The organism is Chryseobacterium turcicum (assembly GCF_021010565.1).
In the GTDB taxonomy this organism is placed as follows: Bacteria; Bacteroidota; Bacteroidia; order Flavobacteriales; family Weeksellaceae; genus Chryseobacterium; species Chryseobacterium turcicum.
In genome coordinates, this window is record NZ_JAJNAY010000001.1 from 710,344 (window position 1) to 768,014 (window position 57,671).

At 33.5% G+C, this 57,671-nt stretch carries 51 protein-coding genes and 1 tRNA gene (2 of these 52 only partly in view); 29 read left to right on the forward strand and 23 right to left on the reverse strand.

Going from position 1 to position 57,671, the window contains the following annotated elements:
- The 5 genes from LO744_RS03370 to LO744_RS03390 form a co-directional block, all read left to right on the forward strand.
- Positions 1 to 26: the end of a DUF308 domain-containing protein gene (locus tag LO744_RS03370; protein ID WP_230667179.1), read on the forward strand. It extends 163 nt beyond the left edge of the window; 26 of the gene's 189 nt are visible here — the last part of the coding sequence; its start codon lies beyond the left edge, outside the window; it ends in the stop codon at positions 24 to 26.
- A gap of 88 nt (positions 27 to 114) precedes the next feature.
- On the forward strand, positions 115 to 888 hold the full coding sequence (locus LO744_RS03375) for a PstS family phosphate ABC transporter substrate-binding protein (protein WP_394799504.1): 774 nt from the start codon (positions 115 to 117) through the stop codon (positions 886 to 888).
- Positions 889 to 990: 102 nt separating this feature from the next.
- Positions 991 to 2,640 (forward strand): tetratricopeptide repeat protein, encoded by a 1,650-nt coding sequence (locus LO744_RS03380; protein ID WP_230667181.1) that lies wholly within the window; start codon positions 991 to 993, stop codon positions 2,638 to 2,640.
- A gap of 150 nt (positions 2,641 to 2,790) precedes the next feature.
- The gene (gene bshB1, locus LO744_RS03385; RefSeq protein ID WP_230667182.1) at positions 2,791 to 3,510 is read left to right on the forward strand and encodes a bacillithiol biosynthesis deacetylase BshB1; all 720 of its coding nucleotides are present in this window, start codon (positions 2,791 to 2,793) and stop codon (positions 3,508 to 3,510) included.
- Positions 3,511 to 3,547: 37 nt separating this feature from the next.
- Positions 3,548 to 3,624 (forward strand) — tRNA-His (locus LO744_RS03390).
- Between the two features lie 142 nt (positions 3,625 to 3,766).
- Here the strand turns inward: LO744_RS03390 and LO744_RS03395 are convergent.
- Both LO744_RS03395 and LO744_RS03400 read right to left on the reverse strand, forming a co-directional pair.
- Entirely contained in the window at positions 3,767 to 4,102 is a 336-nt protein-coding gene (locus LO744_RS03395; protein WP_230667183.1) for a DUF3276 family protein, read from the reverse strand.
- A gap of 102 nt (positions 4,103 to 4,204) precedes the next feature.
- Positions 4,205 to 5,866, reverse strand: coding sequence for an ABC transporter ATP-binding protein (locus LO744_RS03400; protein WP_230667184.1), 1,662 nt, complete (start codon positions 5,864 to 5,866; stop codon positions 4,205 to 4,207).
- A gap of 90 nt (positions 5,867 to 5,956) precedes the next feature.
- Here LO744_RS03400 and LO744_RS03405 point away from each other — a divergent pair, with 90 nt between their 5' ends.
- The 6 genes from LO744_RS03405 to LO744_RS03430 all read left to right on the forward strand — a co-directional run bounded on the left by LO744_RS03405 (position 5,957) and on the right by LO744_RS03430 (position 11,658).
- The gene (locus tag LO744_RS03405) at positions 5,957 to 6,862 is read left to right on the forward strand and encodes a transcription antitermination protein NusB (protein ID WP_230667185.1); all 906 of its coding nucleotides are present in this window, start codon (positions 5,957 to 5,959) and stop codon (positions 6,860 to 6,862) included.
- Between the two features lie 17 nt (positions 6,863 to 6,879).
- Entirely contained in the window at positions 6,880 to 7,407 is a 528-nt protein-coding gene (locus LO744_RS03410; RefSeq protein WP_230667186.1) for a DUF1573 domain-containing protein, read from the forward strand.
- A gap of 10 nt (positions 7,408 to 7,417) precedes the next feature.
- The gene (gene yajC, locus LO744_RS03415; RefSeq protein WP_230667187.1) at positions 7,418 to 7,774 is read left to right on the forward strand and encodes a preprotein translocase subunit YajC; all 357 of its coding nucleotides are present in this window, start codon (positions 7,418 to 7,420) and stop codon (positions 7,772 to 7,774) included.
- A gap of 226 nt (positions 7,775 to 8,000) precedes the next feature.
- Positions 8,001 to 9,551 carry a hypothetical protein gene (locus LO744_RS03420; protein ID WP_230667188.1) on the forward strand — a complete coding sequence of 517 codons (1,551 nt, stop codon included), beginning with the start codon at positions 8,001 to 8,003 and terminating at the stop codon, positions 9,549 to 9,551.
- Positions 9,552 to 9,782: 231 nt separating this feature from the next.
- The gene (locus LO744_RS03425) at positions 9,783 to 10,511 is read left to right on the forward strand and encodes an SDR family NAD(P)-dependent oxidoreductase (protein WP_230667189.1); all 729 of its coding nucleotides are present in this window, start codon (positions 9,783 to 9,785) and stop codon (positions 10,509 to 10,511) included.
- A 181-nt stretch (positions 10,512 to 10,692) separates the two neighbouring features.
- A complete protein-coding gene (locus LO744_RS03430) occupies positions 10,693 to 11,658 on the forward strand; it encodes a hypothetical protein (RefSeq protein WP_230667190.1) in 966 nt (321 codons plus the stop codon).
- Positions 11,659 to 11,801: 143 nt separating this feature from the next.
- Here LO744_RS03430 and recQ read toward each other — a convergent pair whose 3' ends face one another.
- The 12 genes from recQ to LO744_RS03485 all read right to left on the reverse strand — a co-directional run bounded on the left by recQ (position 11,802) and on the right by LO744_RS03485 (position 22,952).
- Positions 11,802 to 13,988, reverse strand: a complete 2,187-nt coding sequence (gene recQ, locus LO744_RS03435) for a DNA helicase RecQ (RefSeq protein WP_230667191.1) — start codon at positions 13,986 to 13,988, stop codon at positions 11,802 to 11,804.
- A gap of 30 nt (positions 13,989 to 14,018) precedes the next feature.
- Positions 14,019 to 14,549, reverse strand: a complete 531-nt coding sequence (locus LO744_RS03440; RefSeq protein WP_230667192.1) for a hypothetical protein — start codon at positions 14,547 to 14,549, stop codon at positions 14,019 to 14,021.
- 147 nt (positions 14,550 to 14,696) lie between these two features.
- Positions 14,697 to 15,299: a hypothetical protein gene (locus LO744_RS03445; RefSeq protein ID WP_230667193.1), complete on the reverse strand. Its 603-nt coding sequence runs from the start codon at positions 15,297 to 15,299 to the stop codon at positions 14,697 to 14,699.
- 63 nt (positions 15,300 to 15,362) lie between these two features.
- The gene (locus tag LO744_RS03450) at positions 15,363 to 16,439 is read right to left on the reverse strand and encodes a hypothetical protein (RefSeq protein WP_230667194.1); all 1,077 of its coding nucleotides are present in this window, start codon (positions 16,437 to 16,439) and stop codon (positions 15,363 to 15,365) included.
- Positions 16,440 to 16,494: 55 nt separating this feature from the next.
- Positions 16,495 to 17,559, reverse strand: a complete 1,065-nt coding sequence (locus LO744_RS03455) for a hypothetical protein (RefSeq protein WP_230667195.1) — start codon at positions 17,557 to 17,559, stop codon at positions 16,495 to 16,497.
- A gap of 10 nt (positions 17,560 to 17,569) precedes the next feature.
- A complete protein-coding gene (locus LO744_RS03460) occupies positions 17,570 to 18,115 on the reverse strand; it encodes a hypothetical protein (protein ID WP_230667196.1) in 546 nt (181 codons plus the stop codon).
- A 47-nt stretch (positions 18,116 to 18,162) separates the two neighbouring features.
- Entirely contained in the window at positions 18,163 to 19,917 is a 1,755-nt protein-coding gene (gene aspS / locus LO744_RS03465) for an aspartate--tRNA ligase (protein WP_230667197.1), read from the reverse strand.
- A gap of 142 nt (positions 19,918 to 20,059) precedes the next feature.
- Positions 20,060 to 20,494: an ankyrin repeat domain-containing protein gene (locus LO744_RS03470; protein WP_230667198.1), complete on the reverse strand. Its 435-nt coding sequence runs from the start codon at positions 20,492 to 20,494 to the stop codon at positions 20,060 to 20,062.
- A gap of 245 nt (positions 20,495 to 20,739) precedes the next feature.
- Complete coding sequence (locus LO744_RS03475; protein WP_219242270.1) at positions 20,740 to 20,952, reverse strand: helix-turn-helix domain-containing protein; 213 nt, start codon at positions 20,950 to 20,952, stop codon at positions 20,740 to 20,742.
- Positions 20,953 to 20,955: 3 nt separating this feature from the next.
- A complete protein-coding gene (locus tag LO744_RS20445; RefSeq protein ID WP_394799505.1) occupies positions 20,956 to 21,525 on the reverse strand; it encodes a DUF2975 domain-containing protein in 570 nt (189 codons plus the stop codon).
- Positions 21,526 to 21,670: 145 nt separating this feature from the next.
- Complete coding sequence (locus LO744_RS03480; protein WP_230667199.1) at positions 21,671 to 22,333, reverse strand: DUF937 domain-containing protein; 663 nt, start codon at positions 22,331 to 22,333, stop codon at positions 21,671 to 21,673.
- Between the two features lie 109 nt (positions 22,334 to 22,442).
- Positions 22,443 to 22,952, reverse strand: coding sequence for a DUF2480 family protein (locus LO744_RS03485; RefSeq protein WP_230667200.1), 510 nt, complete (start codon positions 22,950 to 22,952; stop codon positions 22,443 to 22,445).
- Positions 22,953 to 23,050: 98 nt separating this feature from the next.
- On the opposite strand from LO744_RS03485, the gene lpxB reads away from it, so the two are divergent.
- The 12 genes from lpxB to LO744_RS03545 all read left to right on the forward strand — a co-directional run bounded on the left by lpxB (position 23,051) and on the right by LO744_RS03545 (position 44,342).
- Positions 23,051 to 24,160, forward strand: coding sequence for a lipid-A-disaccharide synthase (gene lpxB / locus LO744_RS03490; protein WP_230667201.1), 1,110 nt, complete (start codon positions 23,051 to 23,053; stop codon positions 24,158 to 24,160).
- A 55-nt stretch (positions 24,161 to 24,215) separates the two neighbouring features.
- Entirely contained in the window at positions 24,216 to 25,991 is a 1,776-nt protein-coding gene (locus LO744_RS03495) for a ComEC/Rec2 family competence protein (RefSeq protein WP_230667202.1), read from the forward strand.
- Between the two features lie 146 nt (positions 25,992 to 26,137).
- Positions 26,138 to 26,800, forward strand: a complete 663-nt coding sequence (locus tag LO744_RS03500; protein ID WP_230667203.1) for a succinate dehydrogenase cytochrome b subunit — start codon at positions 26,138 to 26,140, stop codon at positions 26,798 to 26,800.
- Between the two features lie 15 nt (positions 26,801 to 26,815).
- Positions 26,816 to 28,828: a fumarate reductase/succinate dehydrogenase flavoprotein subunit gene (locus tag LO744_RS03505; RefSeq protein ID WP_230667204.1), complete on the forward strand. Its 2,013-nt coding sequence runs from the start codon at positions 26,816 to 26,818 to the stop codon at positions 28,826 to 28,828.
- Positions 28,829 to 28,852: 24 nt separating this feature from the next.
- Entirely contained in the window at positions 28,853 to 29,620 is a 768-nt protein-coding gene (locus LO744_RS03510) for a succinate dehydrogenase/fumarate reductase iron-sulfur subunit (protein ID WP_230667205.1), read from the forward strand.
- 141 nt (positions 29,621 to 29,761) lie between these two features.
- Entirely contained in the window at positions 29,762 to 31,294 is a 1,533-nt protein-coding gene (locus LO744_RS03515; protein ID WP_230667206.1) for a TlpA family protein disulfide reductase, read from the forward strand.
- Between the two features lie 166 nt (positions 31,295 to 31,460).
- A complete protein-coding gene (gene rlmD, locus LO744_RS03520) occupies positions 31,461 to 32,867 on the forward strand; it encodes a 23S rRNA (uracil(1939)-C(5))-methyltransferase RlmD (protein ID WP_230670468.1) in 1,407 nt (468 codons plus the stop codon).
- Between the two features lie 42 nt (positions 32,868 to 32,909).
- Positions 32,910 to 35,390 carry a zinc-dependent metalloprotease gene (locus LO744_RS03525; protein ID WP_230667207.1) on the forward strand — a complete coding sequence of 827 codons (2,481 nt, stop codon included), beginning with the start codon at positions 32,910 to 32,912 and terminating at the stop codon, positions 35,388 to 35,390.
- A gap of 10 nt (positions 35,391 to 35,400) precedes the next feature.
- Positions 35,401 to 35,871 (forward strand): DUF6452 family protein, encoded by a 471-nt coding sequence (locus tag LO744_RS03530; protein ID WP_230667208.1) that lies wholly within the window; start codon positions 35,401 to 35,403, stop codon positions 35,869 to 35,871.
- Positions 35,837 to 36,499, forward strand: coding sequence for a DUF6048 family protein (locus tag LO744_RS03535; RefSeq protein ID WP_230667209.1), 663 nt, complete (start codon positions 35,837 to 35,839; stop codon positions 36,497 to 36,499). The genes LO744_RS03530 and LO744_RS03535 overlap by 35 nt, the downstream gene beginning before the upstream one ends.
- A gap of 197 nt (positions 36,500 to 36,696) precedes the next feature.
- A complete protein-coding gene (locus LO744_RS03540) occupies positions 36,697 to 39,609 on the forward strand; it encodes a reprolysin-like metallopeptidase (protein ID WP_230667210.1) in 2,913 nt (970 codons plus the stop codon).
- A 302-nt stretch (positions 39,610 to 39,911) separates the two neighbouring features.
- Entirely contained in the window at positions 39,912 to 44,342 is a 4,431-nt protein-coding gene (locus LO744_RS03545) for a GEVED domain-containing protein (RefSeq protein ID WP_230667211.1), read from the forward strand.
- 236 nt (positions 44,343 to 44,578) lie between these two features.
- Here LO744_RS03545 and coaE read toward each other — a convergent pair whose 3' ends face one another.
- Genes coaE through ruvB form a run of 4 tightly spaced genes read right to left on the reverse strand, consistent with a single transcriptional unit; the run spans position 44,579 to position 47,755 of the window.
- Positions 44,579 to 45,214 carry a dephospho-CoA kinase gene (gene coaE, locus LO744_RS03550; RefSeq protein ID WP_230667212.1) on the reverse strand — a complete coding sequence of 212 codons (636 nt, stop codon included), beginning with the start codon at positions 45,212 to 45,214 and terminating at the stop codon, positions 44,579 to 44,581.
- A 6-nt stretch (positions 45,215 to 45,220) separates the two neighbouring features.
- Positions 45,221 to 46,087: an MBL fold metallo-hydrolase gene (locus LO744_RS03555; protein WP_230667213.1), complete on the reverse strand. Its 867-nt coding sequence runs from the start codon at positions 46,085 to 46,087 to the stop codon at positions 45,221 to 45,223.
- Between the two features lie 26 nt (positions 46,088 to 46,113).
- The gene (locus LO744_RS03560) at positions 46,114 to 46,725 is read right to left on the reverse strand and encodes an FMN-binding negative transcriptional regulator (protein ID WP_230667214.1); all 612 of its coding nucleotides are present in this window, start codon (positions 46,723 to 46,725) and stop codon (positions 46,114 to 46,116) included.
- A 7-nt stretch (positions 46,726 to 46,732) separates the two neighbouring features.
- Positions 46,733 to 47,755, reverse strand: a complete 1,023-nt coding sequence (ruvB, locus tag LO744_RS03565) for a Holliday junction branch migration DNA helicase RuvB (RefSeq protein ID WP_230667215.1) — start codon at positions 47,753 to 47,755, stop codon at positions 46,733 to 46,735.
- Between the two features lie 290 nt (positions 47,756 to 48,045).
- Here ruvB and hutI point away from each other — a divergent pair, with 290 nt between their 5' ends.
- The 5 genes from hutI (at position 48,046) to LO744_RS03590 (ending at position 52,958) form a co-directional block, all read left to right on the forward strand.
- Positions 48,046 to 49,269 (forward strand): imidazolonepropionase, encoded by a 1,224-nt coding sequence (gene hutI, locus LO744_RS03570; RefSeq protein WP_230667216.1) that lies wholly within the window; start codon positions 48,046 to 48,048, stop codon positions 49,267 to 49,269.
- On the forward strand, positions 49,269 to 49,487 hold the full coding sequence (locus LO744_RS03575) for a hypothetical protein (RefSeq protein ID WP_230667217.1): 219 nt from the start codon (positions 49,269 to 49,271) through the stop codon (positions 49,485 to 49,487). The genes hutI and LO744_RS03575 overlap by 1 nt, the downstream gene beginning before the upstream one ends.
- 14 nt (positions 49,488 to 49,501) lie before the next feature.
- Positions 49,502 to 50,608, forward strand: a complete 1,107-nt coding sequence (locus LO744_RS03580; RefSeq protein WP_230667218.1) for a DUF695 domain-containing protein — start codon at positions 49,502 to 49,504, stop codon at positions 50,606 to 50,608.
- A gap of 9 nt (positions 50,609 to 50,617) precedes the next feature.
- Positions 50,618 to 51,532: a formimidoylglutamase gene (hutG, locus tag LO744_RS03585; RefSeq protein ID WP_230667219.1), complete on the forward strand. Its 915-nt coding sequence runs from the start codon at positions 50,618 to 50,620 to the stop codon at positions 51,530 to 51,532.
- Between the two features lie 133 nt (positions 51,533 to 51,665).
- Positions 51,666 to 52,958: an aldehyde dehydrogenase family protein gene (locus LO744_RS03590; protein WP_230667220.1), complete on the forward strand. Its 1,293-nt coding sequence runs from the start codon at positions 51,666 to 51,668 to the stop codon at positions 52,956 to 52,958.
- 61 nt (positions 52,959 to 53,019) lie between these two features.
- On the opposite strand, the gene pyk is transcribed toward LO744_RS03590, so the two are convergent.
- The 5 genes from pyk to LO744_RS03615 are packed head-to-tail and all read right to left on the reverse strand — an operon-like array spanning position 53,020 to position 57,201.
- On the reverse strand, positions 53,020 to 54,465 hold the full coding sequence (gene pyk, locus LO744_RS03595) for a pyruvate kinase (protein WP_230667221.1): 1,446 nt from the start codon (positions 54,463 to 54,465) through the stop codon (positions 53,020 to 53,022).
- Positions 54,458 to 54,931 carry an IPExxxVDY family protein gene (locus LO744_RS03600; protein WP_230667222.1) on the reverse strand — a complete coding sequence of 158 codons (474 nt, stop codon included), beginning with the start codon at positions 54,929 to 54,931 and terminating at the stop codon, positions 54,458 to 54,460. The genes pyk and LO744_RS03600 overlap by 8 nt, the downstream gene beginning before the upstream one ends.
- Positions 54,909 to 55,673, reverse strand: a complete 765-nt coding sequence (rnc, locus tag LO744_RS03605) for a ribonuclease III (RefSeq protein ID WP_230667223.1) — start codon at positions 55,671 to 55,673, stop codon at positions 54,909 to 54,911. Before rnc ends, LO744_RS03600 begins: the two co-directional genes overlap by 23 nt.
- Before the next feature lie 10 nt (positions 55,674 to 55,683).
- A complete protein-coding gene (fabF, locus tag LO744_RS03610) occupies positions 55,684 to 56,928 on the reverse strand; it encodes a beta-ketoacyl-ACP synthase II (protein ID WP_230667224.1) in 1,245 nt (414 codons plus the stop codon).
- A 33-nt stretch (positions 56,929 to 56,961) separates the two neighbouring features.
- Positions 56,962 to 57,201, reverse strand: coding sequence for an acyl carrier protein (locus LO744_RS03615; RefSeq protein WP_002976354.1), 240 nt, complete (start codon positions 57,199 to 57,201; stop codon positions 56,962 to 56,964).
- Positions 57,202 to 57,639: 438 nt separating this feature from the next.
- Here LO744_RS03615 and LO744_RS03620 point away from each other — a divergent pair, with 438 nt between their 5' ends.
- Positions 57,640 to 57,671: the beginning of a bacteriocin-like protein gene (locus tag LO744_RS03620; RefSeq protein WP_230667225.1), read on the forward strand. It continues 133 nt past the right edge of the window; only the first 32 of its 165 coding nucleotides appear in the window; its start codon is at positions 57,640 to 57,642; its stop codon lies off the right edge, out of view.

Sequence of the window (57,671 nt, forward strand, 5' to 3'; positions counted from 1 at the left end):
GAAATACTGCCGAAGATGAAGAGTAGTCGCTTTTTTTTATTAGCTTTCTTCTCAGTTTTAATCATAAACTGTTCAAAAAAAGTAGAAAGTAAAGTATCCTATAATAAAGGGGAAATGACAATTTTGACGGATGAGTCTTTTAAAAGTGTTACAGAAGCTTTAGCAGAAGGGTATATGATTAGTTATCCGGACACTAAAATAAAAGTGGTGACCAAAAAGGAAGACTTAGGTTTTCTTGATTTATTGAATAATAAGGCAAGAATTGTAGTGATGTCTAAAGTATTATCTTCCGAAGAGATTAAAGCCTACGAAGATAAAGTAGATATGAAAATGGAGCCTGCAAAATTTGCGGCAGATGCTGTCGTATTTTTTGTGCCTAAAAATTCTGAAAAAGAAAGCATTACCATGGAAGAAATAACTTCCGGTTTACAGTCTGACGATAAGAATTTTGTATTTGATGGAACCAATTCTAGTAACCTTAATTTTGTTGCTCAAAAACTAAATAAACTTCCTAAAGATTTGAAATTTTCAATTATTCCGGGAAGCGTAAATGTTATTGAAGAATTGAGTAAATACCCGAATAAAATTGGGGTGATTGGGCTAAATACAATCAGCAGGCCTTACGATAAAGAAGCAGAGAAATTAAGGGGAATGATAAAAATACTTCCGGTTATCAGTGCTGGAAAAACATATTCTCCAGATTTTGGTGGACTTCGCGAGATGAAGTACCCATTCACCAGAGTTTTATATTTCCTTACCAATGAAGGTAGTTTTAATATTGCTAATGGTTTTATAAGATATTCTTGTACCCATTTGGGGCAGAAAATTGTTCAGAAAGAAGGTTTACAACCTTATAATATTTACCCGAGAGAAGTACAGATTCGTTAAAAAATATTAAATTAATATCAATTCTCAAACCGATTTATTATATTGGTCTGAAAATTGTGTATTTATAATTCGGATTTTTATAATACAGATTTTAAAATAATAATGAAAGATATAATGATTATGAATGTAAAGAAGATTGCTTTAGGAGCATCAGTGGTATTTTTTACCAATTTTGCCTTTGCACAGACGTTGCAGGATGGTATTAACAGTATAGATAGCGATAAATTTGCGGCTGCGAAAACCAATTTCACGTCTATGATTGCAAAAGAACCTACAGCAGAAAATTATTTCTACCTAGGAAATACTTTTTTAAGACAAAGTGAGCCCGATTTTGCAGCAGCTACAGAAAACTTCAATAAAGGTTTGGCTGCAGATAAAAAAAGCTACTTAAATCAAATTGGTTTAGCGGCGGTTAAATTAGGTAAAGGTGATAAATCTGCGATTGCAGAGATCCAGAAAATAGTGACAGATTCTAGGGAAAAAGATGCTGAAGTTTTGTTTAGAGCTGCTGAAGCATTGACTTTATTTGAAAAAAATAACGCTCCAGATTTAGCGATTCAATTTTTGAATAAAGCTATTGAAAGAGCTTCTAGAAAAGAAGTTCCTGCATACTATTACTATACTTTAGGAGATGCATACAGACTAAAAAGAGTTCCTGGAGATGCAATGACGGCATACGACCACGCATTACCATTAGCTAAAAATAAAGCTTCAGTGTATACAAGAATCGGAACTTTGTGGATGGCAGCTCAACAATGGCAACAAGCTAAAACAAGTATTGAGAAAGCAATTTCTACTGATCCAACATATGCACCTGCTTACAAAGCTTTAGCGGCTTATGACATTAAGTATCAAGAGAATGCGAAAGCAACTCAAGATTTGATTAACTATACAAAGTATGCTGATGAAGATCCTTATACTCAATTAGAGATTGCAAAATTGTACTTCACTAATGAAGATTACGCAAACTCTAAAATGATTTTAGATAAAATCTTTGATAAAGTTGAGGACCCTATTAAATTTAAATTGAGAGCATATGTGAATTATGCAGATGGTCAATATGCAGAAGCAAAACAAAACATGGATTCTTTCGTGTCTAAAGCTGAAAAATCAAGAGTTCAGCCTGCTGATCAAGGTTTGATGGGATTAATTGCTGCTGGTTTGGCTAAAACTGAAACTGATGCGGCTAAAAAATCAGCTTTACAGGCAGAAGCACAGCAAAAAATTGGTTTAGCTAAAGCTGCTAAAGATGAAACAATGAAGTGGGATATGGAACTTGCAAAAATCAATGGAGGAGGAGCTTCTCAAGCTTCTGTTGATGCAGGACCTACAAGCCCGGAAATTGAATCTTTCAAAAAATTAGTAGCGGCAAACGCACAAGACTCTGATGCTTTGTACAAATTGGCAAACGCTTACCAAGATGCTAAAAACTGGAACGGAGCTGTTTTAACATGGCAAAAAATGATTGGATTGCTTCCAGATTGGGCACCGGCATATTACAGCCAAGGTTATGCATACCAACAAGCAGGAAATCATGAAGCAGCAAAAATTTCTTACGAGAAATTCATCTCAACAGTTAAACCTGCTGAAGTTGAAACCAACAAGCAAACTCTTGCGTATGCTTATTTTGCTGTAGCATATCTTGAAAAAGACAAAAATTTGGCTAAAGCTAAAGATTATGTTGCAAAATCTTTACAGCTAGATCCTTCTTATCAGGATGCTGTAAAATTAAATGCAGAAATCAATAAATAATTTAAAAATTAAATTATTCATATATAAACTTCCCATTCGTAATGTTTGGGAAGTTTTTGTTTAAATCTTATCTTTGAATTAATAAGTGGTCTGCTTACGTATTAAATAAAATTGAGCAGACAATCGTATTGTTAAAATTACTATTGAATTATGAAAACAGATATACTTGCTTTTGGAGCCCATCCAGATGATGTAGAATTAGGATGTGGCGGAACACTCGCTAAATTAATTTCAGAAGGAAAAACTTGTGTTATCGTTGATTTAACAAAAGGAGAACTCGGAACAAGAGGAACTGATCAAACAAGAAAAGAAGAAGCTACAGAAGCTGCAAAAATTTTGGGTGTTGCCGCAAGAGAGAATTTGGGGTTAAAAGATGGTTTTCTTGTTAATTCTGAAGAATACCAAATGGAGATTGTAAAAATGATTCGCAAATACCAGCCAGAAATCGTCTTAGCTAATGCAATTGATGATAGACATCCAGATCATGCAAAAGCAGCGAAATTAGTGTCTGATGCGTGCTTTTTAGCTGGTCTAAGAAAAGTTGAAACGCTTCTTGATGGAGAAACTCAGGAAGTGTGGAGACCGAAGCAAATATTCCATTATATTCAATGGAAACATATACAGCCAGAATTTGTGATTGATATCTCAGAACATCTTGAGAAAAAGCTTGAAGCTTGTATGGCATTTAAAACTCAGTTTTATGATCCTACTTCTAAAGAACCTGAAACGCCAATTACCTCAAAAGACTTTTATGAGAGTCTAACGTACCGAGCTCAAGATTTAGGGCGATTATCGGGAGTTGCTTATGCTGAGGGGTTTACGTCAGAAAAGTTAATTGCAATGAAAAATTTTGATGGAATTGTTTGGTAATTAAAAATTCTTTCCTATATTTGCACCACCAAAAACGGTGATTGTAGCTCAGTTGGTTAGAGCGCCGGATTGTGGTTCCGGAGGTCGGGGGTTCGAGACCCCTCATTCACCCCACAGTAAACGCATTTTCTTTTGAAAATGCGTTTTTTTATTTTTAGATATAACAAGATAGGTCTGAGAACTTATAATAAATGTAATCGGCATAAAAAAAGCATCTTTTTTCAGATGCTTGTGTTTTTTTTAGATATGTTTAGATTTAAATTTCTTCGTCAGAATCTATAGTATAGGTTTTGCTTTTGAAATCTTTATCATGCTTTTCTGAAATAACATCCTCACCCTTTTCATTAATGATGAAATCTGTGGACTCATTAAACATCTCCTGAAAACTTTTAAAATCTTCTTTGTAAAGATAAATTTTATGTTTCTCGAATGTAGCTTCTCCATTCTCTCCGAAATTCTTTTTGCTTTCGGTAATTGTAAGATAATAATCTCCTGCTTTAGTCTCTCGCACATCAAAGAAATAAGTTCTTCTTCCCGCTTTTAACACCTTAGTGAAAATTTCATTTTCATGGCGTTCCTTGTATTCACTCATTATTAGATATTTTTTTTAAATCTTGTTAAGAACAAATATAAAATATTTCTTTTAATCACAAAGTTTTTTTTATGATTTATTTAACAATTCAAAATGTTTTGGCTATGCGGTTGCAGAATTGCTAATTTCACTAAGATTAAGAATCTTGTCTGCTCTTTGTGCGCTAGACTCTCTATGTGTGATAATTATGGAAGTTGCGTTATTGATTTTTGTATCGATATTTTCAAGAATATTCTGTTCCGTTTCTGTATCTAATGCAGATAGTGAGTCATCAAAAATAATGATAGTTGGGTCTTTTATTAAGGCTCTTGCAATACAAATTCTCTGTTTTTGACCTCCCGAAAGCATCACGCCACGTTCGCCCACCATTGTTTTGTACTGATCTTTAAACTCAACAATGTTTTTATGTACATCTGCAATTTTAGAATATTCAACCACTTTTTCGTGTGTAGGATTATCGATAGAGAAACCGATATTATGCTCAATAGAATCTGAAAAAAGATAACTTTCCTGAGGAATATAGCCAATGAAATTTCTGTAATTTTCAAGATTGTGATCTTTTAAGTTTTTACCGTCAATCAGAATTTCACCTTCTGTAGGATCTATAAGCCTGCAAAGAAGTAGAGCGATGGTCGATTTTCCACTACCAGTTTTTCCCATGATGGCTAAAGATTTTCCGGCTTCTATTGTAAAGCTTAAATTATCTAATGCTTTAATTCCTGTATTTGGGTAAACATAAGATACGTTTTTAAATTCGATATCTCCTTTAATAGGATAGTTTTCAAAGTTTTTATTATAAATCTCAGATTGCTTTTCCAAAAACTCGTTAATCCTCTGCATGGATGCTTCTGCTCTTTGGTTAATTGATGTTACCCAACCTACCATCGAGAATGGCCAGATTAAAATGTTGATGTACATAAAGAAATCTGCAATTTTACCCACGGTAAGCTCGCCTGCAATATATTTTTGTCCACCAATAAGAATGACTGAAACATTTAATAATCCGATGACAAATAAAATGATAGTAAAGAAATAAGCTTCTGTTTTTGCTAAATCTAAAGCCTTATCCTGATAATCGCTTACTTTAATCCCATAATTTTTTTGGATGTATTTTTCTTTTGCGAAGTATTTTACCACTCTGATTCCCGAAAAACTATCCTGTACAAAAGTTGAAATCGCAGACTGGCTTTTCTGCATCACTTTTGATTTTTTATTAATAATTGAGCTTACTTTAAATATAATATACGATAAAATAGGAAGAGGCAGTAAGGTCCAAACCGTCATTGATGCATCAGTTTTAATCATATAAAAACTGGTAATCAATAATAATACAACAAGGTTGACCACGTACATTACCCCAGGTCCCAAATACATTCTTACCGCAACAATATCTTCACTTAATCTGTTCATTAAGTCTCCGATGGTTGTTTGCTTGTAATCGGTAAGCGATAAATCCTGATAATGTCTATAGATTTTATTTTTCAGTTCGTATTCAATTCTTCGTGATGCAACGATGATGGTTTGTCGCATCATAAAAGTGAAAATTCCGGTAAGAAGAGAACAGCCGACAATAATGGCAACGTAGATTAAAACTTGCTTGTTAAAGCCCAGATTTCCATGTTTTGTGAGCTCGTCAACCGATTTTCCAACGAACTGTACCTTATATATATTAAAAAAATTACTGGCGATGATGAATAGTAACCCCCAAAACAATAATATTTTGTGCTTCCAAAAGTAAGGGTTCAGAGTTTTGAGTGCTTTCATAAAGTTTCACAAAATTACAAAAATTGAAGCAGACTGAGAATTTCATAAATTTTAAATTTCGTATCTTTGCACGCATAAAAAGCTCTTTGAATGTTAGGAAGAAGACAAATCCGTGAAAAAGTAGTAGAATCCGTGTATTCGTACTACCAAAACCCAATAAAATTTGACGTGTTAGAAAAAAACATGTTTTCGGGAATAGAGAAAATCTATAATCTCTATATTTTTCAATTGAATTTTTTGGTGGGTCTGAGAGATCTTGCCGAAAATCAAATGGAAATTGGTAAAAACAAATACTTTAAAACTGATTCAGATGTTAATCCCAATCAAAAATTTATTAATAACCAGGTTTTAAAAAAGCTTGATGAAAACCCTGAGAGATTGTATTTCTCTGGTCAGCATAAAGATTTGAAATGGGACTTGCACGATGACATGTTGGTGAAAACTTTCCAACGTATGACTGCAGGAAAGCGTTATCAGGATTTTATGAAGGAAGATGGTTATTCTTTTGAAGATGATCAAAAGTTTATCGGAAAATTATTTTTAAGGTATATTGCCGAAAATGATGATTTTCATGATTATATCAGCGATAGAGAACTTACTTGGTCAGATGATATTCATATTGCCAACTCGATGGTTCAAAAAACAATCGGTTTTATGAAAGAAGATGAAGAAAGCCGCACTTTAATTAAAATGATTAAAGATGAAGAAGACAAAACTTTTGCGAGCAAACTTCTTAGAGATACTTTGAATAACTGGGAAATTAATGAGAAAAAACTTTCTGAGCGTCTAGAAAACTGGGATTTGGAAAGAGTAGGATTGATGGATAAAGTTATTTTAACGACAGCTATTTCAGAGCTAGACAATTTTCCTTTTACCCCTTCAAGAGTTATTATTAATGAATATATTGAGATTGCAAAAGTATATGCAACAGATCGTTCTAATATATTCATCAACGGTATTTTAGATAAATATTGTAAAGATTTAAATAGAATATAAATTAAAATTAATTTAATATGAAAAAGACATTATCAATTATTGCTTTGTCTGTAATCGGATTCGGATTGGTTTCTTGTAAAAAAGAAGAAAATAAAGAAGTACAAAACGCTGAAGCAATCGGTGTAGACTCTACAAATGCGCCTACTGCTGATTCTACAGTAGCATCTGTAACTCCTACTGTTGCAGGAGCTGAAGTTGCCGCAGCAGCACCAGTTGCTAAATCTAACCAACCTACCACTACCATTGCATTATCTGAAAGCAATTTCGATTTTGGTAATATTAAAAAAGGAGCAAAAGTAAACCACGTTTACGAAGTAACCAATACAGGTACAAACCCTTTAATTATCTCTGAAGTAAAGCCTGGATGCGGATGTACTGCTCCTGAATTTACTAAAGACCCGATTATGCCTGGTAAAAAAGGAAAAATTACTTTGAGCTTTGACTCTACAAACTTTGACGGAAGCGTACAAAAATTTGCTGATGTTTTTGCTAACGTAGAAAATGCTCCGATAAAGTTGACGTTTAATGCTAATATTCAACCTTAATATCATGAATATGTTAACCTTATTTTTACAAGCACCTGCACAAGGAAATTCTACCACCATGTTGATGATGATGGGAGTAATGGTTATTGGATTTTATTTTCTAATGATTAGACCTCAGATGAAAAAACAAAAGCAGGAGAAAAAATTTCAAGAAGAGCTGAAGGTGGGAAGCAGAGTAGTACTTACTTCTGGTCTTCACGGAAGAATTGCTCAGATTCAGGAGGATGGAGTGGTTATTGAAACCCTTTCTGGAAAACTTAAATTTGAGAAAGCAGCAATTTCAAGAGAATTTACTGATAATCGTTTTGGTGAAAAAGCAACGAAAGCTGCTGATAAAAAAGAAGTAGTAGAAACTGAAAAGAAATAATTTTTAGTTTTACATAATATTGCGAATCGGCGCGGTGAAAGAAGTTCACCGCGCCGATTTTTTTAAATATTATCATTCTAAACGAAGTGAAAATCTCTTAACTTCTTAACTGAGTCTTAATGGTTTAATTTTTAAGCACAATTCTTCAGTTATTCATAAAAATATTCGTGAAATTCATTTTCTAATAATATCTTTGCCAAAAATTAATAAAAAGACTAACAAAACCATGAAAAAAGCTCTTCTCTGCTTGGCTATTACTTTGCTAAGCGTTATTTCTTTTGCACAGAAAATTCCATTTCAAATTAAAAAAAGTGATGTTTTTAAAGATGAATACAAAAACTCATCAATCGTTCTTGTAGAAGATGACGGAAAAGGCGGAGTGGTTGTCGTTCGTTCTTATTTTGGAGGTGTTTTTTCTTCCGGATCGGGTTATTATTTCGAACATTACGATTCAGACCTTAAGTTGATTAAAGAATTTGAATATGAAATAAAATACTCTAAAGTTGTAAAACAAAGTTCTGTTTTAGGGGTAATTATGGATGGTGACAAAGTGAATATCATAGATTTTATTTATGAAAAAGATGAAAAAGCTTATATCTGCTCTGCAATGTCTGCCAATATTAATGATTTTAATTTCACAAAAAAAGAATTATTCAGAGTAAACAGTGATGAAATAAAGCAGTTCGCCTTTTTTACGACAGCAGGTTTTGATGGTGATTCCGGAGCAAGCATGATTGTTAATGAAAACCGTACTGCATTTGCGGTTACGGTAGATATTAAAGATAGAAATGCAGAAACTCATCGTATGTTTGTTTTTGATAAATCGCTTCAGAAAAATATTGACCATACGTTTAAAAGAGATATAAAAGACCGAAAATTTATCTATGAAAATATAGATGTTTCTAAAGACGGAAAAACGATTTACATTCTTGGAAAAGTATATACTGATGAGCAAAAGAAGAAAAAAGAAGGCGGAAAATACCAGTATGAATTAACCCGTGTAACCGCTGACAGCGAGAAAACGCAAGCTTTTGACTCTGATGAGCATTTTGTAGCTTCATTGCAGCCTATTATTTATGACGACCGTTTAGCATGTATTGGTTTTTATTCTGACAGAAAAGATTACCGATTTAAAGGAATTTCTTATTTTGAACTTGACCCAATTACTTTAGAAATCAAAAAGAAAAAATACAATCCGTTTACAGAACAATTTATGATTGATAAATATGGGAAAGACAAAGATAAAGAGTTGAAAAACCTTTCCTTTAGAAAAATAATTACCAATCAAAACGGAGATATTATTTTTAATGCAGAAGAATTTTATATTACCTCACATTATTATTCAGCACCAAATGGCGGTGGATATTCACGAACTATTTATCATTATGATGATATTGTAAGTGCAAGAATTAACTCGAATGGCGAAATTGTTTGGGCAAGAAATATCAATAAAAGACAGGCAACCGGTGGAGATGAATCTTATATTTCTTACACTTCAACAGCTGTAGGGAATGATGCTTATTTTTTTATCAACACCGGTGAAAAAGTAAAAAAACTGAGCAATGACAGAATTCAGTTTGGGCAAACAAGTACTAAAAAAGCGAATCTTAATATTATCAGAGTGAATCAAAATGGAGATTTCGATTATCAGGAAATATTAGATAATGAAGACAATGAAGTTCCGTTTATGGTTTCAAATGGAGTTCAATCGGGAGATTCTACTTTTTTCATTGGAAGAAAAGGTAAGAAAAAGCAACTTTTGAAAGTTTCTTTATAAATTATAGAAAGAGGTCGAATTTGACTCTTTTTATCATACTCGTTTCGGCGGAGTGAACAAAGTTCATTCCGCCGAAATTTTTTTACTGCATTGTCATTTTAAATAAATTGATGAATCTCTTAATCAACTTAACTTCTTAATTGAGTCTTAATGGTTTAATTTTTAAACATAATTTTTCTGTTATCCACAAAAACATTCGTAAAATTCGTGTTTAAAAAATATCTTTGCGAGATGAATCAAAATAAAACCGTTCTCATTCTCGGTGCCAATTCTGATGTTGCCAAACAATGTATCAAACAATACATTCAGAAAGGGTTTTCTATCATGGCAGCTTCAAGAAATACAGAATCTTTGGAGCTTTTTATTGAGGAAAATCATTTAGAAAAATCAAAAATTACAGTTTTAAACTTTGATGCAGAAGATTTTGATTCACATCATCAATTTTATCATCAACTTCCAATAAAACCTCATGTCGTAGTTTATGCCGCAGGATTTTTAGTGGATAATGAGAAAGCTTTACAAGATTTTAAAGGAACTCAGCAAATGATGTTGGTCAATTATATGGGAGCTGTTTCTATTCTGAATATCATTGCAACAGATGAAAGCAATAAAAACTTAGAAAGAATCATCGGATTATCTTCCCTCTCAGGAGTTCGTGGGCGAAAAAGTAATTTTGTTTATGGAAGTACAAAAGCGGCTTTTACCACTTATTTAGCAGGTTTAAGGCAAGAATTAGCTGAGAGAAATGTAAAAGTCAACGTTTTGGTCAGCGGATATATCAATACGAAAATAAACGCAGGTTTAGAGCTCAATAAAAATCTTCTGATGGAACCGGATTATGTAGCAAAACATATCGTTAATGCCGGAAATTCTTTTACCATCGTTCCCAATTTTAAATGGAAATTGATTTATTTAATCTTGAAAGTATTGCCGGAAAGCTTGGTGGCGAAATTGCCGTAATCAATAGCCAGAAGCTTAGGTAATGGATTTTTAATTATATAAGAACGATGAAATATTTTTGTATCAAGGTAGTTGTTTGTTACTTTTTCAATCTATTGTGAAATTTGTTGATGGAAAATTTGTCTAATTTTGCTTTTGCGTTTATTTTAGCAGCGCTAATGTGCAAAATAAAATTAACGCAATGAAAATAAAATTATGCGCTGCTGTACCTGCTAGTAATGTATTTACAATGAATTCTTGTTCGACGAATTTGGGAAACTTGTGGCTAATTCAAAAGATATCAGCCATGTATTCAGTAGAATGTATAAATAAAATAAGAAGTTTATTAAGTTTTTTCTTATTAGGCTTTTTGTTTTTGCCGAGCCTGTTTTTTTCTCAACAATTTAAACTAAAAAAAGATGCTCAATACATTAACAATTATCAGATAGATGTTACTGCCAATAAGAATTATGTATTTGTTTCAAGTGATGGTTTGGTAGATATTCCATTAGATAGTATTAAGAATATTTCAAAACTTAAAATTGTTGATTTAGACAAGAATTCTACATATGATTTATACAGAGAAGAATTAAAAGTGAGGAATGGAGACTTGTATTTCACCTCAGGAAAGCTGATTGATTCTATTATAATTGGGAATAAAAAAAAGGAAATAATTATAGGGATTGAAGCTAAAGGCTGGATCTCAAATCTTTATACTATTCCTGAGAGAAAAGTTGTTGTTGAAATTCCAATTAAAGGAAAAAATTATGAGGATAAAAAGATTAAAAAAATAAAATTTTATTTTACTGGAGGTTACAATACATTATACAATGTTAAAACAAGTAAAAAAGATATCAAAATTATTCCGATCTTATATACTTGCGAATCTGTTGACTGTAAAGATAAAAATATACTCATTCCAGAGATGGAGGTGAGTTTTACCGAAAAGTCTAAATACCTTGAGGTTGATGTAAGTCATCATGATGTCTTTATTAATAAAGATTTTAAAAATATATATGTAGGGTATATTACGCTCGATTATTTTATTGTTAAACAGAAAAAAGTGGATAAAATAGCAGATAATAAATGTTATAATCTTGATCTTCATTCGGAATGGTTTAGAGAAAGTAAGCATAAATGCCCAGTGGTTTCTATTGTCCTTGAATAATTTTCAGCTTCTTTTTCCTTTATTTGAAAATAAAAAGATCGCTCTATACATATTAAAGAAAGTCTATCCGATTATGATAGACTTTCTTAATTTATGCATTTTAAATACAATTGCAATTTTTTTGTGGAAAGAGTAAAAACAGTTTAATTTTCTTCCTGCGATTTATAATGAGCCACAGCCACATGAATTTCAAAATAAGAAAAGTCATCGCCTAATGCTTCTTTTATGGCTTTCAATGATTGAATTTTTTGCGCTTTTGCAACTTCGATGATACTTTCTATTTTGTTTTTATCGATTAAATCGCCTGCATTTATCGTTCCAGTCGCAACGAAATTCACTAAATGATTCTGAATCGTATTGACGGATAGATTTCTGATTTTTGCAATCTCCTCGATGCTATTATTTTCTTGATATAGCTGAAAAGTAGTGGCAAAAGTTCCAGATGTGCTTTTATTTGCTTTTTTAGGTTTCGGTTCTCGTTGCTTTTTTTGTTTTTTTTCTGAGACTTTACTAGTCAAATTATTGATGTTGCAATAGTCGACAATGGCTTCAAGAAACAATTCACCATATTTTTCTATTTTAAATTCCCCAAAACCACTGATTTGATTCAGTTCTTCTTTGGTGTTGGGAAGATAATTTGCCAATTCCATCAAGGTTGCATCAGAAAAAATAACATAAGGCGGAACGTTTTCTTTTTCGGCTTGTTCGCGTCTGATTTTCTTGAGTTCATCAAATAAATCGAGGTTTTCTGTGAATTCATTTTTGCCATACTCAGCTTCCATTTCGGCTACAGTTACTGCTTTGGCTTGTTCTTTTATTTTTTGTAAACTTACTTTTTTATGTTTAAATAAAACCAGATTACTTTCTTCTGTTAATTTTAAAACAGAAAATTCTTCATTAGATTCTTCTAGAAAACCATTGATGAGTAATTGTTTGATAAGGTTGTGCCAATAGTTTTTATCATTTTTGCTTCCGATGCCATACGTAGGAAGGCTTTGCATATAATCTGTAATTTTTACACTTTTTGAACCTCGAAGAAAATCAATAATCATATTTTTTCCGTACCGTTCTTTCAGTCGGAAAACGGCACTCAATAATTTTTGAGCATCTACGGTAGCGTCCCAAGTTTCAAATTCGCTGAGGCAATAATCGCAATTGTTACAATTTCCAGAATGATTTTCACCAAAATATTCCATCAGATATTGTCTTCTGCATTTTTGCATTTCGGCAAAATCAGCCATTTGTTGCAGCTTTCGCAACATAAGGCCAGATTGCTCTTCATTGCCTTCTATCAAAGCAAATCTTCGCAGTTTTATCACATCAGCACCCGAATAAAACAAAATCGCTTCACTCGGCAAACCATCTCTTCCGGCTCTTCCCGTTTCCTGATAATAGCTTTCTATATTTTTTGGTAAATCGGCGTGCATCACAAAACGGACATTACTTTTGTCGATTCCCATTCCAAAGGCTATCGTAGCCACCATGACCTGAGTTTTGTCTTTGATAAAATCTTCCTGAACCTTTGCCCGTTCTACCGAAGAAATTCCTGCGTGATAAAAAGCAGAATTAATACCATTTTCTTTTAGTTGATTAGACATTTCTTCCGTGCCTTTTCTCGATAAACAGTAGATAATCCCCGAATCGTTCGGGTGCTCATTAAGGTATTGAATAATGTGATGAATAACCGATTGTTTGGGCTGAACAAAATATTTGATATTCGCTCTGTCAAATGATGAAACGAGAACCAAAGGCTCTTGAAGATTTAGTTGTTTAACGATATCCTGCCTTGTAATTTCATCAGCACTTGCCGTTAAAGCGATGATTGGGATTTGTGGAAACTGATTTTTTAAACCATTCAGAAATAAATAATCCGGACGAAAATCATGGCCCCAATGTGAAACACAATGTGCCTCATCAACAGCAAATAAAGAAATTTTAATTTCTTCTAAAAACTTAAGAAATGCACCGTTGTCGGCACTCAGTTTTTCGGGCGCAATATATAAAAGTTTGAGTTCTCCGTTTTTTAATTGATGTAAAGTTTCATTCTGCTCAAAAGAACTCATCGAAGAATTGATATAAGCTGCAGAAATTCCGTTGACGCGCAGTGCATCAACTTGGTCTTTCATCAAAGCTATCAATGGCGAAATAACAATAGCTGTGCCTTCCAAAACCAAAGCCGGAACTTGGTAACAAAGAGATTTTCCGCCGCCAGTCGGCATCAAAACAAAAGTATCTTTCTTGGCAATTACATTTTCAACGGCATTCGCTTGCTCGAGTCTGAAGTTATCATACCCAAAATATTGCTGTAAAACTTCTAAAGGTGATTTCATCATTTTAAAATTGTGTTTTAGTAAAAATAATCATTGAGAATTAACGGTTTTCTCTCCAATGTAATCAAATTTGGAGGTTATAATATCTCCAATATCTGTATCTATATTATATTTTTTAGAAATAATAATATATCTGTTTTTTTCATAACAATGTCTAATTACTTCAATAGGAATAGTCTCATTATTTTCTAAATTAATGAAGCCGAAAAAATGATTGCATCTATATCTTCCTTCCGTAGAATCAAAATTGTTAAAAACATCTTTTATATCATCTTGGCTAAAGAAAATCCCATCTATTTCAACTGAAATAATTTTGTTATGCTGTAAAGTATTATGGAAATCGAATTTAATGATTTTTTTTCCACCTAAGAAACAGAAAATACTTGTAGTAATTAAAATTGCTGAAATGTAAAAATTCTTTGAGATTTTTTCTGAATTTTTTGCTTGTACGTTAGAAGGGGTATAAAGCATTTTATTTGCAACAGCTATCAAAAAAAATATAATTCCGATTACAAAAGAAATAAATCCAAAAGCAATAAGTATGGGGATGAGTGTGTTCATAATTCAAAATTTGTGTGGATGTAAAAATAGTGAATTTTGAGTGATTTTTTATTTTGATGAATTTAAAAACCTTGTAATAGTAAAAACTACTTCATTTCAAAATGACTGAAAAAATGTTACAATCAATTTTTAAAGAATGTTTTGAGATTAAAATTTCTTTAAATTAATTTGATTTTCAGGTTCTTTATTTAAATTTATCTCTTCCAAAAACTCCAGATCAAGGAAATAATGTTTAGGAATATATTTGTCGAAATAAACATGGGTAGAGGTATGTTTTTGAAAAATGTCTTTCAATGTAAATTTATCAATGTTAGTATATGCTGTAATTGTTGGGATTGATTTATCATAATTTTCAATGGTAAGTTTGGTTTTTACAAATTCAATATCACTTTTATTATAGAATATATTGGCGTAATCATTTTGGTCTTTTCCAACACCGAAAACGTAACTTTCAATTATAGCACGGCTCAAATCGATATTTTTACAGATTTTATGACGTTTTATGTCCTGAACAACAATATCTCTATTAAAATTTTCAATGGGAAAACTTTTTTCGCTATCAATAAGCGAACGAATATAAAAATAAACGGGAACAATAATAAGAATTCCGATTACAAAATAGCCCGCTTTAAAATCGAAGTCTCCAGTTCGTTTTGAGTAACCAATTCCGTGAAAGAATGTAAACAAGCCTACAAACCAAAGAATGACAATCGGGATTTCCCAGAGTTTCCATTTATGTTTTTCTTTCATGTTTCAAATAAAAAAAAACGAAGAAAAATCTCCACTTCTAATTTATGCTTATAAATTTTGCGTTTAATAATACAGAATTTTGCGAAGATATTTTTTGGTTTGTAATTCCATTTTTGGTGGGTCGTTATTATATCTTAACGAAATCGTTTGCTCTACATTGATTTCGACCCAGTTTCCGGTTTTATCATATTTAGTATGAGTTTCTCTAATTAGTTCATTTTTTTCATCATAAAATTTTTGACCTATTAATTTTTTATTTTCATCATATTCACTAATGATTCTATTTTGAATTTTACCTTTTACAATACTTTGCTTTTCTTTAATCGTATTTTTTAGTTTCGGATATGTTATTTCAATAGATTTTAATTTCTTTTCTTTGTTGTCATACGCAGAATAAGTTAGAGTTTTTGCAGTATCTTTCACTTTGGAATATTCATAAGTTTCTGTATAGATTCTATTAGCATAATTGTCTTTATAAAATGTTTTTCTTCCCAGATTATCATAAGAATAGTTTGATTTGGATTCGGGTTGCGTTTCATTTTTGTTGATGTCTTCCAAAATTAACCCATTTTTGTTATAGACATATTTTCTATAAGAAGTCAGTTTGTTTTCATCATCCAAAGTTTCTCTTAAAGTAATCTTTGAAGTTGTATTATAAACATATGTTGTGATAAATAAGAGATATCCTTCAGTGTTGTACGATTTTTCAGAAACCACATTTCCTTTACTATCAATTGTCTTATAGACTTTTCTTCCTCCACTTTGACTATTCGTTACATAACCAGAGTATGGATATTTTTGATTTTCTTTTATAGAAAATCTTGAAAACGTTTTGTCAAAATCATTACAATAATGACAGTTGGTTGTGATAATTTGATTGGGTTGATATTCGTTTCTCTCTTCATTTATTAATCGTCCATCACTATATTTTTTTTCTACAAGAATTCTTCCTTTTATATCAAAAGATTGATGTTCACTCGGTTTTTCATGTTGACGATATTCGGTAACAGATAAATCTACGGATTTTATTTTACCTTTTAATTTTGGGTTTTCGTCATTGTAAATCTGGGCAATGCTGAAAAATCCAACCAAATAAAAAAAAAAGCAAACTGTTCTAATTAACATATTTATATTTTTCATTGTAAAATTTTAGTTTATAAAAAAAGCGAAGAAAATTTTCCTCACTTATAAGTATTTAGTAATACTCAATTGAAAATTCATAAACATTTTTAATATTCCCATTTTCACTTATTGTTAGTTTTTCCAAACTTCCATTATTGTCATATTGATAATCAAAAATATGATTCCCAGTATTACTCATTGTATTTATAAAACGAAATGAACGAGAATTAGAATAGTTACTAACGATTTTTAATAATTTATCATTTTTTATATAAAATATTTCTGATTCAATTTTCCCATTTTTATCATTTTTCTCTGTAATTTTAGATAGTTTATCATCTTTATAAATGTAATCTATTTGTCCTTTTTCGGTAGTTCCATAGTTTGAATAGTTATAAATTTCTTGAATTAATTTCTTGTCGGTATTATATTTAAAATCTTTTGTTTCAATGGTTTCATTGTTTAATTTTACTATAATCTTGATACAATTATTGTGAATGTCATAAAAATACAAAGTCTGGTCTATTGGTTTTTTCTCTGCTTTCTCATTTTCAAAAGAAAAATAAGTGTATTCTGTTAATAGATTTTTGTCGTTATAAATGTATTCGAAAGAGACATTAATTTTATCTAGATATAGATGTTCTCTACTGATTAATTTTGAATTTTTATAAAGATATTTGAACTCACGTGGCTTTTCTTTTTTATAGGAAGTTCTAAGGTAAATAACATTTTTATTTTCGTCAAATTGATAGTATTCGTCTCCATAATCATCATCATAAATTTTCCCAGACATAAATAATTTTTTTGTGTGAGATTTTTTTTCATTTTTTTGATATAAATAATCTATTTCTTTAGATTTTTTTCCATCACTATAATGCAAAGTCCTTATTTCTCTTCCTTCTCTATCAAAGCTGCTTACTTTAATTGTGTCAATTCTATAATTATTAATATCAAGTTTTTTGATATATGTTATTTTTTTAATTTTCTTTTCATTTATAAAACTTTCTTTCTCCATATTTTCCATTGGAAGATAGGGATTGAAATATTTTGCAGGTGTATTTTCAAGATTTTGTTGTGCATGTGCATAACTAAAGATGTTAAAACTGGCTAGTAGTATATATAATAACTTATTTTTCATATTTAAGTTTTTAAATTTCTTCAAAACGAGAATGTTTTTCAAGATAAAGAATTGTTTTATTAAGATTCTCTTCATTTATATTTGCTTTATCAAGAATAAAACTCACTTGAGAAGATGCTGTAATGTAAAGGTATTTATCATCTAAAATACAATAAGTGACTTCAGACCAGATAAATTTATATTCAGCTTTGTAGTTTTTAAATGAGAAATGAGTAGAAGTAAATTCCCAAATCACATCTTTTGAATTTAATTTTTGATTTGAAATTTCTTTTTCAAGTATCTCGAGATATTTTTTTCTGAATTTTCTATAAGAAAAATAATAAGTGAAATACGACGAAAGTGTGGCTATCCCAAATCCTGTAAAAAAACTTGTAAAAGTATAATCGCTTGATATAAAAGTAACTGTTGCGAAAATTACACAAAAGATAATCCAGATTAAATTTCTATTGTTTTTAGCAAGGTTGTCTTTCCAAAGTCTTTTTAATTCATGTTGATGAATTTTTCTTAGAATTTCTTCGGAAGTAGGTGTATTGTATATCAAGATTTCTTCGTTCATGGTTTAGTTTTAAAATAAAAAAGCGGAGAAAAATCTCCGCTTCAAATTTATGCTTTTAAATTCAATTGTAATTCCAGTTCATCGAGCTGTTCATCGGCGATTGAAGAAGGTGCATCAATCATGACATCTCGTCCTGAATTATTTTTAGGGAATGCGATGTAATCTCTGATGACTTCGTTTCCATCCAAAATAGCTACCAAACGGTCAAACCCGAAAGCTAAACCTCCGTGTGGTGGTGCTCCGTATTTGAAGGCATTCATCAAGAATCCGAACTGTGCTTCTGCTTCTTCTTTTGAGAATCCTAGCAAATCAAACATTCTTGATTGTAAATCTTTATCGAAAATTCTGATAGAACCGCCACCGATTTCGTTTCCATTCAACACCATATCGTAAGCGTTGGCTCTTGCTTTTCCTGGGTCAGTTTCCAATAAATGTAAATCTTCAGGTTTTGGAGAAGTAAAAGGGTGGTGCATTGCGTGGTAACGTCCGCTTTCTTCATCAAATTCCAATAATGGGAAGTCAACTACCCAAAGTGGTGCGAATACGTTTCCTTTTCTTAGTCCTAAACGGTTTCCAAGCTCCATTCTCAAAGCAGAAAGCTGAGTTCTTACTTTGTGCTCGTTTCCTGAAAGAATCAACATTAAATCTCCTTCTTTTGCTCCGAATTTCTCGATGATTTTTGCTAAATCTTCCTCGTTGTAGAATTTGTTTACAGAAGAAGTTTTTACGCCATCATTCTGGAATTTAGCCCAAACCATTCCTGAAGCTCCAACCTGTGGTCTTTTTACCCAGTCAACCAACTCATCGATTTGCTTTCTTGTATACTCTGCGCATCCTTCAACATTGATTCCGACAACCAATTCTGCGTCATCAAATATTTTGAAATCTTTTCCTTTTACTAATTCATTCAATTCTACGAATTCCATTCCGAAACGGATATCCGGTTTATCGTTTCCGTATTTCTGCATCGCATCGGCGAATGTCATTCTTGGGAAAGTTCCAAATTCCTGACCGGTAATATCTTTAATTAAAGTCTTGGTCATTCCTTCAAACACATTCATCACGTCTTCCTGCTCAACGAAAGCCATTTCGCAATCGATTTGTGTAAATTCTGGCTGTCTGTCGGCTCTTAAATCTTCATCACGGAAACATTTCACGATTTGGAAATATTTATCCATTCCACCAACCATCAACAATTGTTTGAAAGTTTGTGGAGACTGTGGCAATGCATAAAATTGTCCCGGATTCATTCTGCTTGGTACAACGAAGTCTCTTGCTCCTTCCGGAGTAGATTTAATTAAAACCGGAGTTTCAACCTCAATAAATCCTTCGTCTGAAAGATAATTTCTTACCTTCTGTGCCATTTTGTGACGGAAAATCAATTTATCTCTTACCGGAGCTCTTCTGATATCCAGATAACGGTATTTCATTCTCAATTCTTCACCACCATCCGTTTCATCTTCAATCGTGAAAGGCGGAAGCTGAGATTCGTTAAGAACCGTTAGTTTTTCAACTAAAATTTCAATTTCTCCTGTTGGAATATTGGGGTTTTTGCTTACTCTTTCAATAACTTTTCCGGTAACCTGAACTACAAATTCACGTCCCAGTTTTTTTGCATTTTCCATTAATTCCGCTGTAGAACGGTCTTGGTCGAAAACCAACTGTGTAATTCCGTAACGATCTCGAAGATCTATCCAAATCATAAATCCTTTATCACGAATGGTTTGTACCCATCCTGAAAGTGTAACTTCTTCATTAAGATTCTTAAGAGATAATTCTCCGTTGGTGTGCGATCGAAACATTTGTTTTAGCTGTTAGATATTAGACTTTAGATATTAGACTTTTATGTGTCTAATTTTTCGTTGGCAAAGATAGGGTTTTTGAAAGTTTTTAAAATAAAAAAACTCCCCGAAGGAAGTTTAAAGTATAATATTGTAAAATTTTCTAAAGAATTGCAGCCGTATCAGGATGGTTGTTTTCTAACGCATAATCTTTTGCGGTCTTACCTTGACGGTCTTTAATGTCTTTTTTAGCCCCTTTTTTTAAAAATAACTTTACGGTATCTGTGTAGCCATATCTTGCGGCGTACATAAGAGGAGTTGTATCGCTACAAGATTTATTAACGTCTACATTGTTCTCAAGTAAATAGTTGATTAGATTTACTCTTTCATATCTTGCACTTAAAGACAACAGATTGTAGGGAACCTGTTTGATATCAAAACACTTAGTCAATTCGTCTTTCTTAAAAACCTTTTTTATATCTTCTACGTTATCCTTCTGGAAAATTCCAGTCTTTTCACTAGAAAGTTCTTGTGCAAACAATCCATTACTAAAAATAGCAATTCCAAATAGTAAAGAAGTAGTAATTATTTTTTTCATAAATCTTAATTTTATCTAAACAATATACAAAGCTAAATATTTTTTTTGATACATGTTGCTAATTATTAATCGATTTCATTGTTTTTTTTGAAATTTAGTAAATAATGTTTCATAAAATTGATAATCAAGAATTTCAAAAAAGAACAATGTAAAGTGTTATCGGCTGTATATAATGCTTCGGAATAAAAGATTGTCTTTAAAACTTAAACAGTCTCTTAGGTTATTTTCATAAAGTAAAAGACTGATTAATTATTTTCTGGTAGATATTCTATTAAATCTCCTGGCTGACAATCTAGGGCTTTGCAAATGGCTTCCAATGTAGAAAGCTTCAATGCTTTTGCTTTTCCGGTTTTTAAAATGGAAAGATTTGCCTGCGTAATACCTATTTTTTCTGCAAGTTCCTGAGATTGCATTTTTCTTTTCGCCAACATGACGTCTACGTTGATGATGATTGGCATAATCTATATGGTTAATTCGTTTTCGGTTTGTAGATCTAATCCCTTTTTTAAAAATACAATAACAAAGTATACAAATACTATCTGTAAAATACTTTTTAAATAAATTGGAATGAGTTGGTATGGAAATGTATCAAAAAGAATTAAAAAAAACAAAGGTGAAATTAATAAAATGACAAGATTTAGTATTGCAAAACGATTTAGCCATTTGACGGTTTTATTATTAAATATCTTTTCGTTACTAATACTTTGAAAGGCTTTGAAACAATAATAATAGAATAATACATTGAATATAAGACCTAATAAAATAAGAAAGATACTCTGAAATTTAATTGAGTTAGAGGCTAGTTCAAAATTTGTGAAAGGATAATAGAATCTAAAATAATATCTAGGGCTGGTATAATCTTTCCAAATTTCATAAAAAGAATATAAGAATGTATTTGCTGTTTTAATTTTACAAATGCCTAGTGTAAAGCCAATGATTACATAAATGAGTAAGAGAATACTGTAAACAAAAACTATATACAGTAGCCAACTGATGTATTGAGAAAGAGAATTTTTACCGATGATTTTCATAATTATATATTTTATTATTGCAAATATATAATTAATTATTGTTTTACGATAATTAATTATTGAATTTTTAAAATGTTTTTAAATCTAGAAATAAAAAATACCGAAGAAAAAATCTCCGGTACTTGTAAATTTTATGTTTGAAAAATTATTTTCCTCCAAAAAGGCCGCCTAAAATATCACCTAAACCACCATTTTGTTGTTGCTTTTGTTGTCCGCCGCCGCCAAGAACGCTTCCTAAAATATCATTCAAAGGATTTCCTGATGATTGCGATTGTCCACCGCCGCCTAAAACACTTCCAAGAATGTCATTTAATGGATTTGACTGCTGTTGCTGAGCCTGAGTTTGAGCACCACCCAAAATTCCGCCTAAAAGATCACCAAGGCCTCCTGCTCCCACATTGTTTTGTTGTTTTTCTTTACCGATATACCCCATGATTACCGGAGCAAGCATGGCTAAAATAGGCCCGATTTTATCAATAGAAATACCTGTGTTTTGTGACAATTGATTTTCAACATTCCCTTTTTCGCTTCCGAAAACATGAGAAAGGATTGATCCGCCTTCGTTTTGTCTTGCTTCCAGTTGTGAGGTGTCGTTTAAGATACTTCCATCATGGTCTTTATCTAATGCATTATTTAAAGCTTCAGCTTCTTTATTGTCTTGAGATTTGTTTCTCAGATAAGAAATTACAAGAGGGGTAGCTACCGCCAAAAGCGCAATGATTTGGTTTTTACTAATTCCAAATTTATTTTCAGCCTGCTCGGCAACCTGATTTCCTGTGTTTCCTGTAAGTAAATCGATTAAACTCATTTTTGTGCTTATTTTTAATGTTAATAAACTCAAAGTTATCAAAAATATTGACAATCTATGATTTAATTTTAAAACAAAAATTTAAAGCTAATATCTTGAATGATAAGGTTTAATTTTTATGAATTGGAACATTTGAGCATGCTTCACCAAACATCAAAGATTTTACAATAGGCTTGAGGTTTTCTACCAATTCTACGTATGCATTCTCGGGAATAGCTTTGTCTGAACATCCTTTCACCAAAACTCTTTTCCCGTTCATTTCAGAAAAATCATAATTTTTGATGGCGTCGTGCATTAAAACAATTTCTAAATTTTCAGGACTTCCAAAGACGATTTTCTTTGTAGCGTCGGTCAATTTAGCCGTGATTAAAAAGTAAGCCCAAAGCGGAACTATTGCATCTGCTGAGTTGTAGATGTAAACATAAGCATCTTGATATTCTTCAGTATTGATAGCGGCTACTTTTTCGCGGAAATCTTTTTCTTTTAGAATCATTTCCATGAATAGAAAATCTTTCAAATCAATCCCTTTTCTTGCGCCTTTGGGAACCAAATCGGTAAGGTCAAAATTAATCAATCCGCTTGCTGCTACTTTATTTTTTATTTCAAATTCTTCTGACATTTTTTTATCATTATCTTTGAAGCAAATTTACTCATTTCTAATTTGAAATTTTAAGTTTGATATTTGAGATTCAGAAAATCAATCATCACTCATCGTTTATGAAATACTATATCATCGCAGGTGAAGCATCCGGAGATTTGCACGGAAGCAATTTAATGAAAGCTTTAAAAGCAAAAGATGCCAACGCAGAATTTAGATTTTGGGGTGGAGATTTAATGCAAAAACAAGGAGGAACTTTGGTAAAGCATTACCGGGACTTAGCTTTCATGGGCTTTTTGGAAGTTGCCATGAATCTGAGAACGATTCTGAATAATATAAAAATCTGCAAAGAAGATATTAGAAATAATCAACCTGATGTTTTGATTTTGGTTGATTATCCTGGTTTTAATTTGCGAATTGCAAAATTTGCCAAAGAATTGGGGATTAAAGTTGTGTATTATATTTCTCCTCAACTGTGGGCATGGAAAGAAGGTCGCGTTGAAATCATCAAAAAATATGTTAATGAAATGATGGTTATTTTGCCTTTCGAAGAAGATTTTTATACCAAGCATGGTGTAAAATCTCACTTTGTAGGTCATCCTTTACTAGATGCCATTTCTACACTTCAACCTATTTCTGCTGATGATTTTAAAGCTGAAAATGGTTTAAACGAAAAAGAAATTATTGCCCTTTTACCGGGTTCCAGAAAACAGGAAGTAGAAAAGATGCTTGAAATCATGCTTTCTGTTCGTCAGCATTTTGAGAATTATCAATTTGTAATTGCGGGTGCACCAAGTCTTGAAAAGGAATTTTATCAAAAATATGTTGATGAAAATGTACATTTCGTATCCAATAAAACCTATGATTTGTTGAGGTGCTCAAAAGCAGCTTTGGTTACTTCAGGAACGGCAACATTAGAAACCGCTTTGTTGAATATTCCGGAAGTGGTTTGCTATCGTGGAAGCAAGATTTCTTATGCCATTGCCAAAAGATTGGTGAAGAATATCAAATATATTTCTTTGGTGAATTTGATTATGGATAGGGAAGTGGTGAAAGAATTAATTCAAAACGAACTGAATACCAAAAATCTTGTCAAAGAGCTGAATTTCATTATGGAAGGTGAAAAAAGAAATTCGATGCTTGATGATTTTAAATTACTCAGAGAAAAATTAGGTGGAAAAGGAGCGAGTGATAATGCCGCTGAGATTATTTTAAATTTAAAAAAATAGAAATAAATCTATTTCTGTATTTTAAAATTCTCTAACTTAGTTTGTTCAAACACAAGTGATTTTGAACAAGCAACCTCTTTTGATTGTTGTACTCTGTTTTATTCTTGGAATTTTCTTTCAGGATGAATTCTTTTTTGAGCAAAATTTAATCACTTTAATTCTACTTCTTTCGTTCATCGTTTTTGGTTTATTTTTTATAAAAAGTCAGATTTTATTTAAAATCAAGAACTTCCTCCTAATAACTTTCTTTTTCGGATTGGGAATTTCTTTTCACTTTTATAATCATTCTAAAACTCAAGAACTTAATTTTAAAACCAATGAAACCATTGTTTTTAAAGTTTCCAAAAAATTAAATTCAAACGAAAAGTATAAGAAGTATGAAGTTTTAGCGGTTGTTGACAATCACTCTTTTAACGTAATCGTCAATGTTGAAAAACCTCAGAAAGAATTAGATTTTAAACATTATTACAAAGCGAAAGCATATTTGCTGCATCCCAAATCTCCGGAACATGATTTTCAGTTTGATTATTCAAAATATTTAAAACGAAAAAACATTTCTTATCAATGTTATATTAACGGAGAGATTTCTTCTGCAGCGAGAAATGATTTAAGTTTTACTGAAAAGATTAAACAAAAACGTCTCGAAACACTCCAAAAGATTAATAATTCTGAAATGTCTTTTCGGAGTCGTGAATTTTTAAAAGGGATTATTTTGGCAGAACGCACAGGAATTGATGCTGAAACCGTGCGGGATTTTAATCGTTCTGGTTTGGTACATTTTCTAGCGATTTCGGGAACTCATATTGTTGTTATTTTCGGAATGTTTTATTTTCTGATGATGAGGTTTTCGCCTGTCAGACTGAAAAAATATGCCATCGTTATCAGTTTACTATTTATTTGGATTTTTGCCATTTTCATCGGATTTGGAAATTCTGTGGTGCGGTCTTGTATCATGATTTCTGTGTATTTTATTTATGTTTTACTTCAGCGGAAACCAGATTTGCTTCATTCAATGGCACTTTCGGCGTTTATCATTTTAATGATTGATACGCAACAGATTTTTGATGTGGGTTTTCAGTTGAGTTTTGTCGCGGTTTTGGGGATTTATTGGCTAAATCAGCCGATTTTAAAATATCTTCCAAGACAAGATAATTTTTTCAAAAAACTGATGTACAATACAATTTCTATTTCTGTTGCTGCACAACTGGCGACATTGCCTTTGGTTTTATATTATTTTCATCAGTTTTCGTTGATTTCAATTGTCGCAAATTTTATCATCGTTCCGTTTTCAGAATTGATTATTGTCTTTTCTTTTTTAATGACCGCATTGATTGGTTTTAATTTAGATTTTGGAATCATTAATTTGATTTACGATTTTGTGATTCAGATTTTACTAAACGTTATTCATTGGTTTGCAGATTTTGATGCTGTTTTCTTTGAAAATATTCCCTTGAACTTAGCTGAGGTTTTTATATTGTTTGGAATTATTTATTTCTTGAAATTTATGCTTGATAAGATAAATTTTAGAACTGTTTCAAATGTCATTTTAGCTGTAAGTATATTTTTTATCGTGAGAATTTCTTTTAATCTTTATGAAAATCAGAAAGATGAGTTTTTAGTTCATCATTATAAAAAGGAAAATATTATTTCAATCAAAAAAGGAAATCGGGTAATATTTTGGATGAATTCTTCTGAGGATAAAGAGAAAATTCAACAGTATATTATTAATCCATATGTTTCATCACACAGAATAAAAAGTATAGAAATCAAAAATTTTCCAGCTTCGACTAAAATGGTGAAATTCGAAGGTGAAATTTATCAATTAAAGTAATCTCAATTTTTAAAGCTTTTTCTTGTATTTAATATGCTTATAAATCTTATTTAGAAAGATTACAAACTGTCTAATAGTGAGATTTCTCACTTTTTAGTATTGTTAACATTTCATAATTTTGTGGGAAATTCAAATTTAAACTTAATATGGCAGGTTTAACAAGTTCTACAATAGGTAGAAAATATGCTATGGCACTTTCGGCGATGTTTTTGCTGATATTCCTAGTGATGCATCTATCTACCAACATGACATCCGTTTTTAGCGAAGATGTTTTTAATGAGGCTTCTCATTTTATGGGGTATAATCCGGCAGTACAGTATCTGATGCAGCCGATTTTGATGTTTGCAGTAATTTTCCATTTTGTAATGGGGTTCGTTCTTGAGATTAAGAACAACAAGGCTCGTCCGATTAAATATGCGAATAACAACGGAGCGGCTAATTCTACATGGATGTCTAGAAATATGATTATTTCTGGAGCTGTGATTTTAGCTTTCTTGGTATTGCATTTTTATGATTTCTATTTTCCTGAAATGAACTACAAGTACATTCAGGCAAATACACCAGATGAGACTAGATATTGGGCAGAGCTTCACCACAAGTTTCACGATCTTTGGAGAGTGGCACTTTATGTTGTCGCTTTCGGATTATTAGGTCTGCATTTGTCACACGGTTTCCAGTCTTCTTTCCAGTCGATCGGAGCTAGACACCAAAAATACACCCCTATTATTAAAGCTTTTGGAAATTGGTATTCTATCCTTATTCCTGCAGGTTTTATTTTTATTGCAATTTTTCATTACGTAACTCAATAATATCAATATACTAATATGAGTAAATTAGATTCAAAAATTCCAGGAGGTCCACTTAAGGATAAATGGAAAAATCATAAAGATCATATGAACCTAGTTGCACCAAACAACAGAGATAAGATTGATATTATTGTTGTAGGTACAGGTTTGGCAGGAGGTTCTGCAGCAGCTACTTTGGCTGAGCAAGGATATAATGTAAAAGCATTTTGCTACCAAGATTCACCGAGAAGAGCGCACTCTATTGCTGCACAAGGTGGTATCAACGCTGCTAAAAATTATCAGGGTGATGGTGACTCTACTTACAGATTGTTCTACGATACCATCAAAGGTGGTGACTATAGAGCAAGAGAGGCAAACGTTTACAGATTAGCTGAAGTTTCTGCAAATATTATCGACCAATGTGTTTCTCAAGGGGTTCCATTTGGTAGAGATTACGGCGGGCAGTTAGATAACCGTTCATTTGGTGGGGTTCAGGTTAAAAGAACATTCTACGCAAAAGGACAAACTGGTCAACAGTTATTATTAGGTGCATATTCTTCATTAAGCCGTCAAATCGGAAAAGGAAGAGTGCAAATGTTTAACCGTCACGAAATGCTTGAATTAGTAATTGTAGACGGAAAAGCAAGAGGTATTATCGCAAGAAACTTAGTGACTGGTGAGATCGAAAGACATTCAGCTCACGCAGTGGTTATTGCTTCAGGAGGATACGGAAACGTATATTTCTTGTCTACCAACGCTATGGGATCAAACGTTTCTGCAGCTTGGAAGATTCACAAAAAAGGAGCGTATTTCGCAAACCCTTGTTATGTGCAAATCCACCCGACTTGTATTCCTGTACATGGAACACAGCAGTCTAAACTGACTTTGATGTCTGAATCTCTTAGAAACTCTGGAAGAATCTGGGTTCCTAAAAAGATTGAAGACTCTGTAGCCATCAGAGAAGGGAAGTTAAGACCTGAAAATATTAAAGAAGAAGATAGAGATTACTATTTAGAAAGAAGATATCCGGCATTCGGAAACTTGGTACCTAGAGACGTTGCGTCTAGAGCGGGTAAAGAAAGATGTGATGCTGGTTTCGGAATCGAAAATAATGAAACTAAAGAAGGCGTTTACCTAGATTTCTCTACAGAAATTATGAAAAAAGGTAAAGAGTCTGCTATTGAAAAACATATTCATAATCCTACAGAGCAACAGATTTATGATTTAGGAAAAGCTTGGATTGAAGAGAAATACGGTAACTTATTCGTAATGTATGAAAAGATTACGGCTGATGACCCTTACAAAACTCCAATGAAGATTTATCCTGCCGTACACTACACAATGGGTGGTGTTTGGGTTGATTATAACTTACAGTCTACAATTCCTGGATGTTTCGTAGTAGGAGAAGCTAACTTCTCAGATCACGGAGCAAACAGACTAGGAGCTTCTGCTTTGATGCAAGGTTTGGCAGACGGATATTTCGTTCTTCCTTACACGATTGCAGATTACCTTTCTGCAGACATCAGAACAGGTCAGATTCCTACAAACTCTCCTGAATTTGACGCAGCTGAAAAAGAAATTAAAGACAAAGTAAATTTCTTTGTTAATAATAAAGGAACACATTCAGTAGACTATTTCCATAAACAATTAGGACACATTATGTGGAATAAAGTGGGGATGGGAAGAACACCTGAAGGTTTGAGAGAAGCTATCGTAGAAATCGACGAAGTGAAAAAGAACTTCTGGAAAGATGTGAAAGTAATGGGTGAAACTGAAGGGATGAACACCGAGCTTGAAAAAGCGTTCAGAGTTGCCGATTTTATCGAATTGGGTCAATTAATGGCTATCGATGCATTACACAGAAACGAATCTTGTGGAGGACACTTCAGAGAAGATCACGCTACGCCGGAAGGTGAAGCAGAAAGAGATGATGTCAACTTCAAATATGTAGGAGCTTGGGAATATCAGGGTGATGATATCAAACATGAAGTTCTTCACAAAGAAGATTTGATCTATGACAACATCGAAGTTAAAGCGAGAAGTTACAAATAATCTCCAACCTATAAATAAATAATTATGAGTGCAAAAAAAGGCCTTCATCTTACGCTGAAAATTTGGAGACAAAAAAATACAAAGACTAAAGGTCAGTTTGAGACCTACAAAATATCAGATGTTTCTACAGATTCTTCTTTCTTAGAAATGTTGGATATTTTAAATGAAAACTTAATCAACGACGGAAAAGAACCTATCGCTTTTGACCACGACTGTCGTGAAGGAATCTGCGGGATGTGTTCTCTTTACATCAATGGTAGAGCTCACGGTCCTGATACAGGTATTACAACGTGTCAGCTTCACATGAGAATGTTTAAAGACGGTGAAACCATCGTTATTGAGCCTTGGAGAAGTGCTGCGTTCCCTGTTATCAAAGATTTAATGGTAGACAGAAGTGCATTTGATAGAGTAATGGCTGCTGGTGGATTTATCTCGGTAAATACTTCAGGTAATACTTTGGATGCTAACGCAATTCCTGTTCCTAAAGAAGATGCAGATAAAGCAATGGATGCTGCAGCTTGTATCGGTTGTGGAGCGTGTGTGGCAACGTGTAAAAACGGTTCTGCCATGTTATTCGTTGGAGCTAAAGTTTCTCAGTATGCATTGTTACCTCAGGGTAGAGTAGAAGCAACGAGAAGAGTTCTAAACATGGTGAAAGCTATGGATGATGAAGGATTCGGTAACTGTTCAAATACAGGAGCGTGTGAAGTAGAATGCCCTAAAGGAATTTCTCTTGAAAATATCGCAAGAATGAATAGAGAATACATGGCTGCTTATGCAGACAGAGGATAATCTGTTTTAAAATAAATTATAGAAAATCGTCTTCCTTTGTGGAGACGATTTTTTTTTGTTAAATCTTTCATAAATTACCTTCAAATATTGCATTTAGTATATTTGAAAAACTTATTTTTGCTAAATTATTTAAAATCAAAAATGAAAAAATATCTTTTGTTGTTTGTCATTGCAATATTTGTAATGTCTTGTTCAAAAAAAGTTGAAGTAAAAGGAAAAATTGCAGGCAGTTCTCCATTAGAGAGAATCGAGTTTGTAGAAGCTTCTGGTGTTGCTACATTACCATTGGCTAACTTCGGAATCGATAAAGACGGAAATTTCACAGGAACTTTCGAAGCTCCAAAAAATGGAATGTATGTGATTAACTATGCCGGAAAACAGAATCTTATTTTCCTTAAAGGAGGTCAGAAACTTTCTATCTCGGGTAATTCTACTACCTTCCCTAATGAATATGTAGTGACGGGGGATGCAAAAAGTGATAACGACTTTTTCCAAGCTTGCCAGAAATTCTTAACAACTTACGGTCAGACGTTGAATATTCAGCAGTTGACTGCAGGTGATGAGGCTGCGTATGTAAAGGCAATGCAGAAAATTGAAGCGGATATCAATAAAAACATCGAAGAAAATGTAAAGAAATTCAACCCTGGAAAAGAAGTGGTAGAATGGAAAAAAATAGATGCTAGAACGGCTATTCTTAATTTATTAGTAAATTATGAAATGACTAAAAAGCAAATGTCTGGTAACAATCCTTCATTCAAGTTGGCAAAAGTATTCACAGATTATGAAACCAAACTTCAGGAGAATAAAGATACGATGATTAAAACAAGTCCGTTTTACAGACAGTATCTTTTAACAAAGATGAGTGCAGATTTCCAAACATTTGCTCAGGCAAAAGCGCAAGGAAAAACAGATATTACAACTTCAGAATTATTTAATGAATTCTTAAAAGGTAAAAAAGAAGTTTCTCAAATTGAGAAAGATTATTTATTGGCTTTTGTAATGGCTCAGTCTGATATGCATCCACAAACTCCGGCTGCCTCTACCGATAAAATCAAAAAAATTATCGAAGAAGATATTAAAGATGCTGCAATTAAAGCAGATTTAAAAAAGATGCTTTTCACAATCGGTGGATTCAAAATTGGGGATGATGCTCCGGAAGCGTCTTTAGTAAAACAAGATGGAAAAGCTTATAAATTAAGCGAAAACAAAGGAAAACCATACATGTTGGTATTCTATGCATCTTGGAATCCTTACATTGCGGAAGGTACAGTTCCTGTTTTGAAAGAAGTAGTGAATTTCTATAAGTCTAAAATGAATTTCGTTTTCGTAAACCTTGATGATACCAAAGATCAGTTTACTAAAACTAGCAATGCTTTATTAAAAGGAATTTCTGGAACTAATGTTTACGGAGACGGAGGTTTAAATTCTGATATTGCTAAAAAATATGGAATTTACGGTTTCAAATTACCAAGCTTCATTATCGTTGACAAAGATGGTAAAGTGGCGAGCAGATCTTTTGTAAATCTAGGTGATCAAGATTTGATTACAATCTTAGATAAGCAAACAGGTCTTTCAGCTCCAAAAGTAGATCAAGGGGCTCAGTTACAAATTGATCCTTCTGCTTTACAGCAAGCAGCTCCTCAGGTTGAGAAAGTTCCCGTAGAAGTAAAATAATAGCTTAAACAAAATATAAAAAAAACCTTGTCTTCGGATAAGGTTTTTTTTATTGTATTTTTGCAGGCAAAACTGAAACTGAGAAGTTTCAAGATAGATTATTAGAAAAAATAGAAAATAGATGAAGCGTAGGGTAGAAAGCTATCTTCATCATACTGAAATTGATATGAGAAAAAAGAAAGACGTAATTCTTGAGAATATAAAACTTTTTGCAGCGGGTGCAAAAGGAGTTGCGATAGGGAAAACAGAAGAAGGGAAAACTGTTTTGGTTTCAGGAGCAATTCCTGGTGATGTGGTCAACGCAAGAGTGAAAAAATCAAAATCGAAGTACTTTGAGGCTGAAGTAAAAGAACTTGTTGAGAAATCTCCGTTCAGAGTTGAGCCAAGATGTATTCATTTCGGAACTTGTGGCGGTTGCAAATGGCAGAATATGAGCTACGAGAAGCAGCTTGATATTAAACAAGAAGAAGTTTATAATAATATCAAAAGAATTGGCGGAATCGATGATTTTGAAACCGTTCCTATTTTGGGTGCCGAAGAGCAGTATTTCTACAGAAATAAAATGGAATTTTCTTTCTCAAATGCAAGATGGTTGACTCAGTATGAAATCAGCTCTGAAGAAAATTTTGGGAGCAGAGATGCGCTAGGTTTTCATATTCCGGGAATGTGGAGCAAGATTTTAGATTTAAAAGAATGTTTCCTTCAGGAAGATCCGTCGAATGCGATTCGTTTAGCGGTTAAAAAATTTGCTGAAAATAAAGGCTTAGATTTCTTTGATGTAAAAGAACAAAAAGGGTTCCTGAGAACTTTGATGATGAGACAAAACTCTAAGGGAGAATGGATGGTTTTATTCCAGCTTTACAGAGAGGAAAAAGAAAACCGTACTCAGCTTTTTGATTATTTGTTGGAGCAGTTCCCACAAATAAAAACGTTGGTTTACGCCATCAATCCTAAGCAAAATGATTCAATCTACGACTTGAATGTTAATATTTATTTCGGAGACGGATTTTTAATGGAAGAAATGGATGGTTTGAAATTTAAAATCGGTCCAAAATCATTCTTCCAAACCAATTACAAACAAGCTTTAGAATTATATAGAAAAACTTTAGAATTTGCTGATTTAAAAGGTGATGAAGTGGTTTACGATTTATATACAGGTACCGGAACAATTGCGCAGTATGTAGCAAGAAATGCAAAGCATGTAATCGGTATAGAATCTGTACAGGAAGCTATTGATGCTGCCATCGAACACGCTGAGTTGAATGGTTTAACCAACACGACTTTCTATTGTGGTGATATGAAAAACGTGTTTAATGATGAGTTCCTTGAAAATCATCCAAAAGCTGATGTTTTAATTACCGACCCACCAAGAGACGGTATGCACCAGAAAGTTGTTGAGCAAATCTTAAAATTGGCTCCTGAAAAAGTAGTCTATGTAAGTTGTAATTCTGCGACTCAGGCTAGAGATTTAGCTTTAATGAAAGATCATTATACATTGGTGAAAATTTTACCGGTAGATATGTTCCCGCAAACCCACCACGTGGAGAATATTGCATTACTTATCAAAAAATAATTACCTAAATTTGAAAATACAAAAATCAATAATTTAATGAATATGATAAAGAACTGTAAAGCTTTTTTCTTGGTAGGTGCACTGGTTTTTGCTCAGCAAAATTTATTTTCTCAGGAAAAAGATAAAGATTCTGCTGCAGCGGTAAAAAAAGATACTGCCGTGGTAAAAAAAGATGATAAAAAGAAAAGTCTGATAAAACCATTTAAAGAAATTATTACTGATAAAGCGGTTTCAGATCAGGGTGTTTTTACAGTTCATAAAGTAGACGACAAATATTATTTTGAAATTCCGGATGCAATGCTGAAAAAGGAATTTCTTTTGGTGACAAGATTAACGAAAGCTGCTGCAGGAATGCGTACTGGAACTTCAGGGTATGCAGGAGACCAAATCGGGCAGCAGGTAATTGCTTTTGAGAAAGGTCCTAAAGATAAAATTTTGTTGCGTGCAATTTCTCACGTTGATTATGCCAAAGATTCTACATCACAAATGTATAATTCGGTAACGAGAAATAATGTACAGTCTATCATTAAATCTTTTGATGTAAAAGCATACGGAATCAAGAAAAACTCATCTGTAATTGAGGTTACAGATGTTTTGAATTCTGATAACGAACTGACTTCTTTTTCGGTGTGGTCTAAAGATTCTTACAGAGTTGGGGCTTTCCAAAAAGATATGTCATTTGTAAATTTTGTAAAATCTTTTCCTACAAATATTGAGATTAATACCACAAAAACTTTTGCAAGAACTTTAGGTACGCCTTCCACTCCGGCAATTCCGGGAAGACCAGCTCCAAAAGTGAGCGGAAATTATACAGTAGAAATCAATTCTTCTTTTGTTCTTCTTCCTGAAAACAAAATGCAGGCAAGATATTTTGATCCAAGAGTAGGATATTTCACTGTGGGTTATACCGATTTTGATTTAGATCCTCAAGGAGTAAAAAAGATTTCTTTGGTAAAAAGATGGCGTCTTGAACCAAAACCTCAGGATTTAGAAAAATATAATAAAGGTGAGTTGGTAGAGCCAGCAAAACCAATTGTATTCTACATCGATCCTGCAACTCCAAAAAAATGGGTTCCTTATTTAATGCAGGGAGTCAATGATTGGCAAAAAGCTTTTGAAAAAGCCGGATTTAAAAATGCCATCGTAGCAAAAATTCCAGATCCAAAAGTAGATACTGAATGGAGTTTGGAAGATGCAAGATTTTCAGCGATTGTTTATAAACCTTCAGATGTACCGAATGCTTCAGGCCCTTCCATTGCTGATCCAAGAACGGGTGAGATTTTAGAAAGCCACATCAATTGGTATCACAATGTAATGTTGTTGCTAAGAAACTGGTATTTTGTACAGGCCTCTCCGAATGATGAGAGAGCAAGAAAAATTGAGTTTGATGATAAATTAATGGGTGAGTTGATTCGTTTTGTTTCTTCTCATGAAGTGGGGCACACTTTAGGTTTGAGACACAACTACGGTTCAAGCTCTACCGTTCCTGTTGAAAAATTGAGAGATAAAAAGTGGTTAGAGAAAAACGGTCACACGCCTTCGATTATGGATTATGCAAGATTTAATTATGTTGCACAGCCAGAAGATAAGATTGGTGATGCCGGAATTTTCCCAAGAATTGGTGATTATGACGATTGGGCAATTGAATGGGGATACAAAAGATTTAATCAGTTTAAAACTCCGGATGCCGAAAAGCAATTTCTAAATCAATGGGTGATTAAAAATCTTAAAAACGAAAGACTTTGGTTTGGTACAGAGAGCAATCCTTTAGACCCAAGATCTCAAAGTGAGCAGGTTGGTGACAATGCGATGATTGCAAGTGCTTATGGAATCAAAAATCTGCAAAGAATTGTTGATAACTTAGATCAATGGACGAAAACACCAAACGAAGATTATAAAAATCTCGACATGATGTACGATCAGGTAACGACGCAGTTTAAAAGATATCTAGGTCACGTTTCAAAATATATCGGTGGACAGATGGAAACTCCAAAAACGACCGAACAGTCTGGAGCAGTTTATGAAGCTGTGGCTAAAAAAGATCAAAAAGAAGCGATGCAGTTTTTAACGAATAATATATTTACCACGCCACAATGGTTGCTGAAGAAAGATATTTTTGAGAAAACGGGGAAAACTCCTGTGAGAACAGTTGAAGATATCCAAAATGGAGTTTTGAGCAGAGTATTAAGCCCACTCGTACTTCAAAGCCTTTATCAAATGGAAGCGGTTAATCAAAATTCTTATCAATTGGTTGAGCTTTTTTCAGATTTAAATAATTCAATTATTAAAAAAGATAACGCAGACATTTACGGAAGAAATCTTCAGAGAAATTATGTAGACACTTTAATAAGATTGATTGACAATAAAAATTCTGATAAATCTGATGTTTCAGCTATTGTAAGAGGAAATCTGAATACTATTAAAAAAGACTTTTTAGCAAAAACGACTTCTAATGATTTGGTGAATAAATATCACTATGAAGATTTAGTTTTCCGTATCGAGAAGGCTTTAGACCCAAAATAAAGATTTAATAATGAGATATTTTAAATTTTTCATATTCATAATAGCAGTATCATCGGTCGTTTCATGTGGAAGTGATGATGATATCTGCGATAGTGGTGAAGGTACACCACGAATGAAAATCGCATTTAGAAAAGGAAATCAGATTACAAAGCTCGATTCTATAAAAATCACCGCAGATTTTGGAACAGGCATGGTGAATTTGGGTTGGAAGCTAAAAGTTGATTCCGTATTTGTCCCTTTACGTGTGGATGATTCTCCGTTTACAGAAATTTATGTGCAAACAACTACTCAGGAAGATCCTACAAAAGTGAGAATCAATTACACGACAAAAGCGATTTACGTTTCTCCGGCATGTGGTGTCAAGAAAAATTATGAAAATGTAAACTCAGTATTATCAGCTTCGAACTCTTTGAAAAGTGTAGAACAAGGACAAAATTTTATAGAAAATGAAGACAAAACTAATTTATTCTTTAATTTTTAGTGCTTTCGGTTTACTGAATCTTTCTGCACAGAAAACAGAAGAAGCTGAAAAACCAAAATGGAAATACGAACCCAATTTTATTGTAGGGGTTGATGTTTTGAATGCTGGAGCTTCATTTTTCTCAGACAGACAAATGTTTCAGGGATTTATTTCCTCTAAAGTAAAAGATAACCTTCATGGAATTATAGAGGCTGGTTTTGATAAAAATATTTACCAAAATAACGGGTACGATGCTAAAGCAAGCGGTCCCTTTATGAAAATCGGAGCCTTTTTTATGCTAGCAAAAGATCCTGAGAATGATTTCAACGGTTTTTATGGAGGTGGAAAAATAGGTGGGTCATTCTACACTCAGGAATATATGAAGATTCCGGTGCGTGGTTTTGCAGGAAACAGCTCATCGGTTTCCATGCCTTCTTCTTCACAGTCTTCTTTTTGGCTTGAAGGAAATTTAGGCGGAAGAGTACAGTTGTTTACATCTAATTTTTACATTGATGTCAGCATGCAACCACGTTATCTGATGGTTACCTCAAAGCAAGACGACGTCACTCCAATGATTGTTCCCGGTTTTGGAAAAAGCTCCAACAAATTTAACATGGGCTTTGCTTGGAATATAGCGTATAAGTTTTAATTTCAATACTTAAGACTTACTTTTTTAAAACTTTCAAATTATTTAAATACTAAAAAGACTCCAGATTTTTCTGGAGTTTTTCCATTATTAATAATTCTAACAAATGTGATTGTGATTTTAATAAAAAAAATGTCTTTATACTAAATATATATATGCTAAAAACTCTTATATTTGGAGATTAAAAATAATTCAATTATATGAAAAAACTCGTTACTGCTTTATTTTGTAGTTTGATAGGAGGGTCTGCGCTTGCGCAGTGGACACCTGCTGCTGCAGAAAAAAGAACTAAACTTGGGGAGACTCAAGTAAGAAATTACTATAAATTGGATTTGGCAAAAATTCAATCTCAGCTTAAAGATGCAAAGCTAATGGGTGGTAATGCTAAACCTGTTGAAATCTCAATTCCGTCTCTTAACGGGAAAATTGAAAAATTTGCTGTTTATAGCTTTCCAGTAATGGATAAAGAGCTTGCAGAGCAATATCAATTAGGGTCATATGTAGGAGTGGGGATTAATGACCCAGGAAAGTACATAAGATTTTCTGTGTCTCCAACAAATTTCCAATCTATGGTAATCAATAATGGAACCTATGAATTTATTGAACCTCAGAATGGATCTAAAACCTTATATGGAGTAACACCTAAAACTATTAATACAGGAGGTAAAAGTTTTGTATGTAGTACAACAGAAGGTACAAAGTCAATTGATCAGATTAATGAAATGATTAAAGGAGGACAGTCTTTCACAAATCAACCAACTGATTTCTCAAAAAGTTCTGATAGAAAATATAGAACGATGAGATTAGCAATTTCTACAACACCAGAATACACTACTTTTCATGGAGGTACCGTTGCAACGGCACTATCTGCTATCAATGCAACCATGACTACTGTAAATGGTGTCTTTGAAAAAGATTTTGCTTTACATTTGAATGTACAGAACTATCCGCAATTAATTTATGTTGCAGGATTACCTGATCCATACACTAATAATTTGAATTTACAGCTTCAGCAAACTCTTACTTCGGTTGTAGGTAGCGCAAATTATGATATTGGACATGTGTTTAATGCTGCGGGAAACAATGGAAATGCTGGTTGTATAGGCTGTGTATGTTTAGCTCCTGCAAATAATAATTCTTTAGGTAAAGGATCAGCTTTTACGCAAAGTACAAGCCCGGTGGGTAATACTTTTGATATTGATTTTGTAGCTCATGAAATGGGACATCAATTAGGAGGGAATCATACTTTTGCTCATTCTTTAGAGCCTTCTGGTACAAATGTGGAACCAGGTTCTGGATCTACAATTATGGGGTATGCTGGAATTACTGGACCTGATACAGATGTTCAGCCCAATTCTGATCCATTCTTCCATAAAGTTAGTATTGTTCAAGTGCAAAATAATTTAACTGCTAAAACTTGTGATGTAGAAACTTCAATTAATAATAATCCACCAGTAATTGCGGCTTTACCGACATATAATATTCCTAAAGGAACGGCATTTGTTTTAACTGCATCTGCTACAGACCCTGAAAATGATCCTATTACTTATATGTGGGAACAGGTGAATAATGCAAGTGTAACGATTAATAAAAATAATCTAGGTACTACAGCTACAGGGGCTACTTTTAGATCTTTTACTCCAACGACAAGCCCAAGTAGATATTTTCCTAAATTAACTTCTGTGTTAGCTGGTGTATTAGATAACTCTACTAATCAGTGGGAGTCTGTTTCTCAAGTAGCAAGAAGTACGAAATTTTCTGTTACTGTAAGAGATAATAATCCTGATCCTCAACAGCAGCAAACACAATCTGCAGAACAAACAATTGTTGTTGGTAATGATGGACCATTTAAAGTTTTAACAAATTATATAAATAGCAATGCTCCTTCTGCTTTAGAATGGGATGTTGCTAATACTACGGCTGCTCCTTATAATGTTGAAAATGTAAAAATTGATTATACAACAGATAATGGAACAACTTGGAATGTTTTGATTGCCTCTACTGCAAATGATGGTACAGAAAACATTAGCTTTCCAGCTGCTCTTAATGGGCAAACAGTAAAAGTAAGAGTTTCAGCAATTGGAAATGTATTTTATGCGGTAAGATCTGTAATGATTACTCCTTTTGCAACTTGTACAGGGGCTGCACCAACTAATATTATTGTATCAAATATAACAGCTTCTTCGGCTTATATTTCTTGGGCACCAATAGTCAATGCAACTTACAAGTTCAGATACAGAAAGCCTAGTGCAGCTGTATGGACTGAGGTTAGTTTAAATGATACCTTTATTACTTTAAATAATTTAGCAGAAAATACAGATTATGAAGTGCAGGTTGCTGCAGTTTGTAATGGTATTCCTGGGGCTTATTCTGCTTCTGTTGGTTTTAATACAGTTTTATTGACTTATTGTGTAACACAATCTAATGATTTTGTAAATGAATATATTTCAAATGTTACTGTAGCTAATATTAATAATACTTCTGTAGGAACTGCTTATTCAGATTATACTACCAATCCTTTACTTCAGATTAATGTAGTTAAAGGTGTTTCAAATCAAATGTCTGTTACAGTTGAAAATCCTGATTATGATACGGTAGCTGCTTGGATTGATTATAATAAGAATGGAGTATTCGAAAGCTCTGAAAGAGTATTTAATTTCCCAGTAGCTTTAATTACAGGTCCAGTAACGGGATCATTCACTGTTCCTCAGTCAGCTATTACTGGGCAGCCTATGAGAATGAGAGTTGTTCTTTTATACGGTGGTGCACCAAATGCAGGAGGATCTTTAACAGGGCCTTGTGGATTATTAAACTATGGTGAAGCAGAAGATTATTTTGTTGTAGCAACTGAAACTAATTTATCAACTGCTGATAATAATATTAAAAATAACGGTATTCAAATTTACCCTAACCCTGCTACTGATTTCTTAAATGTTACTAAAGTTTCTGATAAAGCGACTTATAAGATTTACAGCGCAGCGGGTCAATTAGTTGGTAATGGAAATATTAGCAACGGAAAAATTAATGTTTCATCATTAATAAAAGGAGCTTATGTAATATCTATTGAAGATAAAGGAAAAGAAAGTTTCAATTCTAAATTTATCAAGAAATAATAAATTCTTTTTAATACTAATAAATCCTCAGGAAAACCCTGAGGATTTTTTTGTTTTGAAATCATAAGCTTGATTTTGATGAATTAATTGTAAAAAAAAAAGTTTAATCTTTATTTTAATTATAGAAAATGATTAGATTTGTATTTAATATAAAATAAGATAGCCTATGACTAAATTTTTTACCTTTTTACATTACTTAAGTTTTAAGAAATGTAATTATTTTTAAAACTAATTCAATCATTTACAATTATAAAATTTATGTTTAATTCGAGAATCCTAATGGATTTAAATATTTTAATAATATGAAGAAAATTTTACTGATTTTCGCCTTTATTTTGGCTTTTATGCCACAATTTAGGGGTCAAACTGGGCAGATTGGTGCTGGTACGACTACAATGACAGAACTTCCAATTAATTCTTGTTATGGGTATAATTATTCACAACAGATTTATACAGCAGCAGAATTAACGACTGCTTTAGGTACAAGTACTTATATCACAAAAATCAGGTTTTTTGTGTCTGCAACAGCTTCAACTCAAACAAATTATAATCAATGGGTAGTTTATATTGGGAATACTGCAGTAAATAATTTTGCTACAACTACAAGTTGGATTCCTGTAGCAAATATGACTCAGGTCTATTCAGGTACATTACCAGCAATGTCTAATGGTGCGTGGGTGGAAATTCCGTTAGCAACACCTTTTACTTGGGATGGTACTAGTAATTTAGTAATTGCGGTAGATGAAAATGCTGCTAATTATAGTTGTACCCAAGCTTGGGGTAGCTATGCAGCAGGTACAAATAGAGGTATAATGTATCGAGATGATACTGTAAACCCTAACCCTGTAACTCCACCTACAGCATATTCAAGGTATGGTAATATTCCAATGCTACAATTAGTAGCATTTGATAATCAAGCTTGTTCTACAGCTCCGCCAGTTCCTGTCGTTAATAATATTGGTGCTGCTGGTGCTACTGTATCTTGGAGTGCAAACATTAATGCAACTTACGTGGTAAGATATAGGTCTTTACCAGGAGGAGCTTGGACTACTGTGCCTATACCTACACTTACAAGCAGTTATAATATAGTTGGTTTACTTGAATCTAGTCAGTATGAGGTAGAAGTTGCCACAGTTTGTGCAGGAACGCAAGGTGCTTGGTCTACTGCAGTTCAGTTTACAACATCTGCAATATCATATTGTCCTATAGCATCTACGAGTAATGCAGACGGATACATATCAAATGTAACTGCTAATGCTACTAACTCGTATGTAATGAGTAATAACTCTGGTCCGGCTTTCTACACAAATTATGCATCTGATCCATCAAAGCTAATTACATTTGTTAGAAATTCTACTAATAATACAGTATCTGTTACTAAAACATTTTCAGGCAGTGTTCAATACTCGTTTGGTACAGGAGTATGGATTGACTTTAATAGAAATGGTGTTTTTGAAACGAACGAACAAGTTTTGGATTCGCCAAGTAATACTACTTCACCTGTAGTGAGTGCCGGATTTACAATTCCTGCAGGAGCATACAATGGCACACTTTCAACTCGTATGAGAGTTGTTTTAAGAGAATCGTCTTCCGCTGCTGCATGTGTAGGTTTCACATGGGGTGAGGTTGAGGATTATGATGTTAAGTTTGTAGATTTGCAACCTTGTACAACTGCACCTCCAACTAACATTTCAGTTGCAAACATAACCATTGCTTCAGCAACAGTGTCATGGGTTGCAACAGCGAATGCTACTTATGTTATAAGATACAGAACAGGTACAGGTGCTTGGACGACGGTTACATTGCCAACGACTACTCCGCCAACAAGTATCTATAATATACCTGGTTTATTAGAGGCTACAGCTTATGAAGTTCAAGTCGCTACAATATGTGGTGGTGTAACAGGAGCCTTCTCGCCTAGTATTACGTTTACTACTCCAATTTTATCATATTGTAGTGCAGCAGCAACTAGTGCTGATGAATTTATATCTAAGGTTACAGTTATGCCTCTCGCACTTGCTGCGATGAATAGTACTTCTACAATGGGGACAGCGCCTTACTACTCTGATTATACAGCGGATCCCGCAAGATTAGTTTCTCTAATCCGTGGTTCTGCAAATAATAGTATTTCAGTTACCAAAGAATGGCCTGGTACTCAGTATGGTGCAGCCGTTGGGGTTTGGATTGATTTTAATAGAAACGGGATTTTTGAAACTTCTGAAAGAATTTTGACAGGAGCTAGCAACACCACAGCATTGGTTACTGGTACTTTTTCAGTTCCTACAGTCGCTTCAGGATTAGTATATACAGGGAGTTTAACAACTAGAATGAGAGTAATTCTAAGAGAATCTACTGATCCAACTGTATGTGGTAATTTTAGCTATGGTGAAGTTGAAGATTATTCAGTTAAATTTATAGATTTACTGCCTTGTACTACTGCTGCTCCTACACCAGTTACAGTGTCTAACTTAACTTCATCATCTGCATTTGTATCATGGTTACCAGCTGCTAACGCGACTTATATTATAAGATGGAGACAAGGTACTACTGGAGCTTGGTTACCAAGTGCTGCTGGTCTTACTCTTCCAGCTGGGCAGAGTTACTATACCATCCCTGCTCTTTTAGAGCAAACTGCATATCAGGTGCAAGTAGCTACAATATGTAATGGAACTACTGGTGCTTTTGGTGCTTCTGTGAATTTCACTACACCATCTTTAACGTATTGTAATATGACAGGTACGGGAACAAATGATCACATTTCTAATGTAAAAGTGACTCCTATTAACTTCCCAGTTATGGACAATACATCTGTTCAAACTAATTATATTAGTTATACTACGCCTGCTACATTAATTAATTTAGAAGTTGGATCTATTGCAAATCAGATTTCGGTTACCAAAGCTTGGGCAGGTACTCCAACGTCTTCCGATGCGGTTTATGCATGGATTGACTGGGATAGAAATGGAATTTTTACTGACGCTGAAAGAATTATGACTTCTGCATCAAGTACTACAACACCGGTAACTGCTACATTTAATGTTCCTGCTACAGGTGTCTATACGGGTAATTATAATACGACGATGAGAGTTGTATTGAAACGTGGAAGTGCTCCTGTAATATGTCAAGATGCTGTTAATGGTGAAGTAGAAGATTATGCGGTAAAGTTGAGACCTTGTGCTACAACAACTCCAACTAATGTAACAACTACACTGATTACTCAGAATTCTGCCACAATAGGTTGGACTTCAGCCACATCAAACAATTCATTTGTATTAGAGTACAGAGCTGTAACAGCGCCTGTGTCACCTTGGATTACTATTCAAGCATCTGTACTTGGCGGGAATCCACCAGTATTATTAACAGGTTTAGTTCCAGCAACACTATATGAAGTAAGAATTGCAGCGAAATGTGGTGCAGGTACTTTAGGTAATTATACTCCAGTAAAGCAATTCACTACAAGATGCGACCCTACACCTCCAAATGTTACAGTAAATAATGTGACTTCATCATCTGCTGTCGTAACTTGGAGCCCTATTGTTCCTAGTGCTACATACTTAGTAAGATACAGAGTAGTAGGAACTGCTACCTGGATTAACGTAACCGTTCCAGCTCCACCAGTAACTTCTGTAACGATTACAGGGTTAGGTTCTTATGTTACCTATGAAGTGCAAGTTGCAAATCAGTGTGTAGGTGAAACTACTCCAAACCCTTGGTCTACATCTCAGGTGTTTACTACGGTTAGAGTTTGCGAAATTCCGCCTCCAGGATTAACAATCACTCAGTTAAATCCTACATCGGCAGAAGTTGTGTGGAGTGCTTACACAGGTTCTGGAGCTACTAATAATTACATATTAAAATACAGAAAGGTGGGATTGCCAGGCTGGACAACGATTAACGTAAGTAATAATACCTATACGATAACAGGATTATTAGAATTAACGAAATATGAAATGCAGGTAGCGAATGTTTGTACGGGTACACCGGGTAACTTTACACCAGAGTACTACTTTACAACACCAACAGTAGTGTACTGCCCGATGCATTCAACTAACTTTGGTTCTGAATTTATCTCAAAAGTAACAGCGAAGCCAGCGGGCAAACCTGACATGATTAATATTACAGCAGGTTCAGCTTATTCAGACTTTACAACAGTTCCTGCGAAGTTTATTGATATGGTTCAAGGCTCTGTAGGTAATCAAATTATAATTGATAAAACAATTAGCTCAGGTGCTAAAGCTGGAGTAGCAGTTTGGATTGACTTCAACAGAAACGGAACTTTTGATCTTGACGAAAGAATTTTAGCAGATGGTCCTAATACGAATCCTACTGCAAGTGCTACCTTTACGGTGCCTTCTAATGCTTTCTTAGGATCTACCAATAAATATGTGGTAATGAGAGTGGCAATGTCTAAAGACGCTATTCCTGTAAGTTGTGTAAGCTTTACTGATGGTGAAGTAGAAGACTATACAGTGAGAATCTCTCAATTGCCAACAGCAAATACTGTTAATCAAACAGATATTTTGATTTATCCAAATCCTGTTAAATCAATTTTAAATGTTAAGAATATCAGTAAAAAAGCGAAGTATAAAATTTACAGTGCAGCTGGTCAATTAGTCTCTAGCGGAGTAATCTTAAATAATAAGATTGACGTAAGCAGACTAATCAACGGTTTATACGTAATTGATATTGATGATGTTCAGGGCACAGCTCAGAGAAAATTCATTAAAGAATAACCAATTAATTAAATAGAATAAGCTCTCAGAAATGAGAGCTTATTTTTTTATAGCTAATGCTTTACAAAAATCCCGCTGAAGAAATTTCAGCGGGATTTTATGTGGTCAAAATGTATGTTTTGTCGGCTTCTAAAAATTGATAGGCTACAAAAATAGAAAGGTTTTCATATTTTACTTATCAATATTTGTGCATTCGTGGTCAAAATAAATTTAGATAATCGAACAAAAAATTAGATTTATTCAATCTCAAAAATGATTCTCTCAGTTTGATCTTTAAGGTCATCAAGATTGGTATTGTTGTAAATTACACAACTGGCTAATTTGATTTTGTCCTTTTCAGGCATTTGCTTTTCCATCACAGATTGTACTTCACGATAGGTTTTTCCGTCCCGATCCATCACTCTTTTTATTCTTATATTATCTTCTGCAGTGACCAAAACAGACCGATAACATTGCTTGTGAAGTTTTAGCTCAAACAGTAAAGCGGTCTCTTTAAATACTAAATACTTGGTTTGTTTTTTTACCCAATCTTCAAAATCAAGACGAACGGCAGGATGAATAATTTCATTAAGACTTTGAAGTAATTCTTTATCATTAAAAACTTTTCCGGCAACAAATTTCCGGTCATAAATCTCGTCTTTGTCGTAAGCATCGCTTCCTAAAAGCTCTTTTATTTTTAGCTTTAAATCTTCATTATCATTTACAATCTCTTTTGCTCGATCATCCGAATAATATACAGGAAATCCGAAGTCTTCAATAAATTTGGCAACGGTAGTCTTTCCGGAACCGATTCCGCCTGTTAAACCAATGATTTTGGGTGCTAATGTCGAGTCGGGTTCACTTTTCTGACTCTCTGAATATAATTCTTCCATAATAAATTAATATCCAAAAACATCATTAAAACTGAAAGTCTGGTCGAGACGAACTCCCTTTTCAGTCATTTTTAAACTTGCCAATTCATGGTGAGCATCATGTTCAAAAAACAGAAGATAATCATTGTCTACACATTGTTTCAAAAACTTTGCCTTTTCATCTATCGTAAGTAATGGTCTCGTGTCATAACCCATCACATAAACTTGAGGAATATGTCCTGCTGTAGGTATTAAATCTGCCGCAAAAACAATCGTTTTTTCCTGATATTGAATCACGGGTAGCATCTGCTTCTCGGTATGTCCATCTACAAAAATAACATCCATTTTCAAGTCTGGTGCAAAACCATAGTTTCCGGTGGAAGGAAGCGGCAAAAAGTTAAGCTGTCCACTTTCCTGGATAGGGAGAATGTTTTCTTTTAAAAAACTTGCTTTTTCTCTAGCGTTGGGCTCAGTTGCCCATTGCCAATGGTTTTCATTCGTCCAGAATTGCGCATTTTTAAAAGCCGGTCTGTAACCCGATTTATCGTCGTTCCATTCAATGGCTCCGCCACAATGGTCAAAATGAAGGTGTGTAAGGAAGACATCAGTAATATCTTCTTTTACGAAACCATATTTCTTTAAATTATTATCCAGATTATCATCTCCCCAAAGCGAATAATGACCAAAAAACTTGTCATCCTGCTTATTTCCGAGACCACAATCAATTAAAATTAATTTTTTTCCGTCTTCTACAAGCAAAGAACGGGTTCCTAGTTCGATTAAGTTTCTTTCGTCTGCAGGGTTTGTTTTTTCCCACAGACTCTTTGGGACGACCCCAAACATGGCGCCTCCATCTAGTTTAAATTTCCCACATTGGATAGGATATAATTTCATATAATATTAGGTTTTTATAATGTTGTTTATTTTTTCAGTAGTTTCATTTTAGAGGCAATTTGTTTCCCGTTTTCATCGTCTTTTTCAAGATTTAAAATAATATTTTGAAAATCATGTTCCTTTCTATTCTGAGACAATTTTTGGTTAATGAAAATCTCAGGTGGAATGATTTTTAAGCCAAAAGCACCTTTCATCTCCTTCTCTACAAACTCTTTAGCCATATCTTTTACCATCATCGGGCAGTGCTGGGCTTGTTCGTATTTGTAGGTTAATTTTTCCAAATGGCTGTAGAGTTCTTCAGAATTCATTATCTCAACTTTTCCATAAATCTGTACTGCTTCGTAATTCCATGTTGAAACATTGGTGTGGTCGTACCAACTGCTAGAAATATAAGTGTGAGCTCCCAAAAAATCACAAAGCACTTCATCTCCATTTTTCAACGTTTTTGCTTGCGGATTTGCTCTTGAAATATGAGTTTCAATATACCTATTTTCCGAATCATCTTCATTTAGCATCATCATAGAATGCGTTGCACGAATTTTATCAACCGAAGAAATTAATAAAGCAAAAGAATTTTCGCTGATGATTTCTTTCATCAAATTGTAATCTTCGCTTTTATATATTTTAGGTATAAACATTTTATAATTAAAAAAGTTCTCCCGGATTTCTAGGGACAGCAATATTCAAATGCTTATACGCTTTCTCTGTAACTTCTCTTCCTCTCGGAGTTCTGATAATAAATCCTTCCTGAATTAAAAATGGTTCATACACTTCTTCCAAAGTTTCCGGGTTTTCAGCAATCGATGTTGCCAAAGCCGAGATTCCCACAGGTTTTCCTTTGAAGTTTTCTATCATCACACGCATGATTTTATTATCCATTTCATCCAATCCAAATTCATCTACGTTTAAAGAGTTTAAAGCATATTTGGTAATATTGATTTCAATTTCACCATCACCTTTTATTTCTGCAAAATCACGTACTCTTCTCAAAAGTGCATTGGCAATTCTGGGAGTTCCGCGGCTTCTTCTTGCAATTTCGATGGCGGCATCTTCATAAATCTTCACCCCCAAAACTCTTGCACTTCGGATAATAATCATAGACAAAAGCTCAATGGTATAATATTCAAGCCTGCTTTGAATTCCGAATCTTGCCAACATCGGTTTGGTCAACATTCCGCTTCTTGTTGTAGCACCGACAAGAGTAAAAGGATTTAATCCAATCTGAACACTTCTCGCATTCGGACCGGTTTCCAGCATAATATCTATTTTATAATCTTCCATTGCAGAATACAGATATTCTTCTACCACTGGAGAAAGACGGTGAATCTCATCGATGAAAAGGACGTCGTTTTCTTCCAGATTGGTAAGTAGACCTGCCAAACTTCCCGGCTTATCCAAAACAGGACCGGATGTAATTTTACAGCTTACTCCAAGTTCATTTGCAATAATATTGGCTAAAGTTGTTTTTCCCAATCCGGGTGGACCGTGCAGCAAAACATGGTCGAGCGCTCCACCACGTCTTTTGGCAGCGGTAACGAAAACTTCAAGATTTTCTAAGGTTTTGCGCTGTCCGGCGAAATCCTTAAAGCTCTGCGGACGAATCTGCTCTTCCTGCATGAGCTCATCATGGGAATAATTGTCTTTGTCTGGATGTAAAAAATCAGGCATTAATTCAGTTTCATTTACCGTAAAGATAGGAAAATTAGGTTAAGATTAAGGTTGAGGCTGAGATTAATTTCAGGCTGAGATTAAGATTCTAGGCTTCACCTTTTATCATTTACGATATTGATATATTTTAAGTATTTTTGAGAGAGAAAATAAAATAAAAATTCTTTCATTCAATTTTGCGTTGGGATTCTTACGGAATGACAAATTTTTTGCACATTTTTTGTCATGCTGAAAGCATCTAAGCAAAATACAAAGATTATTTATCTAAACTTTAGCTTTAAACTAAATAAATGAAACTTATAGGCCCTTTCAAGCAAGTTGTAACTCTTGCTAATCTTCCGTTAAGAGGAAAACTTTCTGACGAACAAATCGAAATTATTGTTGATGGTGGAATTTTAGTTGATGAAAATAAAATTCATGCAATCGGAAATTTTGATACCTTAAAATCTGAAAATCAAAATATAGAAATAGAAACCATCGAAGGCGAACAAATCGTTCTTCCTGCTTTCGTAGATTCTCACACTCATATTTGTTTTGGTGGAAACCGTGCCAATGATTTTGCGATGCGAAATGCCGGTAAAACCTATCTTGAAATTGCTGAAAGTGGTGGTGGAATTTGGAGTTCTGTACAACATACAAGAAACGCTTCAGAAGAAGAATTGTTGAAAACTTTATTGGAAAGAATAGAATTTTTAATCTCTTTAGGAATTACAACCATTGAAGTGAAAAGCGGTTACGGTTTGGATGTTGAAAATGAGCTTAAAATGCTTAGAATGATTAAAAAAGCCCAAGAAAAGACTCAGGCAACTTTGGTTCCTACCTGTCTTTCTGCCCATTTGAAGCCCAGAGATTTTGAAGGAAGCAACGAAGAATATTTGCAATATATTTTAAATGAAATTTTACCAAAAGTAAAAGAAGAAAACCTTGCAAAACGTGTTGATATTTTTATTGAAAAATCAGCATTTCAACCGGAAGAAAGTAAAGTGTTTTTACTGAAAACTAAAGAATTAGGTTTCGAAATTACTGTTCATGCAGACCAGTTTACAGCCGGGAGTTCAAGAATTGCGGTAGAAGTTGGTGCAAAATCTGCAGACCATTTGGAAGCAACTATTGATGAAGATATTGAGTTTCTTGCACAATCTGAAACAGTGGCAACTGCTTTACCAGGGGCAAGTTTAGGATTGGGCGAAAAATTTACTCCGGCAAGAAAATTGTTAGATGCAGGAGCAATTGTAGCAATAGCAAGTGACTGGAATCCTGGTTCTGCCCCGATGGGGAATTTGATTACACAAGCTTCTATTTTGGCAACTTTTGAAAAACTGACAACAGCCGAAGTTTTAGCAGGGATGACGTTCCGTTCTGCTTTTGCATTAGGTTTGGAAGACAGAGGAAGGCTAGAACCAAATTTTAAAGCAGATTTTGTGACGTATAAAACCAATAATTTTCAAAATGTTCTCTATAATCAAGGAAGTTTAAAGGCGGAAAATGTTTATATTAATGGTGTAAACATTTAATGAAGAAAATAGTTATTTATTTTATCTCAATCATTTTATTAATCATCTTACAGTATTTTTTATCGATTGTTCTGGTTTTTCAACTGGCAACGAAAAGAGTGGGAGATACATCATTTGGTTTTAAGGATGTTTTAATTGTCATTTTTTGGTTAACAGGAATTGCTTCAATTATTTATATGATTATTAAATTTTTGATTACGATTTACAGACACGAATAAAAACACAAGAAAATATGGGCATATTTAATAAAATTTTCGGTAAAAATGACGGGCATAAAGAAACTCAAATTAAAAGCTATAAAGATTTTTGGGATTGGTTTGTTACCCAAGAAAAAGATTTTTATGAGACCATAAAAAACCATCAAAATATAGAAATTGATTTTTTTGATGTCATTGCTCCAAAACTAAAAGAGATTAACGGAGGATTTTATTTTCTTGCAGGGATGAGCGATGATTCTATTGCAGAGTTGATTCTAACGGTAGAAGGTGATATTAAGAATATCATTTTTGCAGAAGAGATTATTGAGGCTGCTCCAAAGCTAAATCATTGGAAATTTACCGCTCTAAAACCGGAAATGAATCTTACAAGCGGAATCGAAATGGATGGTAAAAAGTTTTCAAGCGAAAATATATTCTTCTACGAAAATGAAATAGAAGGCTATCCTGACGAAATCGATATCACTTTTGTTTACGAAAACTTAAACGAAGAAACCAAAGATGCTGCGATAACCGGAGTTTGTATTTTTCTTGATAATTTTTTAGGAGAACTAAATTTTGCCACTCAAATTGATACCTTTAATGTAATCGGGAAAGACAATGCCAAAAAAGAATTGGTTCCCATTACAAAACTGAAAGACTTTTTATCTTGGCGAGAAAGAGAGTTTACAGAAAAATATAAAAATGTGAAAAACTTTGATGAAGAAGACCAATTTTCTGTTTTTGAAGCGACTTTAAAAAACGGCTCGCCTCTTATTGCGGCGATTAATACTTCTTTATTAACCTACGATTCTAAAGCTTCTTATCCATGGATTTCTATTTTGAAAGTTCAATATAATGGTGAAAATAATAATGGACTTCCAGAAAAAGAAGATTACGAAAAATTAAGCAACATCGAAGAGCAGATTATTGAAGAATTGAAAATAGAAGATGGAAATTTATACATCGGAAGAGAAAATGCAGATAACCTGAAAGAGAGCTATTTTGCAAGTAAAGATTTCAGGAAACCGTCAAAAGTTTTGAAAAAAGTTATTGACGACCATCCTGAATATAAAATGACACTCGAAATTTATAAAGACAAATATTGGCAGAGTTTTGAACGCTATAATGTAAATCAAAATTAAATTAAAATCATGATTTGGCAAGGTAGATTAGACGGTGAAGAACTGCTTCATCACAGAATATTTCAAAGAGTAAAAGAAGAAAATAATTACGATAAAATCTCAACTAACGATTTCGTTTTACACGGATTTGCCGTTGATGAGGGCGTTCGAAGAAATAAAGGAAGACAGGGTGCAAAAGATGCTCCGGAGATTATCCGAAAAAATATGGCTAATTTTCCTGTCATTCGGCCAGACTTTTCGCTTCTTGATTTTGGAAATATTAGCTGTGAAGATGGTAATTTGGAAAATACTCAGAACGAATTGGCGAAGAAAGTCTCTAAAGTTTTGCTAAAAGGTGGTAAATCTTTGGTTTTGGGAGGTGGTCATGAAGTTACTTTCGGTCATTATCGTGGGGTGAAGACTGCTTTTCCGGAACAGAAAATAGGGATTATTAATTTTGATGCTCATTTCGACAACAGGCAACCTGAAAATGGAGTGGGACCGAGCTCTGGAACAGGATTTTGGCAAATTGCTCAGGAAGGAGATATCAACTCTCTACATATCGGAATTCAGAGAAATTCTAATACTCTGAAGCTTTTTGATACCGCTCATCAGTTTGGAATGAAATATATTTTGGCAGATGAATTGTTTTTCGAAAATCTACCATCAGTCTATGAAAGAGTAAATGAATTGGCAAATTCAGTAGACTTTTTATATATGACGATTTGTATGGATGTTTTTAATGCTTCGATTGCACCGGGTGTTTCAGCTTCGGCTTACAACGGAATTTTTGCTGATGCAGCTTTTATGCATTTGTACAGACATATTCTTAGAAATGAAAAACTGGTGGCTCTGGATATTGCAGAAGTAAATCCACTTTTTGATATTCAGCATCATACGGCAAGATTGGCTGCTAGTTTAGCGAATGAATGGTTTATGATTTAGTCTGAATAAATGAATTTCATAGAATTTATCACTAATTAAATAGGATATAAGGAACAATATTTGTTGCCTTAAAAATGCTTTATCCAAAAGCAGAAGATTCTTTTTCTGAATCTTTAAAAATGGAAAATTTAACATGGAAAATTTAATAGAAAACAAGCTGTTAAAAGCTGACCAGGCTTTTCAGGAATGGAAAAAAGTTCCGTTTGAAGAAAAGCAGAAACTCTTGGCAAAAGCTGCAGAAATTTTTAAAAATAAAGCCGAAATTTTTGGTGAATTGATTACTTTTGAAATGAATAAGCCCATTTCTCAAGCCATTTCTGAGGTTGGGAAATCTGCTTTAATGATGAATTATTATGCGGAGGCTGAAAACATTTTAAATCCGGAAAAAATAAATTCTGAATATAAAATTTCAGAAATACATTACGTACCAAAGGGAGTAATTCTTGGAGTTATGCCTTGGAACTTTCCTTTTTGGCAGGTTTTAAGATTTGCTACTCCTGCAATTTTAGCAGGAAATACAGTAGTTTTAAAGCATGCATCCATTTGTTTCGAAAGTGGAAATGCAATAGAAAAAGTTTTTATTGAAGCCGGTTTTCCGGAAGGAATTTTCCAAAATCTTGAAGTGGGACATGGTGAGGTAAAAGAAATTTTAGAACACAAAACCATCAAAGGCGTAAGTCTTACAGGAAGTGAAAAAGCAGGAGCTGAAGTGGCTGCAACAGCCGGAAAAAATATCAAAAAATCTTTGCTGGAATTAGGTGGAAGTGATGCTTTCATCGTTTTGGAAGATGCTGATTTTAATGAAGCTGCAAAAGTAGGAGCTTTGGCAAGATTACAAAATTGTGGGCAAACCTGTGTAGCGGCAAAAAGATTTATTATTCAGCGTGAGGTTGAGTTTGATTTTCTTCCGATATTTATTGAAGAATACAAAAAATATACTCCGGCTGATCCCAAATTGAAAGAAACAAAATTAAGCGGAATGGCAAGACCTGATCTTGCAGATGATCTTGTAAAACAATACCAGAAAGCTTTAGATCATGGTGCTGAGGTGATTATTCCATTAGAAAGAATTTCAGAAAATGAATTTATTCCAGGATTGATCAGAGTAGAAGAGGGAAATCCTATTTTGCAAGAAGAATTGTTTGGTCCTTTAGGAATGGTAATGATTGCTCACAACGATGAGGAAGCTTTAAAAATAGCTAATAATATTCCGTTTGGATTAGCCAATTCGGTTTGGACGAAAAATGAAGAACGCCAACAGTTTTTTATTGATGGTTTAGAATCAGGAACAGTAAATATCAACCGAATGACGAGTTCTGATCCACGTTTTCCATTCGGAGGTACAAAGTCTTCAGGTTATGGAACCGAGCTTTCTTTAATAGCTTTAAAAGAGTTTGTTACCGCGAAGACGATTTTAGGTAAATAAACATAAAAAACCTCCCGAAAATTATTTTTTCGGGAGGTTTTATTTATATCAAAGACAATTATTAAATTGTCGTTAATCTCAAAGTATTTGTTTTTCCACCTTCGTAAGACGGCGTTGCATTGATGTTGATTACAAAATCTCCGGTTTCGATATACCCGTGATTGTGAGTCAGCATATTTACCTGAATAATGGTTTCGTCAGTAGGTTTATTCATGTCATAATAATAAGCACGAACTCCCCAAAGTAAATTCAACATCGTAATTACTCTCTTGTTACCACTGTAAACAATGATGTGAGAATTTGGTCTGTGTGCTGATAATTGGAATGCGGTGTAACCAGAGCTTGTAAGCGTTACAATAGCTGCAACATTGGTGCTTTTTGCGATTCTTACGGCAGCAAGACAAACTCTATTGGTGATGAAACGTTCGTCGATGCAGTTGTAATCTTTTTCCATCGGCTCATTTTTATTCTGATAGAAAGAAGTCATTTCGATATTCTTTACAATCTTCGCCATATTTTCAACAACCTGAACAGGATATCTACCTACAGAAGTTTCTCCTGAAAGCATCACCGCATCAGCTCCGTCTAATACAGAGTTGGCAACGTCATTTACTTCAGCTCTTGTAGGAGTTAAGCTGTTAATCATTGTTTCCATCATTTGAGTAGCAATGATAACAGGTTTTGAGAAGAATCTTGCTCTTTCAACCAAGTTTTTCTGAATAGCAGGAACTTCTTCCATTGGAACTTCTACACCCAAATCTCCACGAGCAACCATTAAACCATCACACTCTAATAGAATCTCGTCGATGTTTTTCACACCTTCTGGTTTTTCGATTTTAGCGATAATCGGCGTTTTAAAACTTCCGTTTGGATGCTTTTTAATCAGCTCTTTCAAATCGATAATATCTTGAGCATGACGAACGAATGATAAAGCAATCCAATCTACCTCCATATCCATCATGAAATTGGCATCCTGAATATCTTTTTCCGTCAAAGCTGGAAGAGAAACGTTGGTATTAGGAAGGTTTACTCCTTTTTTAGAACTCAAAGGTCCCCCTTGAATTGTTTTTGCTTTTACGGTATCTATTTTGTTGGTTTCAATAACCTCCAACATTAATTTTCCGTCATCAATAAGGATTCTTTCACCTACATTTACATCCTGAGGAAACTGCTGGTAAGTCATATAAACTTTTGTAGAATCTCCTTCAATTTTTTCGTTGGTAAATGTAAGAATATCTCCAGGATTAAGGTATGAACCTTCTTTTACAACACCCACTCTTAGTTTTGGACCTTGTAAATCTCCTAAAATACTTACCGAATATCCATATTCTTTATTAAGGTCTCTGATGATGTCTATATTGGAACGCACTAAATCATAGTCGGCATGAGAAAAGTTTATTCTAAAAACGTCAACACCCGCTCTCATCAATCCTAACATTACCTCCTTCGAAGATGAAGCAGGCCCTAGTGTTGCAATAATTTTTGTCTTTTTTAAATACTTATTCATAATACTGTATTATTTGATAGAGCTCCTCTTCAGAACTCAGATTGTAATCTTGAATTGGAAACGCAAGATTTTCAGCCAGCAAAATTACGGAAAAATCAGGAAACTGTTCCGAACTGTGTAGAATATATTCTACATCTGGATGATTAATTAATAAAAATTTAATATTGTCTTCTTCTGAGAAGAGTTCAGTTTGTAATTTTTTTTGATTACTTTCTGAAGATTTGTTGGAGATGAATGTAAAACTGGTCCTAGAATACTTGTGATAAGCTTCAAACCGAGGAAAATAAAAATTATAATGAGACCCATGATAGACAAGGTCTTTTATTCTCGAAAACTTTAAATCGTTGTGTTGATTAATTTTAAAAAAAAACTCATGATCTGGTATATGTTTGACTAATCTTACCAAAGCGATGGCAATATCTTCAAATTCTATATCATCAAGATCATAAAGTTTTTGGATTTCCAAGTATATTTTCTTTTTTATTTAAAATATAAAATGCTCTCTGTGCAGCTTTTTCTTCTGCTTTTTTCTTTGAAGTTTCTGTGGCATTGGAAATCTTTTCGCTTCCCAGCCAAACATGACATCGGAAGACGACTGACTTGTTAACCTGAATTTCTTCACAAGTTTCGTACTTTATATTCAGCTTCTTTTTCTGGCTCCATTCCAGCAAAAGACCTTTGTAGCTTACAATTTTATTTTCAAGCTTATTGATTTCTGATGGCGTAAGAAGTCTATCCAAAACGATTTTTTTACAAATTTCGTATTGGAAATCTAAATAAACAGCACCAACTAGCGCTTCAAAGAGATTCCCTGAAATGTTTTCTCCTAAAGCAACAACATGATTGTTTTTTTGTAAAAGATCGGTAAGCTTTAAATCTTCCCCTAATTTGTTTAGATTTTTCCTATTTACAATTTTAGATTTCATCTGTGTCATATATCCTTCATTAGCTTTAGGATAAGTTTGAAACAGATGGCACGAAACAATTGTACCCAAAACAGCGTCTCCTAAAAACTCAAGCCTTTCGTAATTACTTTCTTGATTTTTAGAAGAAGTCTTAATTGAAAAAGCCTCACGATAAAAGTTGACATTCTGAACCTCAATCCCTAAAATTTTATTTAGTTCTGTGGTCAGGAAATAGTCTCTTTCCGTAAGTTGTCTTTTTCTTTTTTTGATAAGGAATTTAGAAAAGTATTTCTGTAACTCCATTCAGTAATAATTAGATTTTCTTAAAAAGAACGCAAGCATTGTGCCCACCAAATCCAAAAGTATTACTCATGGCTACTTTTACATCTTTTTTTACAGCGTTATTAAATGTAAAATTTAATCTGCTGTCGATGCTTTCATCATCAGTAAAATGGTTGATTGTAGGAGGTACAATACCATGAATTATAGTTCCTAAAGCAGCAATCGCTTCAATAACACCGGCTGCACCTAAAAGATGGCCAGTCATTGATTTTGTAGAATTAATCTGAATGTCAAAAGCATGCTCACCTAATAATCTTGAAATTGCGTTGGATTCTGCAATATCTCCTAATGGAGTAGAAGTACCATGCATATTGATATGATCTACTTCATCAGTAGTTAATCCTGCATCTTCCAGACAATTTTTCATTACTAAATAAGCTCCTAAACCTTCAGGATGAGGTGCCGTCATGTGATGTGCATCTGCACTCATACCGCCACCTAATAATTCTGCATAGATTGTTGCTCCACGCTTCACAGCGTGTTCGTACTCTTCAAGGATGATAGATCCTGCTCCTTCACCTAAAACAAATCCGTCTCTGTCTTTGTCAAAAGGTCTTGATGCAGTAGTAGGGCTATCATTTCTTGTAGAAAGCGCCATCATAGCATTAAATCCTCCAACGCCACTTGCTGTAACAGCAGCTTCAGACCCTCCACAAACGATAACGTCTGCTTTACCGAGCTGAATAAGCATTTTAGAATCAATTAATGCATTTGCAGATGATGCACAAGCAGAAACTGTAGTATAATTGGGACCATGGAAACCATATTCTATAGAGATATGCCCCGGTGTAATATCCGCAATCATTTTAGGAATAAAGAAAGGGTTAAATCTTGGGATGTCTGTATTTGCCCAGCCCAAAACTTCGGTTTCGAAAGTTTCTAAACCACCAATTCCTGATCCCCAAATCACTCCGACTCTGTTTTTATCAACATTGTCTTCCATGATTCTTGAATGGCTCACTGCTTCTCTCGCAGCAACTAGCCCAAGCTGGGTGTTTCTATCCATTTTTTTAGCCTCTTTCTTTTCGAAATGGTCTAATGGATTGAAGTTTTTCACCTCGCAAGCAAACCTAGTTTTGAAGTTTGTGGCATCAAAAAGAGTAATAGGAGCGGCTCCGCTCTTGCCTTTTACAAGACTTTCCCAGTATTCATTCGCATTATTACCGACGGGTGTTATTGCGCCAAAACCAGTTACAACTACTCTTTTTAATTCCATAAACTTTGTTTAAATTTCTTTTGTTGAAGAATATTATTTATTTACTACTTCTTCGATATAAGCGATAGCGTGACCTACAGTAGTAATTTTTTCAGCCTGATCATCAGGAATCTGAATGTTGAATTCTTTTTCAAATTCCATAATTAATTCAACGGTATCCAAAGAATCAGCTCCTAAATCGTTAGTGAAGCTAGCCTCAGGAGTTACTTCTGTTTCTTCAACGTCAAGCTTATCAGCGATGATAGCTTTTACTCTTGATGCAATGTCTGACATAGTAAATTTTTTTTTTATTGTTAGATGGTGCAAATATATAAAATTCTTTACGATAAAACATTTTTTTAAACTTTTTTGTCACGAGTCTAATGTAATTTTCTTCTATCAAGTTTTAGTCTTTTCGTAATCAGGGTTTTATATTTTGGTTTAATTTTCAGACCTACCTAAGTATTAATATATAAAGATGATTGTTTTGGATTTTTTTTAATTATAAAATAGATAGAGGTAATGGGTAATGTTCAATAGTCTATAAGTTTAATTAACTTTAAAAGTAAATCTTGCGTTGTGAACTTGTATTTTAACATATTCTTTTGTTGAACCAGGAATGGTTGAAAGTATTTGAAGTTTTAAGTATTTGAAATTTCATTAATAATATAAGCGTATTGTATTTATGTTTTAACTATCTTTATCATACCATTAAATTTAAAAAATAATAACATGAAAAACTTGAAAAAATTAAGAAAAGATCA

Bases quoted from the DNA above. Each gene is read 5' to 3' on its own strand.
- LO744_RS03545 (WP_230667211.1), top strand. From the start codon at position 39,912: ATGAAGAAAATTTTACTGATTTTCGCCTTTATTTTGGCTTTTATGCCA.
- LO744_RS03470 (WP_230667198.1), bottom strand. From the start codon at position 20,494: ATGAAAAAAATAATTACTACTTCTTTACTATTTGGAATTGCTATTTTT.
- recQ (WP_230667191.1), bottom strand. From the start codon at position 13,988: ATGAAATCACCTTTAGAAGTTTTACAGCAATATTTTGGGTATGATAAC.
- LO744_RS03590 (WP_230667220.1), top strand. From the start codon at position 51,666: ATGGAAAATTTAATAGAAAACAAGCTGTTAAAAGCTGACCAGGCTTTT.
- LO744_RS03510 (WP_230667205.1), top strand. From the start codon at position 28,853: ATGAGTGCAAAAAAAGGCCTTCATCTTACGCTGAAAATTTGGAGACAA.
- LO744_RS03395 (WP_230667183.1), bottom strand. From the start codon at position 4,102: ATGAGTGAATACAAGGAACGCCATGAAAATGAAATTTTCACTAAGGTG.
- LO744_RS03530 (WP_230667208.1), top strand. From the start codon at position 35,401: ATGAGATATTTTAAATTTTTCATATTCATAATAGCAGTATCATCGGTC.
- LO744_RS03555 (WP_230667213.1), bottom strand. From the start codon at position 46,087: ATGAAATTATATCCTATCCAATGTGGGAAATTTAAACTAGATGGAGGC.
- LO744_RS03615 (WP_002976354.1), bottom strand. From the start codon at position 57,201: ATGTCAGACATTGCATCAAGAGTAAAAGCTATCATCGCTGATAAGCTT.
- rlmD (WP_230670468.1), top strand. From the start codon at position 31,461: ATGAGAAAAAAGAAAGACGTAATTCTTGAGAATATAAAACTTTTTGCA.
- LO744_RS03580 (WP_230667218.1), top strand. From the start codon at position 49,502: ATGGGCATATTTAATAAAATTTTCGGTAAAAATGACGGGCATAAAGAA.
- LO744_RS03450 (WP_230667194.1), bottom strand. From the start codon at position 16,439: ATGAAAAATATAAATATGTTAATTAGAACAGTTTGCTTTTTTTTTTAT.
- LO744_RS03560 (WP_230667214.1), bottom strand. From the start codon at position 46,725: ATGTTTATACCTAAAATATATAAAAGCGAAGATTACAATTTGATGAAA.
- LO744_RS03410 (WP_230667186.1), top strand. From the start codon at position 6,880: ATGAAAAAGACATTATCAATTATTGCTTTGTCTGTAATCGGATTCGGA.
- LO744_RS03425 (WP_230667189.1), top strand. From the start codon at position 9,783: ATGAATCAAAATAAAACCGTTCTCATTCTCGGTGCCAATTCTGATGTT.
- LO744_RS03525 (WP_230667207.1), top strand. From the start codon at position 32,910: ATGATAAAGAACTGTAAAGCTTTTTTCTTGGTAGGTGCACTGGTTTTT.
- LO744_RS03420 (WP_230667188.1), top strand. From the start codon at position 8,001: ATGAAAAAAGCTCTTCTCTGCTTGGCTATTACTTTGCTAAGCGTTATT.
- aspS (WP_230667197.1), bottom strand. From the start codon at position 19,917: ATGTTTCGATCGCACACCAACGGAGAATTATCTCTTAAGAATCTTAAT.
- LO744_RS03480 (WP_230667199.1), bottom strand. From the start codon at position 22,333: ATGAGTTTAATCGATTTACTTACAGGAAACACAGGAAATCAGGTTGCC.
- LO744_RS03485 (WP_230667200.1), bottom strand. From the start codon at position 22,952: ATGTCAGAAGAATTTGAAATAAAAAATAAAGTAGCAGCAAGCGGATTG.
- ruvB (WP_230667215.1), bottom strand. From the start codon at position 47,755: ATGCCTGATTTTTTACATCCAGACAAAGACAATTATTCCCATGATGAG.
- LO744_RS03575 (WP_230667217.1), top strand. From the start codon at position 49,269: ATGAAGAAAATAGTTATTTATTTTATCTCAATCATTTTATTAATCATC.
- LO744_RS03430 (WP_230667190.1), top strand. From the start codon at position 10,693: ATGAAAATAAAATTATGCGCTGCTGTACCTGCTAGTAATGTATTTACA.
- LO744_RS03445 (WP_230667193.1), bottom strand. From the start codon at position 15,299: ATGAAAGAAAAACATAAATGGAAACTCTGGGAAATCCCGATTGTCATT.
- LO744_RS03440 (WP_230667192.1), bottom strand. From the start codon at position 14,549: ATGAACACACTCATCCCCATACTTATTGCTTTTGGATTTATTTCTTTT.
- LO744_RS03460 (WP_230667196.1), bottom strand. From the start codon at position 18,115: ATGAACGAAGAAATCTTGATATACAATACACCTACTTCCGAAGAAATT.
- fabF (WP_230667224.1), bottom strand. From the start codon at position 56,928: ATGGAATTAAAAAGAGTAGTTGTAACTGGTTTTGGCGCAATAACACCC.
- LO744_RS03515 (WP_230667206.1), top strand. From the start codon at position 29,762: ATGAAAAAATATCTTTTGTTGTTTGTCATTGCAATATTTGTAATGTCT.
- LO744_RS03535 (WP_230667209.1), top strand. From the start codon at position 35,837: ATGAAGACAAAACTAATTTATTCTTTAATTTTTAGTGCTTTCGGTTTA.
- hutI (WP_230667216.1), top strand. From the start codon at position 48,046: ATGAAACTTATAGGCCCTTTCAAGCAAGTTGTAACTCTTGCTAATCTT.
- pyk (WP_230667221.1), bottom strand. From the start codon at position 54,465: ATGAATAAGTATTTAAAAAAGACAAAAATTATTGCAACACTAGGGCCT.
- bshB1 (WP_230667182.1), top strand. From the start codon at position 2,791: ATGAAAACAGATATACTTGCTTTTGGAGCCCATCCAGATGATGTAGAA.
- hutG (WP_230667219.1), top strand. From the start codon at position 50,618: ATGATTTGGCAAGGTAGATTAGACGGTGAAGAACTGCTTCATCACAGA.
- coaE (WP_230667212.1), bottom strand. From the start codon at position 45,214: ATGGAAGAATTATATTCAGAGAGTCAGAAAAGTGAACCCGACTCGACA.
- rnc (WP_230667223.1), bottom strand. From the start codon at position 55,673: ATGGAGTTACAGAAATACTTTTCTAAATTCCTTATCAAAAAAAGAAAA.
- LO744_RS20445 (WP_394799505.1), bottom strand. From the start codon at position 21,525: ATGAAAATCATCGGTAAAAATTCTCTTTCTCAATACATCAGTTGGCTA.
- LO744_RS03455 (WP_230667195.1), bottom strand. From the start codon at position 17,559: ATGAAAAATAAGTTATTATATATACTACTAGCCAGTTTTAACATCTTT.
- LO744_RS03475 (WP_219242270.1), bottom strand. From the start codon at position 20,952: ATGCCAATCATCATCAACGTAGACGTCATGTTGGCGAAAAGAAAAATG.
- LO744_RS03540 (WP_230667210.1), top strand. From the start codon at position 36,697: ATGAAAAAACTCGTTACTGCTTTATTTTGTAGTTTGATAGGAGGGTCT.
- LO744_RS03405 (WP_230667185.1), top strand. From the start codon at position 5,957: ATGTTAGGAAGAAGACAAATCCGTGAAAAAGTAGTAGAATCCGTGTAT.
- LO744_RS03375 (WP_394799504.1), top strand. From the start codon at position 115: ATGACAATTTTGACGGATGAGTCTTTTAAAAGTGTTACAGAAGCTTTA.
- lpxB (WP_230667201.1), top strand. From the start codon at position 23,051: ATGAAATACTATATCATCGCAGGTGAAGCATCCGGAGATTTGCACGGA.
- LO744_RS03500 (WP_230667203.1), top strand. From the start codon at position 26,138: ATGGCAGGTTTAACAAGTTCTACAATAGGTAGAAAATATGCTATGGCA.
- LO744_RS03400 (WP_230667184.1), bottom strand. From the start codon at position 5,866: ATGAAAGCACTCAAAACTCTGAACCCTTACTTTTGGAAGCACAAAATA.
- yajC (WP_230667187.1), top strand. From the start codon at position 7,418: ATGTTAACCTTATTTTTACAAGCACCTGCACAAGGAAATTCTACCACC.
- LO744_RS03505 (WP_230667204.1), top strand. From the start codon at position 26,816: ATGAGTAAATTAGATTCAAAAATTCCAGGAGGTCCACTTAAGGATAAA.
- LO744_RS03380 (WP_230667181.1), top strand. From the start codon at position 991: ATGAAAGATATAATGATTATGAATGTAAAGAAGATTGCTTTAGGAGCA.